The sequence below is a fragment of the Mesorhizobium sp. M0106 genome (assembly GCF_040322715.1).
GTDB lineage: Bacteria > Pseudomonadota > Alphaproteobacteria > Rhizobiales > Rhizobiaceae > Mesorhizobium.
Genome location: NZ_JAMYUA010000010.1, coordinates 110,076 through 167,746 on the forward strand (window position 1 = coordinate 110,076; position 57,671 = coordinate 167,746).

Consider the following 57,671-nt stretch of genomic DNA (forward strand, 5'->3'; position numbering starts at 1 on the left):
AACGCGCTGTGCGGTGAGATGGACATGACGCGCCAGGCGGTGACCAAGCATCTGGCGATCCTGGAAGAAGCAAACCTCGTCGCCACCATCCGCAAGGGACGCGAGAAGCAACATTATCTGAATCCCGTTCCCATCAACGAGATCGCCGAACGCTGGATCGGCAAATTCGAGCGGGGGCGACTGGGCGCCCTCGGCGATTTGAAGAAACGTCTCGAAAGGGAAGACTGATGAGCAACATTTTCGTTTATGTCACCTACATCCGCACTTCGCCCGAAAAACTCTGGCAAGCACTGACCGCGCCGGAGTTCCAGCGGCAATATTTCCTCGGCGCTCAGATGCTAAGCGACTGGAAACAAGGTTCGGCGTGGAAGATGGTTTACACCGACGGCCGGGTCACCGACAGCGGCGAGGTCCTCGAGATCGATCCACCCAAGCGCATCGTGCTCAAATGGCGCAACGAGTTCATGCCCGAGGTCAAGGCGGACGGCTACACACGCTGCACCTTCGCCCTCGAGCAGGAGGGCGAGATGATGAAGCTCGCCATCACACACGAAGCCGATGGACCGCACAAGCTGCTTGGCCATGTGGCGAACGGCTGGCCGCTCATCCTGTCCAGCCTGAAGAGCCTGCTCGAAACCGGCAAAGGCCTGTCGCGCCCGGCGTCGAAGGCTTGAGGTTGTTTCGATAGCGAAACGTTTCTGGAGGACAGGTGATGCACGGTTCCGCGGTGCACAGCATGACCAATGGCGAGACCGTCACGGCGAGCGCCGATGTTCGCGCGCCGCCCGAGCGGATATTTGACGCGCTCGTTACACGCGAGGTCGAGCGCTGGTGGGGGTCCGCCAGGACCTACCGGATGACCGGATGGGCGGCCGACCTCCGCGTCGGCGGCCGCTGGAGCGTCACCGTCGAGACGGCGGCCGGCAGACACCTGCCCGCCAGCGGCGAATTCCTGGAGATCGAAGAGCCGCGCCGGATCGTGCAGACGCGGAGATACGACTGGGACCATCCGACGCTTGGCCGCCGCGAAACCAAAGTCGCCTGGCTGCTGGAGCCGATCGCCGGCGGCACACGCGTCACCATCTGCCATGGCGGCTTCGCCGGCCTCGCTGCTGCCGCAACGAAGCATGCCGAAGGCTGGGCCCGGGTGCTGGGCTGGCTTCAGGCGTATCTTGGTACGGGCGGCTTGGTGGCGGCTCAATCCACCAAGCAACGGTAGCATCCCTTCGCGCCAGCGTTAAATTACATTCAATTCCCGAAACGGCCGCCCGTCGGCGATCCGGCTGTACCCGAACGCCGAGCAATCCACCGTGCGATAGCCGCCATGCACGATCAGTTCGGCCAGCGCCTTGCCGACCGCCGGAGCCTGCTGCAAGCCGTGGCCGGAAAAACCGTTGGCGAAGAGGAAATTGCCGACCTCCGGGTGCGGGCCGATCACCGCGTTCTGGTCGAGCGTATTGTAGTCGTAATGGCCGACCCAGGCGCGCGTCGGCTTGATCGCCTCGAAGGCCGGAATGCGGGTCGCCAGCACCGGCCAGATCACCTCTTCGAACAGCGGCCAGTCGGGGTCGAAGTCGGCGGGGTCGGCCGGTCCTTCGCCCTCTTCCGGCTCGGCGCCGCCGGTGATGTAGACCGAGCCCTCCGGCCGGACATAGATGCCGCTCGGGTCGACCAGCAGCGGCATGTCGTCATATTTTTCGCGCGCCTCGAAGACGAAGACATTGCGCTTGCGCGGCTCCACCGGCAGCGCCAGCCCGGCCATTGCTGCCACCTTGCCGGCATTCGGCCCGGCGGCGTTAACGACGGTGCCGGCCTCGAGCCGCTCGCCATTGTCGAGGGTCACACCGGCGACGCGCTTCCCCTGCCGCTCGATACCGGTCACCGACGCTGTGATGAAATCGATGTTCTTGCTTCGCAGTGCCTTGCGGAACAGCATCAGCATCGCATGCGCGTCGAACCAGCCTTCGCCGCTGCGGCCATAGGCGCCGGCGGAAATGCCCTCGACCGACAGCCACGGAAAGCGGCGGACGAGCGCCTCGGCATCCTCGAGCACGATGTCGGCGCCCTCGGCCATCTGCGCCTCGTGGTTGGCCCGCAGGATCGGCAGCCCGTTCTCGCCGGCAAGGATGAGGTAGCCGCCTTCGCGAAAGCCGATATCGGCGTCCGCGCCAAACTCTTCCCTGAGCCGCCGGAACAGTTTCAGCGTGAATTGCGACAGCCGGATGTTTTCCGGGATCGAGAACTGCTGGCGGATGGAGGCGCAGGACAGCGTGGTCGCGGCGCGGGAAAATTGCGGGTCGCGCTCGACAAGCGCGATCGAGCCCGAAAACCCTTCCTCGCGCAGATAATAGGCGACCGAGGAGCCGACGATGGCTCCGCCGATGATGACGATGTCGTAATGCACCTTTTGGCCCTTCCGATCTGAACCGCCGAGTCACGCCGCCGGCAGGATGATCTCGAAGCGCGTGCCGCTCGCCGAGTCAACCAGCCGGATCGTGCCATCATGCGCTTTCAGGAGGGCCAGCACGATGCCGAGGCCCATGCCGGTGCCGCCGGAATCGCGGCGCGTGGTGAAGAACGGCTCGAAGATGCGGCCTCGGTTGCTGGGCGAGATGCCGGCGCCGTCGTCAGCGACCACGATGGTGGCCTTGCCGTCTGCTTTTGCGGCTGTGACCGATACCAGCGTCGTGCCGTGCCGCGCCGAATTGTCGATGAGATTGGCCAGCACGATCGCCGCGTTTTCGGCCGATATGCGCAGCCCGATCTCGGTGCCCGCCTCGACGCGCACCGCCAGCCTGTCGTCGGCCGGCAGCAGCGCCAGCGCAGCAGTGAGCGACGTGCTTTCGCCGCTGGGCTCGAGATTTTCGGCGCGCGCCAGGTCGAGCAGGCGGCGCACCAGCAGATTGAGCCGGCCGGCATCGGTGACGATATTGTCCGAAAACCGCCGCCGCTCGGCCTCGTCCATCGCGCTGCCTGAATCGCGCAGCAGTTCGGCGGCCCCCTGGATCGCCGTCAGCGGCGATTTGAGCTCGTGCGAGACGTGGGTGGCAAAGGTCTGGATGCCGTCGGAGCGTGCGTGCAGCTTTTCGGCCATGTCGAGGAAAGCAGCAGAGAGTTCACCCATTTCGCGCGTGCCGTGGTGATCGAGCGGCCTGATCGCCGCGCGGTCGCCGGCGGCGATGCGTTTCGTGCGTTCCATCAGCGCATAGATCGGACGGCTGACGGCGCGCAGGAAGACCAGCCCGATCAGCAGCGCGCCGCCGAGGATGGCGATTGCCGCCAGCGCCACCTTGCCGCGCTCGCCATAGAGATGCTTGACGATGTTGTTCGGCGTCCGCGACAGATAGACGACGCCGGCGACCTTGCCGGAGACCGCAACCGGCATGGCGACAAAGACGCGAACCTTGGTGCCGCGGCTGACCGAATAGAGCGGCGGCGACGGCTGGTCGGGAACCCGCAGCCTGAGCGCGCTGGCGTAGCGGCCGGCAAGCGCTGCGCGAACCTCTTCGACAGCCGCGAGCGACAGGCCGGCCTCCTCACGGCCGGCGATGACCACGCCTCTGGGATCGAGCAGCCGGAAGCCGGCGAGCGTGGTCTTCTGCGTCTCGGCAAGAATGCCCGACAGGCGTGCGCCGATTGAAGCGAAGGCGGGATCGGCGCTGGCCGCGGTGGCCGCGGGCCGGGTCGGCAGGATCCCGTCGGACGCAAGATCGAGGCCCGGTTCGATCGGCTGGTAGGGAGAGGCCCGATCGCTGGTGTTGGGTGAAGGCACGGGTGCGCCTAGCTTTTCCGGGGCAATGCCGGCCTCGCGAACCTCTTGCGCATAGATCGCGCCAAGGGCGGCGCCTTGGGCGATCAGCTCGGCCTCGGTCTGCCGGATCAGCTGGTTCTCGTAGAGCCGGAAGAAAAACAGGCCGGCCAGCGGCAGCGCCATCACCATGATCAGGATGGCGATGACGACCGTGGCGAGGCGAGGCCGCCATTTGCTGCCAATCAGTCCTTGGGCGCTCACGCGCCGCATCCGCCCAGCCGAAAACCGACGCCGTGCACGGTCTCGATCGCATCGACGCAGCCGACGGCCGCTAGCTTGGCGCGGATATTGCGGATATGGCTGTCGACGGTGCGGTCTGCGACATGGATATTGGCCGCATAGGCGTTGGCCATCACCATGTCGCGGCCAAGCACATACGCCGGCCGCGCCAAAAAGCCTTTCAGGATCGCGAATTCGATCGACGTCAGCGCCAGCGGCTTGCCGTCGAAGCTGGCTGTATGGCTTGCCGGAACCAGCAACAGTCTGCCATGCGAGAATTGCCGGTCGTCGGCTGGTTCCGGCGTGGGCCGCGCGCGGCGCAGAATGACGTTGACGCGGGCGACCAGCTCGCGCGGGCTGAACGGCTTGGTGACATAATCATCGCCGCCCATCTCCAGCCCGAGGACGCGGTCGATCTCTTCATCCCGCGCGGACAGGAACAGCACCGGCAGGTCGGATGTGTGGCGCAGCCGCCGGCACACTTCCAGCCCGTCCATTTCCGGCATGCCGATGTCGAGCACGACGAGATCGGGCGCATGGCGCTCTATCGCCTGCAAGGCAGCCGCGCCGTCCGGCACCGCCAGCGTTTTCATGCCGGCCTTTTCCAGCGCGAAGCAGATGATTTCGCGAATGTGCGGGTCGTCGTCGGCGACCAGTATGTGGTGCGGCATCAAATCAGCGGCCCGGCATGAAGGGTTCGGACATCGGAGGAACCACGAACGGGCCACGCCTGTCGAGGGCGCGGTTGAGCCGCCAGTCACGAAAGCTCCAGCCCCGCCAGTTTTCCTGGCCGGCGCGGAAGCGTGCTTCGTCCTGTGCATACCAGCCGGCGAGTTCGCGGATGGAGGCATCCTCCGCGGAAACCGTCCTGCTCTGGTGCTGGACGAAGCGATCGACCGCCGGCAAGGCGCCGGGCCCGAGCGAGCGCAGGTACCAGACGTCGAGCTGGGTGCCTTGGCCGGTCATTTCGAAGCAATGGTCGACATTGTAGTTGGCGATCAGCGCGGCAAAGTTGATGAACGAGCAGGCATAGAGCGTCGCCGATAGCGTCAGAAGATTGGCGGAAAGCAGCCATTCGTTGGACTTTTCGCGCGCGATGCGGGCCATGATCAGGACAAGGCCCGCCGCCACCAGCCCCATCCAGACGAACGCAGCGACACGCCAATAGGTCAGCGCATAGATACCGATATAGAGATCGAGCCGCAGGATCGACGAGATCACCAGGAGGATGTTCTGCGCCACCCAGGCATAAACCAGCCGGCGGATGAGCGGATCGCCGGAGGTCGCACTTCCCGGCCGCAGCGCCGCCAGCACGAAGCCGGCGGCCAGCAGCGCCGTGACGATCAGCGGATAGGCGCCGCGATGCGCGTAGGCGGCATAGGTCAGCCCGTCGGGAAGCGCGATGCCGCCTCACAGATAGGTGGCGTCGAGTGCGCTCTGCACCGCGAACAGGATGTTGAAGACGACGAGCGCGCGGAGGATAGCGGCCTTGCCGAAGACGATGTCCTCGATGGTGGTCCTGGTGGCCGGCGTCGCCGGTGCGCTGGCTGGCGACACCCTGCGGCGGCGGAGAAAGCGCGGCAGGCGCGGCCGCAGAAAGGCCCAGACGCAGGCAAGCACGAACAGCCAGAAGGCGAGACGTGGCAGCTGGACGAGTTCGAGCAGTGCCATCAGGTCGATCAGCGAGAACCAAGGCGCACGCGCCGCCGGCCAAGCCGCCGCGCCGCCCTGCGCCAGCGGAAGAAATCAAGGACGAGCCGAAATGGCGTTGCAAGCAGGAACAGCGAGAGTTGGCCGGCAATACGGGCAAGGCCGCGCCGCAACCGTCCGACCAGTGAAAGCGCGAAGATGGCCGTCGCCGCCAGCGCGATCGAGACGGACAGTGCGCTGACATTTTCCACAAGCGGCAGCAGCGCCATAAACAGCGCAACCGGCTTGAACCAGAACCTGCCATCGTTGAAGGCACCGAGAGGATGGACAGCCATGCTCGCTGCGGCAATCGCAACGCCGAACAGGAAAAGCGTGATGCCCGCCGGTTGGCCATAGAAGAAAAAATCGGCCAGCGCGGCGAGCAGGACGGCAACGCCGAAGCGGTTGCAATAGCTCGGCGCCGCCGAGAGGAATACTATCATGATCGGGCTTTCTCGGCGGCTTTGATGCGGCCGGTGGGCGGGGATTTCCGGACGAAAGGGAGGAGGTTTACCGAAGTCCGGGGCGGATCGACGAGCCACCAGCTTTCGCGGCGAAGCCGGTACGGCAGGGACCAACGGGAGTTCGTTTGCTCTTGCATGCCGCCCTTGTCGCATTCGGTCGGGTGGCAAGCGGGGCGGAGACGAGGAGATTTTCCGAAATTGCGTGCAGTTTTTATGCACGGCTTGCCTCGGCCGGCTGCAGACGGCATAGATCGGAGATGACCAGCGAAAGCTACCGCCCGCGCCGCTCGGTGCTTTACGTCCCGGCTTCGAACGACAAGGCGCTGGCCAAGATCCAATCGCTGGCCTGCGATACCGTCGTCATCGATCTCGAGGACGCCGTCGCCCCGGCCGACAAGTCTTCCGCGCGCGAAAAACTGGCGGCGATTTTCGCCGGCCGTTCCAACCGGCGCTGCGAGATGGTGGTGCGCATCAATGCGCTGTCGAGCGAATAGGGCGGCGCCGACCTGCTGGCCGCGGCAAAATGCACGCCCGACGCCATCCTGCTGCCCAAGGTCGACACGCCGCGCGACATTCTCGAGGCCGGCGACGTGCTCGACGACAATTTTATCGCCGACGAAGTCAAGCTGTGGGCGATGATCGAGACGCCCAAGGCGCTGCTCAATATCGGGCCGATTGCCGAGCTGGGCCGCGATCCGGCCTCTCGACTGGCTTGTTTCGTTGCCGGAACGAACGACCTGGTCAAGGACACCGGAATTCTCGCCACGCCCGATCGGCGCTATCTCGTTCCATGGCTGATGCAAATGGTGCTCGCCGCGCGTGCCGGCGGCCTCGACCTGCTCGATGGCGTCTTCAATGATTTTCGCGATATGGACGGGTTTGCGCGCGAGTGCACGGAAGCGGCCGCCATGGGTTTTGACGGCAAGTCGCTGATCCATCCGGCCCAGATCGAAGCCGCGAACCGCGCCTTTGCACCGTCGCCCGAAGCAATAGCCGAGGCGCGCGCGGTCAAGGATGCCTTCGCGCTCGCCGAAAATATCGGTAGGGCGGTAGTTGCGCTGAACGGCAAGATGGTCGAGCGGCTGCATCTGGCGCAGGCCGAAAAACTGCTGGCGAAGGCCGCCGCTGTTCGCGCATGACTAACGTAACTGACGACAGGATTGAAGAATGAAACTCTACCGCTTTCTGTCCGGCCCGGACGATGCCAGCTTCTGCCACAAGGTGACGGCGGCGCTGAACAAGGGCTGGCACCTGTTCGGCTCGCCGACCTATGCCTATGACAAGGAGGCCGAGACCATGCGCTGCGGCCAGGCGGTGGTGAAGGACATCGAGGGCCAGGAATACGGCCCCGACACCAAGCTCAGCGACTGGTAGGGAGGTTCGCTGAAGCGCTCGTCCTTCGTCATCCTAGGGCGTAGCAGTCGCGAAGCGACGTCGCGGAGTACCCTAGGATCCATGCCGTTACCTCTGCCGAAGGGCACGGCGGATCAGGATTAGTGTGATCTACCACCGATCGGGATAGCCCCGTTACCCAGAACGGGATGATGAGCGTTCGGTTCTGCACCGCCGGCGCACTGCATCACTATCACGGCATGGATCCTGGGGTCTGCGCCGCGTCGCTTCGCTCCTTGCTCCGCCCCAGGATGACGAGGAGCGGGGTCGCTCACTCTGCTGCCTCTTCGATCTTCTCCATATCGTCGTCCGAAAGGCCGAAATGGTGGCCGATCTCGTGGATCAGCACATGGGTGACGATGTCGCCCAGCGTTTCCTCGTTCTCGGCCCAATAGTCGAGGATGGCGCGACGATAGAGCGTGATGCGGTTCGGCCCCTCGCCGGTCTGCGGATTCCAGCGCTCGGCGATGCCGCGCCCCTCGAACAGGCCGAGCAGGTCGAAGGGCGTTTCCAGCGAAAGGTCGTCCATGATCTCGTCGGTCGGGAATTCGGCGATCTGAATGACGATCTCGCCGGTCAACTTGCGAAAGTCCTCCGGCAGATGGGCATAGGCCTCCAGCGCCAGGAGCTCGATTTCCTCCATCGTTGGCGAAAGCTGGTCGTGCCAGATGCGTGTTTGGTAGATGCGAGCCATGCTTTGTCCTTTGATCCCGGCATATAGGCTTTCAGGCCGGACTCGGCAAATAGCGGGGCTGGAGCGCCCGTGCCATGCCCCACTACAGGAATAAATTCCCCATGACTCCGCTTGACTCTTCGGGCGGCCTCTGGAATCTATAGGGAACATAACAGGAACAATTGTGAGTGGAAGCTGATCGTCATGGCGATGACCGCCGTGGCGCGGGAGACTGTTTTTGCCCTGCGCCGCCAGATCGCGAAGATCGAAGGGACCTTGCCCGAGCGCCTGGAGGCGCCGGCCAGTTCGTCGTTTGACGCGGATGTCCCTCGTCAGAGTCTGACACCCTCTCGGCATCCGACACCCGCTCGGAATCTGACCATTGTCCGGCGCGGCCTCGCCGTGGCGCCGCCCGATGCGTTTTTGCGCACCGGCGCCGAGCGCCTCGATGCTGCGCTGAGCGGCGGCCTGCCGAAGGCGGCGGTGAGCGAGTTTCATGGCGCCGCGACCCGCGATGCCGGGGCCGTTGCCGGTTTTGCCTTGTCGCTCGTCAGCCTGATCCTCAGCCAGGGGCCGCGATTGCCGGTGCTGTGGATCGGCACATCCGAGGTTTTCCGCGAGGCCGGCTTTCCCTATGCCAGGGGGCTTCACGCCTTCTTCGGCATCGAGCCGGAGCAATTGCTGTTTTCCGAGGCGCCAAGGCTGCTCGATGCGCTGTGGATCGCCGAGGAGGCTGCCCGGATGACGGCACTGGCCGCCGTCATCCTCGAAATCCGCGGCAGCCCGCAGCGGCTTGACCTCACCGCGACGCGGCGGCTGCACGCCCGCGCGCAGAGTGCGGGCCGGCCGCTGTTCCTGCTGCGCCAGGCCGGCGAGCCCGAACCGACGGCAGCGCCCGTCCGCCTCATCCTGTCGGCGGCACCGGCGGCAACGCGTAAGACGCTTGCCGGGCCGCTCGCCGGCTCGATCGGCCGGCCCGCCTTCACCGTCGCCATCGGCAAGAGCCGCACGGCCTTGCCCGGAAAATTCACACTGGAGTGGAACCCCGATGAACGCATATTCGAAGAAAGACGGGGCGAGCAAGGAAGGTCTCAGGAATGGGCCCCAGAACGGCCAAAGAATCCTATCCCTGTGGTTTCCGCATCTCGCCGCCGAGAGGATCCTGCGGCAGCATCTGGGGCGGTCCTGGCGTTCCCGGCCGTCGGATCACCTGCCGCTGGTGATCAGCCATCGCCAAGGGAACACCCAGCGCATCGCCGCCCTCGACGAACGGGCTGAGGCGCTTAATCTGAAGCGCGGCATGGGCATAGCCGACGCACGCGCCATGCATCCCTCGATCGACATCGTGGAGGCCGATCCGGAGGCCGACCGGCGCCTGCTCGAAGGCCTCGCCGACTGGTGCGACCGCTACACCCCGCTGGTGGCGCTTGACGGGACCGACGGCCTCTATCTCGACGTCACCGGCTGCACCCATCTTTTCGGCGGCGAACGCTCGATGCTGGACGATATCCTGTCGCGTTTTTTCCATCAGGGCTTCGATGTCCACGCCGGGCTTGCCGCCACGCCTGGTGCTGCCTGGGCGGCTGCGCGGTTTGCTGGCGACCGCATCGTGCCCGATGGTGAGGAGGAAGCGCTTCTCGCGCCCTTGCCGCTGGCGGCGCTGCGCATCGACCCGGAGGTACGCGCCAGCCTCGAAAGCGTCGGCCTGCGCACGGCGGGCGCTGTCATGGCGGCACCGCGCGCGCCGCTGGCCCGCCGCTTCGGCGCATCGCTGCTCTTGCGCCTCGACCAGGCGCTTGGCCGCCTCGAGGAGGCCGTGTCGCCGCGCCTGCCGGTGGCACCGCTTTCGGTCGAGCGTCACCTTGCCGAGCCGATCATGCTGACCGAGGACATCGAGCGGCTGACCGGCATGCTGGCGACCACCTTGAAGAGCGACCTCGAGCGTCGCGGCGAGGGCGCAAGGCGGCTGGCGCTGCTGCTTTTCCGCGTCGATGGCGGCGTCAGCCGCATCGCCGTCGGCACCTCGCGGCCTCTGCGCGAGCCGCGGCTGATCCAGAAATTGTTCCACGAAAGGCTTGCCGTGCTCGAACAGGATATCGACGCCGGCTACGGCTTCGATCTCGTGCGCCTTTCGGTGCTGACCGCCGCCGCCTTCGACATGCAGCAGGCCGACCTTGCCGGCGAGACGAGCGACGACGGTGCCGATATCGCGCTTTTTGCCGACCGCATTCGCGCCCGGCTCGGCGAAGGCGCGGTCTTGAAGCCGGTCGCCGTCGAGAGCCATTTGCCGGAGCGCGCCGTCGCCACCCTTCCCTTCACGGAAGCGCCGCAGAGAAGCTCGCCGCCGAAGCAGCCGGACAAGGCGAAGGACGCTCCCACGACTGTCTTCCAGCCGGAACGGCCGATCCGGCTTTTCCGTTCGCCCGAGCCGATCGAGGTGCCGGCCACCGAAATGCCGGAAGGCCCGCCTTTGAACTTCCGCTGGCGGCGCGCGCTCTATCGGGTCGCGCGCGCCGAAGGGCCGGAGCGCATCGCGCCGGAATGGTGGCGAGGGGCGGCGGGACGAGAAGATGCCCCGACCCGGGATTATTTCCGCATCGAGGATGCCGACGGCCGCCGTTACTGGCTCTATCGCCAGGGCCTTTACGGCGCCTCGCAGCCCTCGCCGCGCTGGTTCATGCATGGGATCTTCGCATGAATGCGCTGACGGCCAACCCCTATGCCGAATTCGGCATCCAGTCGAACTTCTCGTTTCTGCGCGGTGCGTCGAAACCGGAGGAGCTGGTGGTCGCGGCAAAATTCCTGGGGTTTTCGGCGATCGGTCTCGCCGACCGCAACACGGTGGCGGGCGTGGTGCGCGCCTGGCAGCAGGCCAAGGTGGAGGGTGCTTCCTATCATCCCGGCTGCCGCCTGGTTTTTTGCGACGGCACGCCGGACATCCTCGCCTACCCGCAGGATCGCAAGGGCTGGGGGCATCTCTGCCGCATGCTGACGCAGGCCAATCTGCGTGACGAGAACGAAAAAGGGGCGACGCTCCTCAAACAGAGCGATCTTCTCGAATGGGGCGATCTCCTGTCGCTCGCCATACTGCCGGATGTGTCGGCGGACGCGGAAACCAGCCTCGCACTCCTTAGCCGGCTCAAGGATCGTTTCGGTGAAAACCTGCGGCTTGCGGTTTCGCCGGATTACCGCGGCAACGACCGCTTCCGTATCGAGCAGGCGGCGGCGATGGCGGAGCTGGCCGGCATCCCGTTGATGGCGACCAACGATGTTCTCTACCATACGTCTGAACGGCGCCCGCTGCAGGACGTGCTGACGGCGATCCGCCTCAATGTGCCCGTCGCCGAGGTGGGGCTGGAGCTGGCGGCCAATGCCGAGCGTCACTTAAAGCCGCCGCTGGAGATGGCACGGCTTTTCCGCAGGCATCCGCAAGCGCTGGCGGAAACGCTGCGTTTTGCCGGCGAGCTGACCTTCTCGCTCAGTGACCTGCAATACAACTATCCCGACGAGCCGACGGAATCGGGTCTTGGGCCGCAGGCCGAACTGGAAAGGCTGGCCAAGGAGGGAGCCGCCATCCGCTACCCCTCGGGCGTGCCCGCTTTTGTGACGCAGCGCATCGAGGAGGAGCTCGCTCTGATCGAGCGCCTGAACTACGCGCGCTATTTCCTGACTGTCCACGACATCGTCAAATTCGCCCGCAGCCAGAACATTCTCTGCCAGGGGCGCGGCTCTGCCGCCAACTCGATCGTCTGCTTCTGCATTGGCATCACCGAAGTCGGCCCGGACAAGATCGAAACGCTTTTCGAGCGCTTCATTTCCGAGGAAAGAAACGAGCCGCCCGACATCGACGTCGATTTCGAGCATGAAAAGCGCGAGGAGGTCATCCAGTACATCTATTCCAAATACAGCACGAAGCGCACCGCGCTGGCCGCCGCCGTCGTCAGCTACCGGGGCCGCTCGGCGATGCGCGAAGTGGCCAAGGCGATGGGCCTGTCGGACGACGTCCGGGGCGCGCTGTCCAGTTCGATCTGGGGCTGGTCGACCTCGGAGCTTGGCGAAAAGGAGACAAAGGCCGGCGGCCTCGATCAGACTGATCCATCGACAAGGCATGTGATCGAATGCGCCAACGAGATCATGGGCTTTCCCCGTCATTTGTCGCAGCATGTTGGCGGTTTCGTCATCACCCGGGACCGGCTCGACGAGATCGTGCCCATCGTCAAGACGGCGATGGACGAGCGCAAGATGGTCGAGTGGGACAAGGACGATCTCGACGCGGTGAAAATCCTCAAAGTGGACGTGCTGGCGCTCGGCATGCTGACCTGCCTGCAGCGCGCCTTCACCCTGCTCCAGGATCATTATCCGCAGGCGCGGGACGAGTACGGCCTGCCCTATGTGCTGGCCACTCTGCCTGCCGAGGACAAGCATGTCTACGACATGATCTGCCGTGCCGACACGATCGGCGTCTTCCAGATCGAATCGCGCGCGCAGATGTCGATGCTGCCGCGGCTGCGGCCGAAAAGCTTTTACGACCTCGTCATCGAGGTGGCGATCGTGCGGCCCGGCCCGATCCAAGGCGACATGGTCCACCCTTATCTGCGCCGCCGGCAAGGCAAGGAAAAACCCGAATATCCCAAGCCGGAACTGGAAAAAATACTCGGCAGGACGCTGGGCGTGCCGCTGTTCCAGGAGCAGGCGATGAAGATCGCCATCGTTGCTGGCGGCTTCAGGCCGGGCGAGGCCGATGAACTGCGCCGCGCCATGGCGACATTCAAGCGCACCGGCACGATCGGCAATTACCGCAAGAGAATGGTCGACGGCATGGTCGCCAAGGGCTACGAAAAAGACTTCGCCGAGCGCTGCTTCAAGCAGATCGAGGGTTTTGGCGAATACGGCTTTCCCGAGAGCCACGCCGCCTCCTTCGCCCTGCTGGTCTATGCCTCCTGCTGGTTCAAGACCTTCTATCCCGACGTGTTCTGCGCCGCGATCCTGAATTCCCAGCCGATGGGGTTTTACCAGCCGGCCCAGCTTGTCCGCGACGCGCATGACCACGGCGTCGAAATCCGCGAGGTCGACGTCAATTTTTCCGGCTGGGATTGCGCCTTGGAGAAATCGCCTTTCGATCCGGATCGTATCCTTGACCGCCATGCCCAGATGCGCGGCGTCATCCGGACCAGCCATGCCGTCCGGCTCGGCTTTCGCCAGGTCAAGGGCCTGTCGAAGGAGCGCATGGAAGCGTTTGTGTCGAGGCGCGGCGCCGGCTATGCATCCGTACGCGACGTCTGGCTGCGCTCGGGCCTCAACGTCGACGAGATCGAAAAACTGGCGCAGGCCGACGCTTTCCGGTCGCTTGGATTGAACCGTCGCGACGCTCTATGGGCGGTCCGCGCGCTCGACGGCAAGAGTGCCGCCGAAAAGCTGCCGCTGTTCGACCAGCCGGCGATCCGCTTGCGCGATCTGGAGCCTGCAACCAGGCTCCCGACAATGCCGCTCGGCGAGCACGTCGTCCACGACTACCGCTCGCTTGGCCTGTCGCTGAAGGCGCACCCGGTCGCCTTCCTGCGTCAAAGGCTGGATCGTTCCGGCGTCACGCCCAATGTGCGGCTCGGCCAGGTGCGGGACGGCCGGCGCGTTTCGGTCGCCGGCCTCGTGCTGGTGCGGCAGCGGCCGGGCAATGGCAAGGCGATTTTCCTGACGCTGGAAGACGAGAATGCGGTCGCCAACATCATTTTCTGGGAAAGGACTTTTGACCGCTTCCGCCCCATCGTCATGGGCGCGCGTCTCATCCGCGTCACCGGCAAGCTGCAATCGGAATCGGACGTTATCCATATCGTCGCCGAGAAGGTCGAGGATCTGACGCCGTGGCTGTCGGTGCTGCTTGAGCAGGCAAGGCCTGCGGATGAGCCTTCGAGCGGCCCAGAGGAGGACCAGTCCGATAGCACCGCGCAAGCGGAATTATTGGGAAAGGCGGAGAAGGTCATGCCCAAGGGACGCAATTTTCAATAGGTCCCCTGTCTTCGTCAGAGCGTTGCGGTGGAGAATTTGATGCCGGCGGGACAGAGGGGGGCGCGAAGGATTGCTGCGGAGCGGCCTCTATTCTGAGCCAGCCAGGCGCGGCGGCGGTGGCATGGCATCATCTATGGTGATGACACGCGCTTCCGATGGCAGCATGATCGGAATGCCGTCCCGCACCGGATAGGCAAGCTTTGCCACCCGCGAGATAAGCTCGCCGCGCTCCGGATCCCAGGCAAGCGGCCCCTTGGTCAGCGGGCAGGCCAAGAGTTCCAGCAGCTTGGGGTCGACAGTCCTGTTCCCGTCACGTCCATCCGCCATTCGATCCATCCTTTTCACAAGGCAATCGGTTAAGGTTTCGAGCGCGGACTTCCCCTTCTCCCCTTGTGGGAGAAGGTGGCCGAGCGAAGCTTGGTCGGATGAGGGGGTGTTCCAGCTTGGCACCGACGGCGATCCTTCCAACACCCCTCAACCGTCTCGGCGCTGCGCGCCGATCCACCTTCTCCCACAAGGGGAGAAGGCAAGAGCCTACTGCAAACTCGAACCGAAATCCTCATTGTCGCGCGCCAGCGCCATTTCGGTGATGGCGATCAGGGTCTCGGCGCGTGTCTTCAGATCGGCCGCTTCGAGCAGCGCCTGTTTCTCGGCCGGCCCGTAGGGCGCCATCATCGACAGTGCGTTGACCAGCATGGCGTTTTCGGCGCGGCTGACGCTTTCCCAGTCGGCCTCCAGATCGTTAGCCTGCAGATAGGCGCGAAACGCTTTGAGCAGCGCCGGCCGGTCGATCTCGGCGTCTGCCTGCTCCTCGTCGAGATCGGCGAGAAAGGGTGCCAACCGGCACTGCCGGAACGGTGTTTTGACCGTGAGCTCCTGGACAATACGGAACCGGCACACGCCCTGCAGCGAAATCAAGTAACGGCCGTCGCCGCTCTCGGACAGCGCAATGATGCGCCCGGCGCAGCCGACATTGCAGAGCTCCGGCTCGCCGTTGGGACGCAGCGCACCGTCAAGGCTGGGCTGGATCATGCCGATCAGCCGCGGCCCGGCGATCGCCTCGTCGACCATCTGCAGATAGCGCGGCTCGAAAATGTTGAGCGGCATGCGGCCTCCCGGCAGCAGCAATGCGCCCTCAAGCGGAAAGATCGGCATGGTCGACGGTAAGTCCGCAGCGAGTCGGTAATGCGCGTTTCCCGCCTGCACCTCAATCCTCCGATCGCTTTGTCAGGAAGCGCACCAAATCCGTCTCCTCCCGGCCGGCACAAGGCGCAACACCGGAAACCTGAAATCGAACGCCATCCGAAAACCTAATCTGGCGCAGCCGCGGCCCACCGCAAGCCCGCGCGACAAAACAGTCTGGGCCGGCTCAGGAAAACAGCAGCGACGACAGTTTGCGCCGTGCCGACAGCGTTGCTTCGTCGGTTATGCCCCATGCCTCGAAGAGCTGCAGCAACTGGGTTCTGGCGCCGTCGTCGTTCCACGAGCGGTCGGCCTTGATGATCGCCAGCAGATTGTCGGCCGCCGCCATGCGATCACCCTTGGCGTTCTGGATCATGGCAAGCTCGAACCGTGCCTGGTGATCCCCGGGATTTTCGGCCAGCCGCCGTTCCAGTTCCGCCGGATTGCCGAGCACTGCTGCTTGCGCGGCGAGCGCCATCTTGGCCCGCAGCGCGGCGAGCTGGGGCGCATCCTTCTTTGCTTCCGGCGCCCGCGCCAGCACCGCCTCGGCACCTTCGGCATCGCCGGCCTCGAACAGCAGATCGCCCAAGCCAGCGATCGCCTCGATCGTCTCCGGCGCCTGTTCCAGGATGGCATCGTAAATGTCGGCCGCCGTCTGCACGTCCCCGGCGTCGCGCGCTTCGGCGGCCGCGGCCAGCGCCTCGGCAACTTGCGGCGCACCGCCGTTCTTGCCGCCGACCTTCTGGATGAATTGCGTGATCTGGCTCTCGGGAATGGCGCCCATGAAGCCGTCGACCGGCTGGCCGTCCTTGAAGGCAATGACCGCCGGTATCGACTGGATGCCAAGCTGGCCGGCGATCGATGGATGGTCGTCGATATTCATCTTGACCAGCTTGACCTTGCCACCGGCGGCTTTCACCGCCTTCTCCAGCAGCGGCGTCAATTGCTTGCAAGGGCCGCACCACGGCGCCCAGAAATCGACCAGCACCGGCTGGTGACGCGATTCCTGGATCACGTCGGCGGCAAATCCAGCGGTCGTTGTGTCCTTGATGACGTCGGCCGGCGCCTCCGCAAGCGCGACCTTCTCACGCGCGGCATCGGTGCCGCCATATTGCACGGTGGTGGCATACCGGCCGCCATTGCTGCCAAATGGGCCGCCAAAGGGGTTGCTATCACTCATCTCGTCGCCTTTCGGTCGCGCCGCCGGCCAAGGGACGGGCGCAACATCCTTCTTTAGAACCCGGTTTCAGTCACCCATGTGGCGATCATGCCGAGACTTTCAAGATAACAGCATCATGTCCGGTTGCCTCGACGAATTTGACCAGGTCCGCGGCAGCGATGGAAGTCGTCGCTTCGTTGGTCAGCGGGTGGGCATTGACCACCGCATGGCTCATCAGCTCCTCGTCCAACACGACCTTGATCCTTCGCTCGGTGTCGTTGATCAGCCCGAACACCGTGACCGCGCCCGGGACGACGCCGAGAAGCTCCATCAGCATCTCCGGCCGGCCGAAGGACACGCGCCCGGCAGCGCCGATCAGATGGTGGATATGCTTGAGATCGACCACCGCCTCCTCGCCGACGCTGACCAGGAAGAAATTGTCCTTCTTGTCCTTGAGGAACAGATTCTTGGTATGGCCGCCGGCAATCTCGCCGCGCAGCGCCTGCGAATCGGCGACCGTGAACAGCGGCGAATGCCGCCGCGTCGATACCTCGATCCCGAGTCCGGCGAGAAAGGCGAAAAGTTCGGCTTCGGTCTTCGGCATGGGTCTTTCTTCTGATGGCCCGCTTTCAACGGCTTGTTCGGCTAACGCCGTTTACGGCCAATGATGCGGCCAAGACAAGCCCGTCGCGCAACGCGGGGGTGATTGCCTTGCGACGTCCCGAGGAGCGCTTCTCCGCATTGCCGGCGAAGCAAAAGGCCTGCGAATTCCCTGTTGCAATCGCCGCGCTCTTCAGCCATATAGGCGCGGCTTGCGGCCCAAAAGCCGCGCGAGCGGGTGTAGCTCAGGGGTAGAGCACAACCTTGCCAAGGTTGGGGTCGAGCGTTCGAATCGCTTCACCCGCTCCAGTTTCCTTGAGGGGAATCAAGCGATTAAGAGGCGCCTTTCGGGGCGCCTTTTGCTTACGTGGCGAAAAGAGTGTCCCTGCCATGGCGATGCGCGGAAAGCCGCGCTGTGACCAGCAGGTGTCGCAGCTTTTCTATTCCGTTGTGCTAGCTTTTTTTCTGCGCCGAATAGTGTGCGACTGCGCGACGGCCATTTTCAACTCGGGCGTGATCTCCAACGGTGCATTCTCTGCCCCATGTTGGTTCTGTAGCCCCTGGACCTGGACGGTCGGAAATGGGAGTTCGATGCCCTGCTCCTTGAAGACCTGGCGGAGGCGTACATAGAATTTGCGTTTCATACCGAAGGCGCCTCCCGGCTTGGTTGTCGCCTTGACCCTCAATACGATGCCGTATTCGCCGAACTCCTGTACGCCCTGCATCTTGATCGGGTCGAGCACCCAGTGTTTGAACTCGGGATCTTCCGCCAGTTCGAGGCCGATCCGCTTGATCAGCTTGCGAGCGAAGTCGATATCGGTGTCATAACCAACGGTGATGTTGAATTTGTCGATAACCCAGTCACGGCTCTGGTTCTGGACTGCCCCGAGTTCACCGAAAGGTATTGTGAACAGCGGACCACGATGGTGGCGCAGCTTCACCGAGCGCAGCGAAAAGCTTTCCACAGTACCCTTGTAATTGCCCGATGAAATGTATTCGCCAACACGGAACGCATCATCGAGCAGAAAAAACACGCCTGAAATGACGTCCTTGACAATGGTTTGTGCCCCAAAGCCCACGGCGACGCCGACGACGCCAGCGCCGGCGATCAATGGGCCGATCTGGATACCCAGCGAGGCGAGCATCATAAGCACCGCCATCACGATGATCGATGCGAGCAGAATATTCTGGAGGATCGGCAAGAGCGTGTGCAGCCGTGCCTGCTGCGGATCGAGGATCGGGACGTCCTCGTCGCTGATCACAGGGTGCGGTGTTTCGATGCCCAGCTTTCGTTCGATCAAAGCTTTGATGATCGACCAGCCGAAGTCGGCGGCGAGGGCAATGACCACGACATTGATCAAGCCGCGCAATATGAACGTCGTCGTCGTATCGCTGTCCCGCATGGATTGCATGTCCAGACCCCAGACACGTGCGAGAAGGTAAGCCGCCGCCAGGATGAAAATCATTCGGATTCCGCGATCGATGACAGCGATCGTCACCGCCGGGATCGTGGGCCGGCCGACATCTTCCGAACCTGGCCGCAGAACGAAATTAACCCCGCGCTGCGTCACCACGATTGCCAAAGGCAGGAAGAATGCGGCGAAGGTGAACCAGAAGTATGTATAAAGGCCGGCGATACGCTGCAGGAACAGGACGACGAAATAAGCAGTTAATAGCCATGTCGCTTCCGTGTGACCGATGTGGCGCGCACCGTCTCGCTGCGTTCTTGGCCGACGCCAAATGGCGAGCAGCAGGAGCAACAGCAGCACGAAATCGGCGCCCAGTGACAGGACCATCATTCCGTCCTGATCGATGCCGAGACCTGGCAAGAGGATAAACGCGGCGCCGAAGAAGGCGAAGACGCCGACGATCCGGGGTAGCCAATAGGACCAATGGTCAGCCGCTTCGTTGGTGATCGGCAAAGCACGAACCTCGACGGCGTTCTCGACGTTCATGAAGGAAGGGACGAGCATGGCCATGACGTACATGCGCACACCCCATGTAACGACTGCCGCCATCAGAAATGTCAGTACAATCTCGCGGATAAGCATCGGCCAGTCGAACAACATGAACGCGCCGGCGCTGCCCAGTGCGAAAGAGACTATCAGCATGCTGGAATAAAGCAGGCGGCCACCAATCTTCTTGGCTCGCCCAACGGGCGTATCCTTCGGTTGCGCGATAATCCAAAGACGAAATGGACGGGTGAGCTTGAACGTTGCCCAAGTGAGTGCCAGGCCGGCAGCGATGAACATTGCAATCAGCACAAATACGCCGGCAGGCCCCTTGCTGGACATATCCTCCATCGTCTCTGCCCGAACGCGCGCGAACTGGCCTGGCAGCAAGGGCAAAGTTCGCACGATTCTTTCGATATGATGCCTGATCCCATCGAGCGTCGAGGATGCCATCGTATTCATCTGGCCGGGTGCGGCCACGGCGCCGGACGATGCGTCGGTCGGCGAAGCCCCTCTCTCGGCGGGCGCTCCCGTTGACCCGGCGTCCTGATTTCGCTGTTCGGCCACCCAGGCCTTCACTGACGGATCGTCGAGAACCTCGAACAGCTGTTTGACCCTTTCAGGCGGGACGGTCGCCGGCGCCTGCGCCTGCGCCTGACCAGCCAACAAAAGGGCGATCCCAAAGACGAGCGGCCTGGCAATCAGGGCAAACATCGCAGTCAGGTCTCCGAGACGCCGTGCCGGGCGCGCCAGGTTCCTGGCTCCCAATCGTCGAGTCATAAGTGGCATCGTGCTGTTAACCTTCCGGTCAGATCGGCGAGCAACGACATCTATGTCCGTTGTTGCCCTACCTTGAAGAAACCGATGTTGCGGTGCAAGACGTCATCGTTCCGAGCCAGACCGTTGCGCCGGGTACTTGGCGGTGTTTATTTAGCCGCGGGGGCAGGGCATTCCGACCTCGGCCCAGCCTCCGGCCGTTCTATGAACTGGGCATCGACGTTAAATCTCAGGAACTGATTTCCTGAGTTGACCAGGACAGACCTTTGGCGGTCGCTCGGTGGTCAACTGCTTCGCGCACCGCTGCCGACATTCGAAACCATGATGTTGCTTGAGATGCAATGCGCTTCCGGGTCGGCACTACCATGCGGCAAATCAGGCCGGGAGCCGCCACATTCGCACACGACCTGTACCACGCAATTCCGTTTCCTCGAGCGGGTCGCAAGCAAAATTTGGTCCAAGCAGTTGATGAGTTGCATCCGAAATACGGATTTCATCGGGCTCCGCGGACGTTTGGATACGTGCGGCGAGATTAACGGTGTCGCCCCATAGGTCATAGGCAAACCGCCTTTTGCCTATGACGCCCGCCACGATTGGTCCTGAGTGAATTCCAATTCTGAGTCTTATCGGTTCTCCTGCGAAGCGTTCGCGCTTAACCGCCTTCCGCAGTTCAAGTGCATAGTGCGCAAGGGCTTCCGCATGATCGGATCGCGCGGCGGGCAGGCCAGCGACCACCATCACACAATCGCCGATTGTCTTGATCTTTTCGCAGCCGTATCGCTCCGAGAGCAGATCCGCCGCCTTGAAGAAGTAATTTAAAATAGCGAGCGTCGTCACGGCTCCGACGCTCCGCGCTCTTTCCGTAAAACCGACGATGTCGGCAAAAAGCACACTCACCTCCGCGTGGTTGTCTGCAATTTGTTCGTGCGCTTTTAGCCGCTCCGCGATCGACGCCGGAAGAATGTTGAGGAGTAGGGCTTCGGCGCGCTGGTATTCACGCGACAATCCCTCTTGGCTCGCCCTCAACGCCTCGTTTGTCGATTGTAATTTCTCGTTGAGTTGACGCTCCCTCTCTTGCAGGAGCGTCATTTCATAAGCCTTCTGTTGAAGCCGCTGCCTATTGTCGCGTTCGGCATTGGCGTCAAGAAAGAGCAGCCACACGCAGGCATTGTCAGCAAAAAGATGGAGGTCCGCGACACGTCCGCTGGGCAGTTCGACCATGGCCATGTCATATGGAAGCTCCGGGCAGGGCAACAAACCTTCCATGAATTCAAGCTGCTCGGTAACAGGCTCACCTATGCGAACGGACGAGAGTCCGTAATGGTTAACGTTACCGCCCTTCGCAGCTATGCAAAGCTGGGCGTCGATTTTCAGATATGCGACCGAGCGCTCGTTGTAGAAGAAGTCGTAAATCCAGCTTCTAACTTCTCTTGGCAAGATATGCATGGTTTATTTGCTAACCATCGAAGCAAGTTGACGAAACGCATCATCAACATGTTCACCCGAAAGCGCACTTGTTAGATAGATTTGCCATCCAAGTTGCCTCAGTTCGTCAATTTCACTATCCGATATTGCCCACCGATCGGCCAGATCGGATTTGTTGAACAGCAATACAAACGGCATAGCGCCGAATTCAGCCTCGGCCCGCTCGCGCAACGTGAGCGCCACGGCAAGAGTAGCAGCGCGTGTTCCATCGACGACAAGCACGAGCCCACTCGCACCTCGCACATAGCTGACGCGGAATGAGCCGATATCGTCTTCGCCGGCCAAATCCCACAAAATCAGATCCACGGTTTTGTCCGGGAATGCGACACTCTTCTTGTCGATTTTCACTCCCACCGTGGTCAAGTAGGTTTCTGAAAAGATGCTTTGCACAAACCTGCGAACCAGACTGGTCTTTCCGACAGCGAACCCGCCCAACATGCAGATCTTCTTTTGCAATATCCTGGGCTCCGCCTAGTGGAAGTTTACCGTAACCGAAACTCTGCGGTTGGCGGAGTTCCCGGTTCGGCTATTTTCAATCTCCGCTGGCTCAAAGGTGCCCGCGCCGCGAACCAAGAGCAACTCCGGATCGACGCCGCGCTTCTTGAGAAGCGCACGAACTGTTTCCGCGCGCGCGGCGCTGATCGACAACTTGGCCGTTTCACGGCCCGTCTCGTCCGAATGGCCGGTCAACATGAACTGTGCTGTTACGCCTGCCTTGCGGGCGTCCTTGGCCAATTCCTTCAACTGATTCGCCAATTTGTCGAGAACCGGCAGTTGCTCTGGTCCCGGTACAGCCTTGCCAGAATCGAACAAAATGTCGACCGCTTGAATAGCCTCCCTCAAATGAGTGAGTTGCGGAGGGGTCAACTCACGCAGCTCGGAGATTTCTAGAGAGAGTCCGTCCGCGGACAGCTGTTGGGCGGCGACCCGCGCCCGATCTATCCAGGCGGCAGGAGCTTCACCCTGGGCAACGATGCGATCCTTGATGATCGAAAGCCGTACTGAATCCGGCGGAGTCAGCGACGCCATCAGCCGCTTCACCACGAACTTCGGATCAAGGCTTTGATAGAATTGCCACTGTGAATGAACGCGAGCAGGATCGACCCCTGTTCCGGACAGCAGAGCCTTCGGGTCGGCGGCCTGCGGGTCTCTCAGGCCGGAAATATAGAAATGTCCGCCCCTCGCCGTTTGTTGGCCGATGATGATTCCCGCTTGGGCCTCCAGTCGCGACACATAAGTCTGCCAGTGCTCCGCCACGCGTGCTTCGGGGCTCACATCACGAACCTTGGAGATGTCGAATTCCGGTCCGCCTGCCGAAAGCTGTCGGGCCGCTGCGCGTGCGCGATCTATCCAGGTGTCGGGAGCCTCACCCTCGGCAACGATGCGATCATTGACGATCGAAAGTCGTACTGAATCCGGCGGAACCAGCGACACCATCAGCCGCTTCAGGACGAACTTCGGATCAAGGCTCTGATAGAATTGCCACTGCGAATGAACGCGGGCGGGATCTACCTCCGTTCCGGACAGCAGAGCCTGCGGGTCGGCGGCAAGCGGGTCTCTCAGGCCGGCAACATAGAATTGGCCATCGCGAACCTTTTGTTCAGCAACGATGATGCCCGGCTGGGTCCCCAGTCGCGACACATAGGCCTGCCAGTGCTCCGCCGCGCGTGCTTCGGGGCTCACATCACGAACCCTGGAAATGTCGAATTCCGGTCCGCCTGCCGAAAGTTGTTGGGCCGCTGCACGTGCGCGATCTATCCAGGTGTCGGGAGCCTCCCCCTCGGCAACGATGCGATCATTGACGATCGAAAGTCGTACTGAATCCGGAGGAACCAGCGACGCCATCAGGCGCTTCAACACGAACTCCGGCTCAAGGCTCTGATAGAATTGCCACTGCGAATGAACGCGGGCGGGGTCGACACCTGTTCCGGACAGCAGAACCTGCGGGTCGACGGCAAGCGGGTCTCTCAGGCCGGCAATATAGAATTGGCCATCGCGCACCTTTTGTTCGGCAACGATGATGCCCGGCTGGGCCCCCAGTCGCGACACATAGGCCTGCCAGCGCTGCCCGGATTGCCAGGAAAGAAAGAACCAACCGCCTGCCGGAATCAAAACCAGCAGGACTGCAGCGACTACCAGCCACGGAAATCCCTGGTTTGATTCCTCCTGCTTCAGTTCAACGCAGGTCTGCAACTGCGTCTCTACGCCGGCCAACTGCGAACTGTCGCCGTCAAACTGCTCTAGAGCCTGTGAGCATTCACCATGGATGCGAAGCAATACATCGCGAATTATTTCATGTAATTCCTCCGGCGGATTTCCCCGGATCACCGCAACCAAGGTCGCAAACGGTCCAACTTCCGACCAGAGACGAAGCTCTCCGAAACGAATAGTGTCCAGGCCACTCTGCTCTTTCTCGTTAAATGAGTCTTTTACAAAATCTTGAATTGCACTAAGCATAGAAGAAATTAGTTGCGGATCTTCGCTAGTTGCATTATCGGCAGTTACATGCGATATCAAAAGCCCGGAATTGCGATTGATGAGAAACACATGTTCCACACGATAGACAAGAGAATGCTTAAGAACAACTTCTGAGAAGCTTGCACCTGTTCTCCAAGCTTCAAATCTCCACTTGAGCCCATGCCAGGTAAATATATGTCTTAAAGTTTCATTCAGCGATTGAAAGGTCTGATCGATCTTTTCGCCGATCGACTTGCGAATAGCCGGCAGAAACACCGGGTACAATATATCCGTCAGTGTGCGCGGGCTCTTCTGGATGGACCGTTGCACGGCCCTCTCGACAGCTGGCGCAAGGGCCTCTCCGAGTTGCGCATGAGGCGCACGTGCGGCTGCACTGGGGAGAACGCTCCCCACTGCAGCCGCAAGCTGCTCGGGTTCGTCGAGCAGGTGCCTAACTCGTGAAAGCTCCGAAATTTCGCGGCCGACCAGCAACTGGCGCAGCGTTTCCATGCGAGGGTCGGCGGTTGGGATTCCGTCGAGACGCGCACGATAGTCCGGATCAACGTTCCGGGCAATTTCGATCAAAAGGCGAGCCAGAGCCTCGCGATCAATCTCTGTATCGTTCGAAGCTGCTCTTTGAGGGAGGCTGGTTGGGTCGACAGTCGACGTCAAGTTCCGATCAACTCACTTTCCAGGTACGCTCCGAGTTGTTCTTGCTGCCGACGGGATCCTGATTTAGACATTTTGCAACCTCGACAAACAGGCCAGCCAAAAGATTTCGGTCGGTCTTGACATTGCCGAGATCGGAAAACATCTTCTCCATCAGCATCTGAATGCTTTCATTCTTTTGCTTGATTTCCTCACGCAGCAAATGATCGTTTCGATTTATCCGGTCCGCAACTTCCCGCTCAAGCTCGCTCAACTGATCCGACAACGCGCGCACCTGCTTTTCGAGCGCCTGATTTTGCTCGCGAAGATTCCGATCAATCTCCTTATCGGCGTCGGCTCGCGCGTCTTTTTCGTTCCGCAATTGCGCCGCAAGCGAGTCGACCTGCTTCTTTGCATTTGACTCGTACATTTCAAGATTGCGCTTGGCCTCGGATTCGACATCCTTGAAGCGCTGCAAGACCCGTTCTTCAAGCTTGGAAAAGCGGCGGTCATAGTCCTGCATCTGGTTGCCGAACAGCAGATCACGTATCTTGTCGACACCTACAGCGTCGCCGGGGGCCCCGCTCTCGCGAGCCTGGCCCGCCATGAAGGTCAGCCCGCTTCCGTCTGCATTACTTATCAGATTTGCGTCCGCTTTATTTGCTGAAGAAGCGGTATTCGAAGATTCCTTGGCCATCTTTATGCCCCCTTCTTTGAACAATTGCCACAGTGCATCACTCAGAAACCAGCAAGCATGCCAGCAAAATACCCGGCTCGCAAGCCGGAATCTTCTTGACGTAAGCCAATTCGTGCCTCCCTTTTACATCTCTTGAACTAGCAGCAAATGCACGAGTTCCGATTGATGTCGCTCTCGCATCTCTTTGTGATAGCAGCCATAACCGGCTAATCTAATCGATCATTGGACGCAATCTACTATCGAAATGAGTAATACAATGTCAGGCTATAGCTACTGGAGCGCAATTAAGTAGCGCAGATTCATTAGAAGTGCCTAAAGTAGCTAGTCTGGCGGTGCACGTACCGTCTCGCACCCGGCTGTATACTGCGACGATCAGCTTCCGATGCGGGCTCCACGGTAGAAGGAAGGTCTTCTTTCGCACGGAGAATGGCTGTTCGAGAATGCACCTCGGAATCGAGGCGTTTCGGTCGATAGGAGGGGAGCGAAAGTCCCAATAACTGCAGTCATTCACACCAAAGCTTCAGTGGGCGGCATTTGTTGCGCCCCCAATTGCAAAAGACGTCAGGTTGCCATAGCTATTGCACTCATACGGCGCCCGGGACCGCCGCCTGTGGTCATGGCGCCGACTCCGGGGATCGACATGAATATGCGGCATGCTTGGCTTTGACGTGCATCTGCGACAGCTGGCGCCCAAGCTCGGCGGCACGGATGCGAATGCTGCGCCAGGCTTCCAACTTCGGTAGCACGACAGGAGCAAGCTCGCTCTGCAGCCAAATGGCGGCGTCGCGGCGGCTCGGAAGAGTTCGCAGGAGACTGTTTGGACGCAGCGTCCCTGAGGACCGTTTCCTTTGGCAGGAAATCGCCGGCTATGTTTCGGGACTCTTGTTCTACCTTCGAACCAACGCGCGGGTTACACGGCGTGGCGCATGATCCCTTGGTTTCAATCGTGGTTCCTGCGCACAACGCGGAGGTAACGCTGGCGCGCTCACTCGATAGCCTTCTCGATCAGGAAATAATGGATTGGGAGGCGATCATCGTCGACGACGCCTCCACGGACCGCACCCCTGCGATCATCGCCGGTTATGTGGAGCACGATGCCCGATTTCGGATGTTGAGCTCTTGCGCGCATAGCCCCGCCGGCGCGCGCAATAGCGGGATGTCGACGGCGCGCGGCCACTGGCTCATGTTTCTGGATGCGGACGATTGGGTGGATTCCAGCTTCCTTGCCAAAATGCTGGCCGCACTGAAATCCGCTCCCGATGCAGTGGCTGCCTATTGCGGTTCCCGACGCGTGATGCCCGATGGCGAACTCACGGCGTCGAGCATCGCAACGGAGGTTGCGATTCAACCCTTCGAAACATTCGCGCGCCGGTGTGCCGTCCGCACTCACGCGCTGCTGGTCGATCGGGAGATAATTGTCGAGTTAGGCGGTTTCGACGTGTCGCTGCGCACCTGTGAGGACTGGGATCTGTGGCAGCGCCTCGCACGTCTAGGCAAAAATTGGGTGATGGTCGACGCGCCGCTCGCTTTCTATCGGGCCAGCCCCAACGCGCTCAGCCGCAATTCGGCGCAGATGCTGGCAGATGGCGAAGTCGTGATCGCTCGCGGCTTTTCCGCCGATCCGAGGGTCAAACACCCGGCATCGGCTCACGCCAATGGAGCGACCGACGCGAACGGCCACACCGCTTCAGAAGCACTCGCGTGGTTCGCGTTGTGGAACGCCGCATCGGATTGCGGCTGCGGCTCGCGCTCGATCAACCCGCAGTCCCTGCGCGCGCTCCCGGCAGGACGTAAGTGGGCGCGTGAGATCGCCAAGGTGGCCGTCGATGGCCTTATGGTAGGAAGCCTGTCGGTGCCAGCGCAATTGGCTGCCAGGTGGGACAGGTTCGGCGCTTCCCTCACCGAGTTGATCCTCGAACTCGGCAAGGTCTGGAATAATCCCGACGCGGCTCGCCGCGTGCAGTATCACTTTGAGCAAATGCTGCTCGATGTCGACGATCTTGCCGCGCCGCGCAGGCTGGCGCGGACACTTGGAATTCGTGTCGACGCGCGAAATCCGGCCTCGATCGAAGTACCGGAAGGAATCGATCAAATCTATGCCCATCTGATGATGGATGGCCAGATCGAGGCTCTCGTGCAGTTCGGCGTACTCGGGAGAGTGACGAGGCGTCATTGGATTGAATTGATCCTGAATTTCCTGCCCTCTGAGCGGCCTATGCACAGTGCCGCGCGACTTGCGAGGCGATCGCCTGTAGATGCACCGCAAAAGGGCGCCGGTGCCGACAAGTCAAACATGTCTGCAGCCGAGGCATTGTTGTCCATGGCGGGACGCCGGTCTGATCGGGACAGCCATTTCGGCAAACTCGCGGGATTGGCCGCGGAAGCGCAGGCGCTGGTTCGGTCGAGCGCCGAAACTAAAGAGCCTTTTGCAGCGCCGCGCCGTGCACGGGCCGCGGATGGGCGCGACAATGATCGCACATCTTTCTGGAATCGCCATTTTGCGATCGAGGATCCCTGGAACTACGGTTCGCCCTATGAGCAGGAAAAATATGAGCGGCAGCTCGAAATTCTGCCTGCCGGTCCCATCGGACGGGCGCTTGAGCTGGCCTGCGCGGAGGGCCACTTCACGCGGCAGCTGGCGCCGCGCGTGGGCCATTTGACCGCAACTGACATCTCCGCCGTAGCCGTCGGGCGGGCGCGCGCGCGATGCAGCGATCAGCCGAACGTTGAGTTCGGCGTACTGGATTTTTCTGCGGACACGCTGCCGGGCGAGATGGATCTGATCGTGTGTTCGGAAGTGCTCTACTACCTGGACGATCTCACCGAGTTGCGGCGCATCGCCAAAAAACTCGTTGAGGCGTTGGCGCCTGGGGGCAGTTTCATCAGCGCACACGCATTCGTGCTACGAGACAATGTTGAAAGGACGGGCTTCGACTGGAACACATTCGGTGCACAAGCGATCTCAGAGACGCTGGCAGCGACCCACGGCCTCGTTCTCGAGCAATCGATCCAGACCGAGCTCTACCGCATAGACCGCTTCGGCCGCCTGTCACCAGGCGACGTGGCGACGGAACCGACGATAGATCATGTGCCAATCCGCGCCCCCGTCGAAATCGGAGTCGCGCGAAATATCGTCTGGGGCGGGGCGCGGGCCTTGCGCCGCGACGTCGCACATAGCGAGCGGCGGCAGCGTATCCCTGTCCTCATGTATCACAGCGTCTCCGATGAAGGTCCGGCCGCGCTCGCCCGTTTTCGGCTCGCGCCCGCCGCATTCGCCAGCCAAATGACATGGCTGCGCGCCAATGGCTTTCACGCGATTAGCTCCGAGCAGCTGGAATGGTTCATCGCCAAGCGCCAGCCTTTCGTTGGCCGCCCAGTGCTCATCACCTTCGATGACGGCTTCCAGAACTTTGCCGACCATGCCTGGCCGGCCTTGCGCGCGAACGACCTGACCGCGGAAGTGTTCCTGGTGACGGACTTGGTGGGTGAAAGTGCACAGTGGGACGCCTACAGCGGCCCGCCGACGCAGCTTATGGACGCCGGGACGGTGCGACGCCTCGCCGGCGAAGGTGCGTTCTTCGGAAGCCATCTGGCGACGCATCGCGCGATCGATGGTCTGTCGAGCTCTGACTTGGCCGCCGAGCTCCTGCGCTCTCGTATGTTCATCGAACGGTGGACCGGTCGGCCAACCGCGGCGTTCGCGGCACCCTTCTCTGTCACCGACCGACGGCTTGGCAGGCTGGCCAAGGAGTGCGGCTATCGAATCGGCTTCGGCGGCAGACACGGGCCGGCGGACCTCGATTGCGATCCCATCGACCTTCCGCGCATCGAGATTCGTGGGGATCGTTCGTTCGATGACTTTGTTGCCGTTGTCGAGGCCGTGCTCGCGTGAGCCGTGAACTTGTCAGTGTCTAGATTCGTAACAAATTGGTTCCGCGTTTTGTTCAGCGTCCCGCTCCGCTTACCTCGTTCGCAAGTCTATTGGGCGACCTGGGATACGGCTGACATCAGCTCCTGCGGGCTTGGCGCCCCAAACATGTATCGCCCACCCTCTGGAACCTCCGTGAAGCTCCAGCGGACGATCCCCTGCCGGTCCAGCAGGAACTGACCGACCAATTGTCCGTGTCCCGTTGCTAGCATCTGCTCGTCGGCTTCGGTCAGCTCGTAATGGTCCCTCTTGTTGAGGATTTCACTGGCCGCAAGAGGATCCATAGGACCGGGCAGCTCGCCTGGTATGTCGACCCGCATATCCTTTGCCGCTGCCATCGAGACCTTGTACGGCCAGTTCGTCTCGTTTTGGGTGAATTCGAGATTGGGCAGTCCAAAAGCACGATGTGAAGCGCGTTCAGGATCGGAGGCCGCAAGCAGATTCGGCATCGGATGGTAGCGGAAATAGAGACGCGCCCGTTCGATCGGCGTGTTGACCACCGTCAGGCTCTCCACGCCCTTTTCGCGCAGCTCCGGATCAAGCCGCGCCTGGGCGGCGATATGGCGTCGGCAAAACGCGCAATGCAGACCTCGAAACAGGCCGACCAGCACCGGTTTTTGGCCGCGAAAATCGTCAAGCGCGATCTTGCCTTCCTGGGTAATGGCGTCGAGTACCACGTTTGGCGCACGGTCGCCCGGTTGAAGCGGCACCAAGTCACTACGCGCGGACATTTCCAACCTCCAACCCCGGCTAGTCGAGAAAAGGCAGCACCACAAGCGCTTCCGGGTCGAGCCCGTGCTGGGCGCATATACCCTGCGCCAGGGAAAAGTAGCGTTCGGCCTCGGCCAGATTGTCGAGGTCGAGATTAAGCGTTGCGAGACCATCATAACACGGAAACAGCAGTTGGGGTTCGCCCGTTTCGCGAGCTACGTCCAGTGCTTCGTGGAACAACCCAACCGCCAGGTCCGGACGGCCGTTGCACTGGTGGATCTGCCCAAGCACGATCAACGGCACCGGCAGGTGCTCGCGCTGGTCGAGCGCCCGGTCGAGCTCGATGGCCTTCTCGGCAGCAGGCACGCCCTCCGTTGGACAGCGATCCGTGAAAGTACAACAAGCGACCGCCAGATTGGCGAGGAGGCGCGCCTGGAAACCCAAATCACCAATACGGCGCGCCACTTCAAGACCGCGTCGACAGACCTCCATCGCCTTTGCGGGATCGATGGTCGTGTAGAGCACGCCGAGATTGGTGTAGCCGCGGCAGGCCGCGCCCAGCAGACCGGCGGCTTCGGCCAATTCAATGCTACGCTCAACCTGACGCACGGCCTCACGGTTTCGCCCAAGGCGAGCCAGCGCGACAGCCTTGGTATTGAGTGCCTCGGCGGTCACAAGAGTGGCATCACACCTTACCTCGGAGACATGCTCCGTTGTCAGTGTGCCTACGCAATCCAGCGCCGCGTCTGCCCATTTTGCCGCGAGAGCGTGATCTCCGCTACGGAACGCCTGTCGGCCACGTTCTTGCCACAGATGCGCCTGCTCGATCGGGGCATCCGCTCCATCGAGGAGCGCTGCCGCCTCAGCATAGCGGGGTTCTGCCTTGTCCCGCTTGCCGACATCCCAGAGTAGCCGACCGATCTTACGCAAAACTCGCGCCGAGGCGACGCGATTGGCCGACTCGCGGTATGCCTGCAACACCGTCTCGTAGTGGTGGTGCGCGATCTCGCGGCGGCCTGCCGGGCCGCTCAAATCGGCAATGCGCTCTGCAATTGCCAGTTTGAGCGGTGTTTGCCCGATCGCGCCCAACGCAGTCAGTGCTCGCTCGTAGAAACGAAGGGCGTCGTCATTGGCATATATCATGCGAGCGCGATCGCCTGCCGCCTGCAGGTAATGCGCGCCCTTCTCCCGCTCGGCGCTCTGTGCGAAATGATGACCGAGCACGGTCAAATCCTCGAGCCGTTCCGGCTCGTCGCCGCACAGTTGCTCCAAGGCAGCACCGATCCGCCCGTGGATTTCGGTCCGGCGTTGCAGGAGCAGATTCTGGTAGATCACGTCCTGCAGCAATGTTTGCGTAAATCGGTAGCTTTGAGACGAGACCGAGCCTGATCCGGCAACTTCCTCGATGATTTCCGCATCGCAAAGCAGTTCGCAGCCGGCTTCGAGCCGGCCGGGGTCGGCTGTCACGGTTTTCAGAAGTGTGGCATCGAAGCGCGGGCCGATTACCGCGGCCTCCTGGGCCAACCGGCGCACCTCTTGGGGCAGCCGGTCGACGCGGGCAAGCAACATTGCCTGGATAGTGGCGGGGATGCCGGTTGCGACTTCGCCTGCCACAGTCCGCCATCGCTGGCCGTCTCGCATCAGTACACCGCGATCGATAAGGCCGCGAACGATTTCCTCTACAAAAAGGGGGTTGCCGCCCGCGCGCTCGAGGATCTGGTCGAGAAGCCCTCCCGCGGAGCTTACCCAGCTCTCGCCGAAAAGCGCTGCCAGCAGGCTGCGTCCGTCATCATTGTTGAGTGGCGGAAGCCTGAGCGCTGTGTGACTGACCCGACTTGAGTCGAGCTGGTCGTTGTCCGGCGCCGGACGATGCGTGACCAGCAACATCAACCGCGTGCGTTCCAACCTGTCCATCACGAAACGTAGTGCCTCGAGCGACACGGCGTCGGCCCAGTGCAGGTCTTCGACGACAATCAATAACGGCGACAACGCAAGCCGCCGTTCGATGATTGTGCGGACTGCGTAGAGAATTTGCCGCCGCAGCTGCTCGGGCTCGACATGCTGCAAGGTGGCATCGGGGTCGCCAAGGCCAAGCACATGGTAGAGCAAAGGCATCAGCCGCTTCGCCTCCTCGCCCTGCAGGCCGAGATCGGCAAGCAAGCCTGCGAGCTTCCCCCGCATTTCGTCCCCATTGTCGTTTTGCATCATCCCGGCAGCGCTGCGCACCACTGCGCCCAAGGCGCCAAAAGATTGTTCACCCAGCGGTGAGCACGTGGCCTGCCGCACGGCGACGTTGCGAAAACGCTCCTCGTCGCCGACGCGGGCGACGAACTCCTTCACCAGCCGCGATTTCCCGATGCCGGCTTCTCCGACGAGGCGGACAAGTTGGGCCGAGCCGCCGCACGCCTGGTCAAGGCTCGCCATCATTCTATTGAGCTCCGCACCACGACCTATTAGCGGCGCACTGAGGCCGAGCGCCTCGAGCCCGCGCGCTGCACGCGGCACCGCTAGCGGTGCGTCCAGTCGATGAACGAGCACGCTGCCAGCCTTGCCGCGAAACACGACATCACCCAGCGACTCGTAAGAAAAGGCATGCCGGGTCAGCCTGTGAGTGAGCTCGCCTACCAGCACCTCACCCGGTGCGGCCAGCGATTGCAGGCGTTGCGCCGTATTCACTGTGTCGCCGGTCACGGAATAGGATCTGGCGGTGCCGATGCCCAATCCGCCAGTAACGACCGGACCAGTGTTTATGCCGATGTGGAGTAACAGAGGCGAGCCGGAGTGGGGGGTGCTTTCGCCGAGCCGCGCCGTCCGGGCGATCATGTCGAGAGCGGCGCGAAGCGCACGTTCCGGATCGTCCTCATGCGCGACCGGCGCACCGAACAAAGCGAGCAGTGCATCGCCGATGAATTTGTCGACGAAACCACCAAAGTTTCGTACGGCCGCCGTCAATTCCTTGAATAGTTTGTTCTGCAGCGCTTGCATGACCTCGGGGTCGAGCTGCTCGCTGAGTGTCGTAAAGCCGCAAAGGTCGGCGAACAGGACCGTTACCGTCCGGCGATCGGCGTCAGAGACGGGATGCAGCCCTTCTTCGCTTTCCATGTTCGAAAGCAGCGACGGAGTTCGAGAAGGCGGCACAATGGTCCGGCTTGGTGCCGGAGCAGGCCGTTCGACGGCTTTTGCGGGCGCACCGACGCTTGCCCCACATTTCGGACAGAACTCGAAATCAGGTGCGCAGGTGTAGCCGCAACTGGCGCATGGCACGGGCTGGCGCCTGCCACACCTCGGACAGAAGGCGTAACCGCCCTCAATCTCGAAACCGCAGCCCGAGCAGTCCATCGAACAAGACCCCACTAGTGGCCGTGACGGCGTGATCTCGCCCGCACTTCACGGCCAGGCTATTCACAAGGATGCACCGATAGTCGTCGACGGGCAAGCGGCAGCGAGCGATCCGTGTGGGTCCGGTGGCAGAGCGCTGCCCATTCGGGCGGCTGCGTGGCCGTCGTCTGCGAAAGTTCCCTCTTACCCTCCGTCTTCCTGCTATCATGAAGATGAGGAGGCCGTTGACCTCTTGATGCAACGGGCTGACTCGCAACGCTGTCACCGACGTCTCGCGTGCTTCCGGCCCGCAGCTACGGCCATCTGGGCCGTTTCGCCGAAGCCCGCGCGGCATGGCAGGAGGCGCTTCGCGTCAATCCCGACTATTCGTTGGAATACCGTCGCAAAGTCTTGCCCTACAAGAAACCGGTCGATTTCGAACACGTGGTGGATGGGCTCCGCAAGGGGCGGTGCGGTGCAATGACAGGTGAGGCCTATGCGGCCGGATCAGACGCCAGAGGCTCCCCGATAGATCGCCGTGGCTTGCGGTTGCGAATTAGGCTCAGGTCGGCTTGATCTCTGCCTGGCCGATCTTGCGCCATCTGGCGTTTTCGCGAACCAGTTTCAGGTCGTCGGTCGTCTCGGCAAATGTCCGCAATCGGTATTGCCGGAGCAGGTCCGGGAAGAGCGCTCCTTCCGGCAGGCCGGCAAGCTGCTCGCGGACTGAGATCTTTTCATCGATGACCCGCATGCCCCAGGCATTTTCCCGAACCTGCAGCTCCGCAGCCAGATCGCGCTCTTCCGGCACGTTTTCGTCTAGCACGGCCAGAAGGATCGAGTGGAAAAGCGCTACATAGCCAATCTGTCTCAGGCCCCCCACGACCCGCACGCGCGGCAATATGGCAAGGACGAGGAACGTCAGGAACAAGTTCGGCAGCAGCACGCCGTCCAGCAGCGCCTGCCTGAGATACGGCCGCTCGAACGGGATGGAAAGACCTTGCGGCCTGTCGGGCTCGATCAGGTGCCCGTTCTCGAGAACGAGCTTGCGCACGCGCTCCTCGCGGATGCCCCAGAAATAGTCCGTGGCATTGGGCAGGAATCTGCCAAATGGGCTCGATGTGGCCTCTTGCCAGGCATGTTCGAGACGCTGGCGTCTTGCGGGTTCAATGAGCAGCCTGGAAAGAAGGCTGCCGTCATATTCCAGATGCCGCGCCATGGCAGCCGCGGCGGCCCGATCATCGATGAAAACCGGCAGGGCCATGCCGGCACGATCCCAATTGGCGACCAGATCCTGGTTCAGGGCAGTCAGCGCATCGGCGGCGGTTTCAAACACCTTGTCCTGGCTGGCAAGCAGTGTGCCCAGCCAGCGGCTGGCATCCGTTTCATCGCCCACCGCTTCGAGCGCGCGCTTGTTGAGGGAGACGGGACCGGCCACGCAGGCGCTTTTGCGGCACAGTTTGTGGCGCCCCATGCCAAACAGGTTGACCTTGTCGTCGCCGACATCGAGCCATCCCGGCCCCTCCCGGCCAACTGTCTCCATGGTCATCGTCGTTCCCATGAAGCCGACGAAGGCCGACAGCCCGTTTTCGACTGCGCCGAGCCAGGCAAGCAGGAGGGCATCGAAGGTGATCCGGTCCATCAGAAGCAGGCAGTGCAGGCCGGACTGAATCACCGGTCTGTGCTCGAACTCGTCGAGGGCTTTGCCGATCTCGTCAGGCTGCATGATCATACCGAGGCGCTGGTGCAGGACTTCGCGCAGGATCGAGCGAGCAGCGATCGCCGGGCCCGATGCAGGCCTTGCCACCGGCCGCCAAAGATGGCGGGCGTAGTCGGAAACCGGTGCATTCCAGTTCTGCTCGATGTCGCGCACGACCTCCGGGCAGAGCAGCGACAGCACAGTCAGAATTTCCACCGGAGGCGTAGGGGTAGGGGAAGGGGTAGGATCAAAGACGGCGGTCATTGGTCCCGTCTAGCCGCTTGCGGTGCAAACGCCAAGCGAGACCAGACTTGCTGGATGCGGCCGGCCCACACATAGATCGTCAACTCGATTAAGATGGCGTGAGACGAAATGGCCGTATCCTACGCAGCTCTCCATGAGCAATCACCTGTTCGCTCGGCACGAATTGTCAGACTGGCTAAACAGCTAACGCCAAACAGCGGATCTTAGAACCGCAGCCGGGCCATGCTCAGGAGGTCGTGGTACTGCCCGTCGGTAAAGCCGGCCTTCACATGCCGGCCTTCGACCTCAAAGCCGTGGCTTTTGTAGAGACGGAGAGCCGCTTCGTTGTCGGCATAGACGGTCAATTCGACCCGCTTCAGGGCGCGCCAGTTGTCGGCCACGTCAAGCAGCGCGCCAAGTATGGCAGAGCCGATACCTTTGCCGACAAAGGCATCGTCAAGGCCAATATTGATCTCGCCGATATGCGAACGGCGCGGTGAACCCTGCACGACCAGGCTGCCATGGCCGACGACCTTGCCGTCCAGCTCGGCAACGATCCAGGTGGTTTCCTGGCCGGACTTGGCAATGCGCCGCGCCACCTGCTCCACCATCTCGAAAGGCATCCTGAGCGTGCCCCAGCGGAAGCCCGGCATGTTGAAGATAGCGCAAAGCGCCTCCGCATCGCTTGGCCGGACGGACCGCAGCAGCGGCTCGATTTTCTCGGAGGGTGGCGAGGTCGTGCTGGTCATGGCGTTCCCGGCGAAGGCAATCGGCCCGGTACGATGCACCGGACGCCACCTGAAAATCCAGCCGTCTCTGACCTATGATGCCGATTGCGAGCTAAAAATACCGGGAGGCAGCGTAGAGTTTGAAGACGCCGCTGATGCCTATCCAGCCGAAAAGGGCGAGCCAGCACAATGTCACGGTCGCCGTCCAGTCGATCCGGTGCACCGCAGCGTTGGTGATGACGACGCCGAGGATGGCAAGCAGGCCAACCAGAAACTGCGCCAACCCGAGCACCAGCAGTTCCTCGCGCGGCGCGCTTCTCCAGACGAGATATATACCGCCCGCACCGGCGAGGAAGATGGCGCTGTAGACCTGAGCGTGGAAGGCATCGATCGGCCATGGCCAGATGCCACTGAATGTCAGGGGAAACAGCAACAGGCCGACGCCATAGAGCCCAAGGATCGCGGATTCCGCCGGCATGTAGCCGCGCCATGCGGGATTTAAGGTCACGCCTTTTGCAGAAGGACGGGCCCTGGCCCGCCACAGGGACAGCCCGGATACCGCGACCGAAGCAAGATAGACCAAAAACCACAGCCAGGGCGCTTTGCGCTCGAAGTTGAAATAGCCGAGATTGATGAACGAAGCCACCGACACGATGACGGTGAAGATGAAGGCCATGACGAGCACGAGCCTGCCGGGCGACCAGCGATTCCAGACCAGCAGTGCCGCCATCACGACCATTTCGGCGGTGTAGAAGCCACCGAGGAAGCGCGCATTGAACGGCGTGACGGCCCAAGGCCAGCCCGGTTTCACCAGCGCAGGCATGAAAAACAGGCCGGCGCCTACGATCAGGACGATGATGACCACCGCAGAAAAAAGGCGCAGGGCCGCGGGAAATGGCGGATTGTCGGATGTCGGCATGGGAGAAAATCCCAAAGATGAATGCGCCATGGACCATCATAGTGCTGCTTGCGGCCGGTTAAAATCCGCCGAATGGAAATTGAACGGTCACCAGGCTTATCCATTCGAATGGCCGTACGGTCCGTTTCGAAGTAAGATGGAGCACTCGGACCAAAGACCGGTCCGGTCAAAACGCCTCGGGGTGCATTTTCCGGAGCCTGCACGATGAACGAAGCTCAGGATCTGTTCTCACTTCTGCGACAATCGGCCGATGTCGATCCGCAGGCGATCGACGCGATCAAGCGAACCATCGCGGAGGGCGAGGACCGCGAACTTTGCCGCATCAATGCGCCAGCCTTCGCCAGCAAGCATGGCCTCGACGAGGAGCGCGCAATAAGCGCCTTTCTCCATGCGGCGCGGGTGGGCATCTTCGACATTTCCTGGAATGTTCTGTGCCCCGGCTGCGGCGGCGTGCTCGACACCAACGCCACGCTGAAAACCCTGCAAAAGGACGAATACACCTGCGCGCTGTGCTCCGAGGGCTATTCACCGACCCTCGACGAGATGGTCGAGGTGACATTCACCGTCAGTCCCCGCGTGCGCAGGATTGCCGCCCACAATCCACACGAACTGCCGGTGGCGGAATATTTCCGCCAAATCTACTGGGCGTCCGGCGTCGATCTGCCGGAAGAGGATTTCGTGAAAAAGCTGGAAGCGTTCTCGCTGGAGGATATCGAGCTTGCGCCCGGTGAAAAGGCGGTTCTGACCATACAGCTTCCGTCTGAATTCATCATCGTCTTCGAGCCGGTCACCCATTCAGCGCAGTTCATCGACGGGAAGGGCGAACCAACAAAGGAGCGCCGGAGCCTCTCTTTGGCCTTCGACCGCGACCATGTCCAGAACCAGACGCTGGAGATGCAACCCGGCCCGTTGCGCATTTCGCTGGAAAACCGGACCGACACCCGCGTGCTGCCGACAGTCTTCATCGCCGGCCAGACATTGCATGATTTCCTGGGAAAACGCCGGCCCTTCCTGACCGCCAAGCGCCTGCTCACCAACCAGACGTTCCGCGATCTCTATCGCACGGATACACTCGACATCAACCAGCGCCTGAAGATCACCAGCCTGACGTTCCTGTTCACCGACCTGCGCGGATCGACCGAGCTTTACGAGCGGGTGGGCGACCTTTCAGCCTTCGATCTCGTGCGCGAGCATTTCCAGGTTCTGCACGAGATCGTCACGGCGGAGGCAGGCGCGGTGGTGAAGACGATCGGTGATGCGGTGATGGCGACCTTCGCGACGCCTGATCGTGCGATTGCTGCAGCCCTCAGGATGCGCGATGCCATGCGTACGCTCAACGACAAGAGCGGGCGCGAGGATCTGCTGCTCAAGATCGGAGTCCATGCCGGCCCCTGCATCGCCGTGTCGATGAATGAGCGACAGGACTATTTCGGCCAGACGGTCAACATTGCTTCGCGGGTCCAGAACCTTGCCAACGCACAGGCGATCTTCGCCACTCGAGCGGTGGTCGACGACAATCTCACCGCCGATCTCTTACACAGGAACGCGCTGACGCCCGTGCCCCACGAGGTCTCGCTGCGCGGCATTGACCGGGAGATAGCAGTATACACGATCCCCTGAAGGCTTGGCCCCTGAAGAGTTGGCTCGTCCCGGCCCCTCACACGCGCCTACAGATAAAATAACGATCGGCGGCAATCGAAGGTGGCGGCGAGAGGCGTTGCAACTGCGGGTGATCGAGCGGCGTGCCGCTGACCGCGATGCCGCCGACGCGAAGCAGGCGCGCGGTCAGATCGGGAAGCCACGTAGAGGTCACTGCATCGCGATCTTCATAGCCGGTGCCGATGTCGGCATGAACAAGAGCGGCGTCGATGCCAATGAACCTGCTCGCCGTCTCGCGTATTTCGCCGAGCACGAGGTTTTCAGCTTCGGGAATTGAGCTGGCGTGTGCGGCAAGTGCGCGATCGAACGCTACGATCCGGCGTCCGGGCAGGCGCTCGCGCAGATGGTGGAACGTCCGGCCATTGCCGAGGCCGAGCTCGAGCACGGGCCCCTCCATCTCCGCAACCTCGGCGCAGACATGATCGAGTATGTCGCGCTGTACGGTCATCCTCCGGATGAAACTGTCAAGGCGACTCATGTGCGATTGTATGTCCAGAACCAGTTCACGAAATCAACTGCCCCCGACCAGAGCGTTTCGCGGCTGAAACCCCAGGCCGACGTGCTAAACCCCGATCGAGTCTTGCCGCGTGTAGAGGCGAACGATGAACACTGCAACAAGCGAACAGGCTGCCGACAAGGATCATACCGGGTGCAGTCGGCGGCGCAGCACGCGGCGGAACAGCGATGTCATTTGTAGGGGTCCGCGGCGTCCCGCAACCCGTCGCCCAGGAAGTTGAACGCCAAGATGACGAGAACGACGGGGAGCATCGGCAAAAGCAGCCATGGATAGAACGCGATCACGCTGACGCTGCGCGCCTCGGTGAGCAGGATGCCCCAGCTGGTTATCGGTGCCCTCAGGCCGAGCCCGAGGAAGCTCAGCGCCGTCTCGCCCAGGATCATGCCGGGTATGGAGATCGTCGCCGTCGCGATCAGATGCGACATGAAGCCAGGAATGAGATGCCGCCCGATGATGCGGCTGCTTCTGGCGCCCATCAATTGCGCGGCCAGAACGTAATCCTCCTCGCGCAAGGCTAGAAGCTTCGAACGCACGGCCCGCGCCAGTCCGGTCCAGTCGAGCAGCCCGAGGATGACGGTGATGCCGAAATAGATCAGGATCGGACTCCAGGTTATCGGCATGATCGCCGCCAGAGCCAGCCATAGCGGAATGCTGGGGATCGATTGCAGAACTTCGATTATCCGTTGGACGATCAGGTCGAAGATACCGCCGTGATAGCCGGCCAGTCCGCCGATGACAATGCCGAGCAGGAAGCTGAAACTGATGCCGACGAGGCCGATTGTCAGTGAAATACGTGCGCCATAGATGATGCGCGAGAGCACATCGCGCCCCAGCCTGTCAGTGCCGGCCAGAAAGAGTTGGCCGTTTTCGGCAGGGCAGACAAAATGCCTGTCGCCTTCGATAAGGCCCCAGAACCGGTAACTGTCGCCCTTGCAGAAGAAACGGATCCGCTGAACATCATCCTGTTTCTCGACGTAGTTCCGCTTGAGCGTGTCCATATCCAGCGTCATCTGGCGGCCATAGACGAACGGCCCGACGAACTCGCCGTTGTGGAACAGGTGCACCCGCTGCGGCGGTGAATAGATGTAGTCCATGTTGCGCGTGTGCAGATCGTAGGGCGCCAGGAACTCGCAGATCAGTATCCCGAAATAAAGCGCTGCCAGGAATATGCCGGATACAAGGGCAAGCCGGTGCCGACGGAATTTCCACCACATCAGCCGCAACTGCGACGCCTGAAAGACCTTCTCCTGCTCCGGCGTCATCGCCTCGACCGACTGCAGGTCAAAGGGCTCGATGGAAACGTAGTGTTGCAGTGGGGCACCCGGAGCGGGCAGCGGCGATTGCGTGTTCATTTGGTGCTGCCGCCTTGCAAACGAATTCGCGGATCAAGTAGCGCCAGCGCCAGGTCGGAAATCAGGACGCCGATGACTGTCAGGAAGGCGAGAAACATCAGGAACGACCCTGCGAGATACATGTCCTGGCTTTGCAGCGCCTTGATCAGCATCGGCCCGGTCGTTTCCAAAGACAGCACGATCGCCGTGATTTCGGCACCGGAGATGATGGCCGGCAGGATAGAGCCGATATCCGAAATGAAGAAATTGAGCGCCATGCGCAGCGGATATTTGACCAGCGCCCTGAAGGGATGAAGGCCTTTGGCGTGCGCGGTCACGACATATTGCTTATGTAGCTCATCGAGCAGATTGGCGCGCAGCCGCCGGATCATGCTTGCCGTGCCCCCGGTTCCGATGATCAAGACCGGAATCCAGAGATGGGCGAGGATCGATTTCGCCTTGGCCCAGCTCATCGGCTCGCCGAGATATTGCTGGTCCATGAGATGGCCGATAGACGTGCCGAACCAGATGTTGGCGAAATACATCAGGATCAGCGCCAGCATGAAGTTCGGAATCGCAAGGCCGAGAAGGCCGAAGAAAGTCAGGCCGTAGTCGCCCCAGCTGTATTGATGCGTGGCGGAGTACATGCCGATCGGAAAGGCGATGAGCCAGGTAAAGATGATCGTGACGAAGGAAACCAGCACCGTCAGCCACATTCGGTCCCCGACGACGTCGCGAACCGGCAGCTCATATTCGAAGGAATAGCCGAAATCGCCGTGCAGCATCCCGCCGACCCAGTAGAAGTAGCGAATGACCGGTGGCTTGTCGAAACCATATTCCTTGCGCATCATCTCGATGCGATCGGAATCCACCGCTTCGCCCTGAGCCCGAAGCTCGGCAACATAGCTGTCGAAATAGTCGCCTGGGGGAAGTTCGATGATCGTGAACACCAGTGCCGATATGACCAGCAGCGTTGGAACCATCACGGCGATACGCCAGACAAAATATCGAAGCACGCTCAGGACTCTCCAAGCCAGAATGTATCCGGCATATAGACACCGAAATAGGCGGTCGGGTCGTAGCCGTAGAGCGCCTTGTCAGGCAGATTGCGCAGCCGCGAGGACGCCAGAATCGGCTGATGCGTTCCGTTTACCGTGCCGATCGAAAACACCTGATCGGTATAGATCGACAGCATTGAATTCCAGATCTCGGCGCGCTCCGTGGCTTCGGTCGATGCGTTCCAGCGCTTGAGTAAAGCCATCAACTCGACCACGGGCGGAAGATCGGGCGCTTCGCCGACCTTGCCACGGGACAAGTAGTGAGCACCCCAGAGCGGCCATTGCAGCTGGTCATCAACGGTGGGGGCGAGTTGGTAGGGGTTCATGTCGGCGGTCGGCACGCCATTGTCGATGCCCGACCACATCGACATCATGATCTGGCCACCAAGCGCGCGGCTGCGGAAGATGTCGCGCTGCGAAGTCCGGATGAACAGGGCGATGCCGATCTTGCGCCAGTGATCGGTGATGAGCTCGAGCGCGTCGGTTTCCAGCGTGCTTTCGCCGGCCGTTTCCACTACGAGCTGCGCCGGGCGTCCGTCGGGGAGTATCCGCAGGCCGTCATCGTCACGCGCCTGAAGCCCGACCTCGTCGAGCAGGGCATTGGCCTGGTCGGGATCATGGGCGACCCAGGCTTTCGCGAATTCCGGCCGGTAGAGCGGGCTCTCCGGCAGGACCGTATCGGCACTTTCCTGCGCCAATCCGTAGAACACAGCCAAATTGATCTCGCGCCTGTTCACAGCGAGCGAAAGTGCGCGGCGCACGCGCACGTCACGAAAAAGGCCACGCCACACCTGGTCGGCACAATTCAGATTGGGCAGCAGCGCCAGCCGCGAACCTTGTGTGCGTTTCCAGAGATGCATCTTCACCGGGTAGCGCTTCTCCGCATCCTTCAGGAAGGAGTAATCGGTGAAGTCAATTCCCATGCCTTGCAGGTCGCTCTCGCCCGCACCGGTCTTGGCGGAAATGATCGCCGACGAGCTGACATTCATGACAATCCGGTCGACATAGGGCAGTTGCCGGCCATTCTCGTCTATTCGATGAAAGAACGGGTTCCGCTCGAAGACGAACTGCTCAGCCGGCGGCTTGGTCCGGTTCTGCCAGGGATCGAGCGTCGGCAGTTCCGGGTTCTCCGGGCGATACTGCCGCGACATGCGGATATGCAAGAGAGTCCATTTCTGGGCCCGGTTCTCCTTCATTAGGCCGGCGAGCCGGAATGGATCTTGGTATTTCTTGTGGAACTGCTTGAGATAGGCGGCCGGCAGAACAAGCGATAGGGGCGAAGCAGCGGCGAGCTTGGGCAGGAAGTCGGGATTGGGCGCATCCCAACTATAGCGGACCGTCAACGGATCGACGATCTCGAAGCGTGGCGGCTTGCCGTCCGCCAGCAGGGCCGGGGCGAGCCCGCCTTGCGAAAGCTCATCGTTCAGCCAGACATCTTCCCAGCAATAGCGAAAATCCTCCGACGTCAGCAGGCTACCGTCAGACCATTTATGTCCTTCTCGTATCTTGAAAGTGAAGACACGATCATCCGCTACATCGAAACTTTCGAGAATGTCGGCTTGCAGGTTAAGCTTTTCGTCATAGCCGACCAGGCGAGCGTACCCGTAGATTGTCATCATCCGGATGTCTTTCTGGCTGCCGATGATCGTGCGCAGCGTGCCGCCATATTGGCCGGGCTGCCGGCCCATCGCGGCGAGATTCAACGCGCGAGGGCGCTTGGGCAGGCGTTCGGCGAGTGCCGGCAGCGCTCTGGCCTTCAGCTGCGGCTCAAGAAATTCCGGCTCCAGATCGCCGGCGCGCAACGTGCCCGGCAGAAATGCCGAAGCCATGAGTCCAAGGACGGTGCGCCGGCTGATCAATGGCGTAGCTCGCTGAAATCGGCCGAACGTCGGGCCAGCACGAGGTGGCCGCCGCCAAGATCGAGCGGCGACAGCATATCCTCGTCGCCCTCGTCGCGGAATTGCGGTCCCCATGCGCTGGTGTCGGAAGCGCCGCTGAGTTTCAGCGTCTTGAAATCCATCGGCCTGTCGAGATCGGGGAAAGGTACTGCGGCGACCAGTGAGCGCGTGTAGGGGTGGACCGGTTTCCTAAGCAGAATTTCGCGCGGCGCGAGCTCGACGATACGCCCGCCGCACATCACCGCGATACGGTCTGCCATGTAGTCCACCACCGCGAGGTTGTGGGATATGAACAGGTAGGTCAGGCCCAGTTCCTTCTGCAGGTCCTTCAGAAGGTTCAGGATCTGCGCCTGGACAGAGACATCGAGTGCCGAAACCGGCTCGTCGCAGATCAGGAGTTCAGGCCCCAGCGCCAACGCGCGCGCGATGCCGATACGCTGACGCTGCCCGCCGGAGAAACTATGCGGATAACGCTTTATGAAGCGCGGGTCGAGCCCGATTGCCTGCATCAGGCTCTTGACCGTGGCGAGTCGGGACGCGGCATTGCCACGTCGATGGATTTCCAGCGGCTCGCTCAAAATGTTCTCCACCGTCATGCGGGGTGAAAGCGACGAAACCGGATCCTGGAATACCATCTGGATTTTCGCGCGCAGCATGCGCAGGGCGTCTCCCTCGGCTTCCAAGACGTCGATCGGACCATCGCGGCCATTGAAGATCACAGAGCCGCCGCTAGGGGTGACAGCCCGCATGAGGATCTTGCTGACGGTGGTTTTGCCGGAGCCGCTTTCGCCGACAAGACCCAGGCACTCACCCCGCCTGATATCAAAGCTCACGCCGTCCACGGCGCGAACAGAGGTTTGATGATCTCCGCCGAACCATCCGGACTTGCGGATCGTGAAGGTCTTTGTCAGATCCCTGACCGACAGCAGGATGTCGTCCGGCCCCTTCGATGCCGGCGCCGTCTGCTTGCCGAGCAGGTTCCCGACATTCACCGGCACCTCGCGGAGCGCCTTTAGCCTTTCGCCGGGCTTCAGGTCGAAATGCGGAACGGCTGCCATCAGGCCCTTCAGGTAAGGGTGGCCCGGCCGGCGGAATATCGCCTCCACAGGTCCCGCTTCCATGATCTCGCCATGGTACATGACCACCACCTCGTCGGCGACGTTGGCGACTACGCCAAGGTCGTGCGTGATCAGCAGCATCGCCATGTTCAGCTTCGTCTGAAGCTCGCGCAGCAATTGCAGGATTTGCGCCTGGATGGTGACGTCCAACGCCGTCGTCGGCTCGTCGGCGATCAACAGCGCGGGCCGGCAGATAAGCGCCATGGCGATCATGGCGCGTTGACGCAATCCTCCCGAAAGTTCAAAGGGATACATGTCATAGGCGCGCTTGGGGTTGGGAAAGCCGACAAGTCCGAGCATTTCCTTGGTCCGCGCCTTGCGCTCCACCCAAGCCATGGGCGTATGAATCTGCAGGGATTCGCTCACCTGATTGCCGATCGTATGCAGCGGCGACAGTGATGTCATCGGCTCCTGAAATATTTTGCCGATGCGGCTGCCTCTCAACGCCCGGATTTCGGGTCCGTCACGCGGCATCTGCAGGATATCCTGCGTCGTGCCGGGCTTTTCAGGATCGGAAAACAGGATACGCCCGCGAACATGGGCTGTGTTCGGCAAAATGCCCATCACTGCCTGGCTGAGAACCGATTTTCCGGAACCGGACTCGCCCACAAGCGCGGTAACCTTGCCGGGCAGGACGCGAAGATTTGCACGCCTCACGGCATGCAACGGTCCCCCTATAATGGCAAAAGAGATGCCAACATCCTCGATCCGCAGCAGATCAACGCCCAAATTCATTCTCACACCAGCCCCCACTCTGGCAGGTCCAGAAGGCGAGACTATCGCATTGCCAGCCTAGAGCAACTTGGATTCGAACAGTCGCCAGCTCCCTGGCGGAACCGGCGACCGGACTGCATACCAAACGCGTTCGGATCAGATCGTGGCGGTTACTGGAGCTTCCTCGGGTCGCCCGCGGACGGCCGCGCGGCATTGCGATGAAGCAGCATGACCTGCTCGGCGTCCGATATTCGGTCGTAAATCGGCTCCAGCGCACCGTCTTCGTCGAGCGAGAGAGTACCCGACAAATCGGGTGAAAGCACCGTTAGCTTCTGCCTGATGCCCGCCAGTTCCTCCATGCCGAGCGCCAGCCAGTTGTTGGCGCCGCAATAGCCGGCGAAGTCTTTGCTGGCGAGAACGCTGTGCGGATATTTCTTGGTCAGGGTCTGGAGACGCTGGACCTCGTTTACAGCCGAGCCGAAGACAGAGAATGTGAGCCGGTCGGTAAGCCCGACATTGCCGAACATCACATTGCCGACATGCAGGCCGATACCATAGTTTATGTCGCTCAATCCCTGCTGTTTTCTGCGCAGATTGAGATCCATCATGCGCGCGGTGGCCTTGTGCGCTGCTGCAAGAGCAGCCTGGCAGGCGATCTCGGACTGTGAACGGTGCCTTGCGCAAGGGTAGACGGCAATGAAGCCATCACCTATGAAACTCATGATCTGCCCGCCCTTGCGATTGAAAGGTGCAGCAGCGGCGTCGAAAAACTGGTTCAGCGTATCGATATAGACTTCGCGGCCGGAGGTTTCGGCAAGTCTTGACGACCCGCGCATGTCGCCCATGACCAGTGCCGCCCGGATTGTATCACCCTCGCCGCGCTTGATCTGGCCGTCGAGCACGCGCCTGCCGGCGTCGCCGCCGAGATAAGTGGTCATCATGTTGTCGGCAAGCTTGGTGAGCACCGCCATCTTGGTTGCGATAGCGAGATGGTTCTGGATGCGCAGCAGCGCCGAAATCATGCTGTCGCTGAAGCCTGCAGCACTGTCGGTGGACCAAGACCCGATCATGCCCTGACTGGTGTTGCCGCTGAAGGGATGGACGAAAGCCATGTAATCGGTGACGCCCATCAGCTTGAGGTCATCGAAAACAGGAAATTCCGACGGCACCGACGGGTCGAGCCGGCGCCGCAGATGGTCGAGCTTGTGGCTGAGCAGATGGTAGTATGGGCTGGTCAGGAATCTGTCGGAATGAACGCCGTTCTCCTTGCGGAAGCCTTCCACTTCCAGGCCCTGGCCGCGGAGCCAGGTGAAGCCGAGCGCGTCATAAAGCGGATGAAGCATCGAAAAGCTCAAATGCACCCGCTTCAACGGCAGGCCGGCAGCAGCCAGCCGTTCACAAAAGCCCCTTACCAATGTTTCCAGGTCGTCGCCCGCCAACGCCGATTGGGTCAGCCAATCGGCAACCTTATCCATGAGAATGGCTGAAATTTCTGCTTGCGCTGTGCTCATGCTATCTCGAAATCTCCTTGCACAAATTCGCCGGCTCGGACGCCGTCAGGCCTTTACCACCGTCTCTCGGGCTAGCCCGAGGCGGCCAAAAATATTGCGTGTGTCGACGATCAGTAGAGCGTGATCCGCGATCGCCTGATAGTCGATCGCGTCGTGGTCGGTCGCAACGACGACAGCGTCGAAATCCTTCAAGGCCACCTCGGTCAATTCGACAGAACGACGCCCCTTGATCGCCATATGCTCCCGTGTGGCCGGGATTTCGGTAACATGCGGATCGTGGAATTCCGCCTTGCCGCCCCATTCCTCGATGAGTTCAATGAGCCGCAATGAGGGGCTTTCGCGGATGTCGGGCACATTCTTCTTATAGGCGAGCCCGATGATGAGAATGCGCGAGCGGCTGAGCGCCTTGCCGCAGCGCCGGTCCAGCGCCTTCGCCAGTTCATCGACCACATGACGCGGCATGGCCGTGTTGATCTCTGCCGCCAGCTCGATGAAGCGGGTCGGCAGTTCGTATTCGCGAGCCTTCCACGTCAGGTAGAAGGGATCGATCGGAACGCAGTGCCCGCCAAGTCCAGGGCCAGGATAGAAAGGCATGTAGCCGAAGGGCTTGGTCTTTGCCGCCTCGATCACCTCCCAGATGTCGATTCCCATCGCACCGAGCACGATCTTCAACTCGTTGACGAGGGCTATATTGACCGAGCGGAAGATGTTTTCCGTCAGCTTGACCGCCTCGGCGGTCGCCGTGGTGGAAACCGGAACGACGGTCTTGACCACGCCATGGTAGAAAGCCTGCACGAGCGTCGCCGCTTCAATGCCGTCACCTGCCACGACCTTGGGGATCGTCGCGACTTCAAAGCTGCGGTTGCCGGGATCCTCGCGTTCGGGCGAGAAGCCGAGGAAGAAGTCTATCCTCGACTGCAAGCCGATTTTTTCCAAGATGGGCTTGATCACGTCGTCGGTGGTGCCGGGATAGGTGGTCGATTCCAGCACGATCAGCTGACCGAGACGCAGATGCTTCGCGATGGTGCCTGCGGTGTTCCTGACAAAGGAGAGATCCGGCTCGCGGTGTTTCGTCAGTGGTGTCGGAACGCAGATGATGATGACATCGCAGACGGCCAGTTCGGCAAAATCCGCAGTGGCGCGGAACCGTCCGCTCGCCACCTGGCCGGCAAGGGCTGTCGACGTCACCGCCTCGATGTAGGATTGTCCGTTGTTCAGGCTCTCGACCTTTTGGGCTTCGATGTCGAAGCCGCAAACAGGGAAGCCGGCGCGTGCGATCGCAACCGCCAGCGGCAACCCGACATAGCCCAGTCCGATCACGCCGACTTGCGCGGCACGCGTCGAAATCCGGTTCAGAAGGCGGTCATATGTCGATCGTGAGGCGTCCAAAAATCTGCTTCCCGTCAATTCGGACAGGCCGTCCGCTTCCATGGTGAGGCTCACCGCTCACAAGAGCCCCGAGGCATATTGCGGAAAATCGATGTCCGCAAGCCGTCAGACCGGCACCTTCGCCTTAAGGCTTGCGGCAGCCATCGCATAGCCGCCGGCGGCGCCATCGATGAAATGAACGTGATCGCGCTGCAGCGGCGATGCGACGAGGCATGTCATCAAGGCCGATTTCTGGCGGTGCAGGCCATAGTTGCAGATGCCCGCCTCTTCCGCCTGTTTCAGCCGGTTCTCGATCCGTTGCAACACATCCGCGTCAACGTCGATGGTCATCTTTAAGCCATCGTCGAACTTCCGGAAATCCGAATTGCTGGCCACTTCGCGTTTGTAGATCTTCGGATCGAATCTGCCGATCGTCCAGCCATATCTATCCGTAACAGCCGTAAGCGTCATCAGGAACACTATCCACAGCTTCGACAGCCACCGCCGTCCTGCCGGCGCCGTGGCCCGCGCCTCGATATCGAGGCCGGCGGGCAGCAAACTGTAGTCCGGCCCGTTCACCGGCACCGGGTGGCCATCGCGTTCCTGCCTGCCGGCAAGGGCGATGATGTCGGAAACCAGAAACTGAAAACCGCGCAAGTCGCGCGACGCCCCCGGTATGGCTATGATCGAGACGATTTCGCCATGCCGGGCTTCGATCGGGTTCCAGCGGCACGAGAGGCCGGTCAGGTCCGGCCGCGCGCCGGCCGGCGCAGGATCGATGCGGTAGCGCCCCGCTTTCATCTCGGCTTCCGCCCAACTGCCGCCACCTCCGGCGAACATGGCATAGAAGACCGCATCGGAGGCCTGGAACCTCGCCACGCGAACGTCGAGGCCTTGCGCTCTTATATCCTTTATCGGCACGATTGCGGCACGCAAGGTCAGATCCAGTTCGTCCGCCACCCATCTCTGGACAGCCGCCAGCGCGTTGCGGGTGATCTCCAGCGCCGAGTCGGGAAACGCCACGAGCGCGCCGTCGCCGCCGAAGACAAAGGGAAGATCTTGCCTACCCAGCGCATTGAGCAGCGCCGAAATGACGCTGGCACCGGCCATATTGACGGTTTTATAGCGCCCCGCCTCGATCGCCTTGGTCGAGCCGACGATGTCTGCGGTGGCCAGCGCCCAGCCATCGGGGAGAGGCCGATAGTTATCGATATCGGCAACGCTTTCGAACTTTGCGAAGACCGGCAGAGAAGCAACAAACGGATCGGACGCGGCAGCTGTTTCCATGAGCATCAGATAGCACATTCCAGTGCTTGAGGGTGAAGTCGATCATGCTTCGAAATTGACTTGCGCAGGCTTTCCGATGATAGGGTCCGGCGATGCGAATTGCCTTCTATGCGCCGCTGAAGTCGCCCAATCATCCCGTTGCCTCCGGCGACCGCCAGATGGCACGGATGCTGGTCAAGGCGCTGGAGCATGGAGGACATAGCGTCGAACTGGCATCCGAATTGCGCTTCTATCTACGCGAACCGGATTCGAAAAGTTTCGATGCGCTCAAGATCCAGGCCCGCGAGGAAGCCGCGCGGCTGGCGAGGCTTTGGGATCGTGACGGCAAGCCCGATCTGTGGTTCACCTATCATCCCTATTACAAGGCGCCCGACCTGATCGGGCCCGAACTGGCGTTGGCCTTTGGTGTCCCCTATGTGACAGCGGAAGCCTCCTATTCGAGGCGGCGCAACACCGGTTTGTGGGCCGATACGCAAGCGTTGGTGGCGCGAGCCGTCGAACAGGCGGCGCTGAACATCTGCTTCACGCAAAGGGATCGTCAGGGACTGGCAGATGCGGTACCCGACGCCGCTTTCGGCATGCTTTCGCCCTTCATCGACACATCGCTATTCCGGGAAACGCCGGCACGCGGTTGTCCGACGCGCCTCGTTACCGTCGCCATGATGCGCCCGGGCGACAAACTCGAAAGCTATCGCATGCTGGCGCAGGCGCTCGGTTCGATCGGTCACCTGCCCTGGACCATGTCGGTCGTCGGGGACGGACCTGCCCGCGAGGAGATCAAAGCGCAATTCGCCGGCTTGCCCGCCGAGCGTATCGAATGGCTTGGCGCGATTGAGCCAGCCGCCGTGCCGGATGTCCTCTACAGTGGGGGAATTTACGTCTGGCCGGGTTTCGGCGAGGCCTATGGCGTTGCCTATCTTGAAGCACAGGCCGCCGGCCTTCCGGTTGTGGCTCAGGACGTCGCCGGCGTGCCGGAGGTCGTCCGGAATGGCCAGGCCGGGTTTCTCACCCCGCTGGACGATGTGGCGGCGTTCGCTTCTGCCATTGAAAGGCTTCTGGCCCATAACGACGAAAGATCCATCATGGCCGCAGAAGCCAGACGTTTCATCCTCGAAGAACGTTCTCTCGGTGCTGCAGCGGCGCGTCTGGCCGAACTTCTTGCGAAGATCCCCGTCTCATGACATCCGATCAAATCTGGCAACCCTTGGTGGAGGAACTGGCGAGCCGGCAACGGGCGGACCGTAAGGCAGAGTTCTGGCTGCGCGACGATGACGCCGTGGATCCGACGCCTGCGCTTGATCGGTTGCTCGACCTCACCGGTGAATTCGCGGTTCCGGTGACTCTGGCCGTCATTCCCGCCGTGACTGACGAGAAGCTTGTCGTTCGGCTTGACGAGGCGCCGCATGCCACGGTCGCCATCCATGGCTGGGCGCACCGAAATCATGCGCCCGAGGGCCAGAAGAAGCAGGAGCTCGGCGCGCATCGACCACGCGAGGCGGTGCTCGATGATCTGGCTCGCGGGCTGGCGCACGTAACCGGCCTGCACGGCGCACGTGCCGTTCCGATGCTGGTGCCACCCTGGAACAGGATCGACGCCGGCTTGGTATCCGACCTTGGATCGATAGGATTTTCGGCATTGTCGGTCTATGGACCGCCAAGGCCGGCGTCACTTGCGGTCATCAACAGCAATGTCGACATCATGGATTGGCATGGCACGCGCGGCTGCCGCGATCATGGCCTATTGGTTCAGGCTATCATCGCGCAATTGCAGCATGCATTCGATGGGGGCGAACCGGTGGGCCTGCTCACCCACCATCTCGTACATGATGAATCGGCCTGGCTCTTCCTCGAACGGCTGTTCACAGTCACCGCACAGACTGAAGCCTGCGCATGGCTTCCGATCAGGACATTGATCGGGCGCAGCGCCGGTAGAACAATTCCAGGAAAAGTGTGAACGGTTTCCGTCCGGAATTGCGTCAAAACAAAGAGATAGAGGAAAATAGCTCAGTGCTTTTTGCGCAATGAGACCGGAATGTTGAGCGTCTGGCCATCCCGCGCGGCAAAAGCGCCGGTAAACCTGTCCTTGGCCAGTTTCTGGATCTTGTCCAGTTCCTTGTCGGTGCGTGTCGGATCGTGGTGAAACAGCGCAAGCCTCCGCGCACCGGCCGCCTCACAGAGTTTGACGCCCTGTTGCCACGTCGAGTGCCCGTAACCGCGGCGGCGTTCCATTTCCTCCTCGGTGTAGGTGCAATCGTAGATGACGAGGTCGGCATCTTCGATCAGGCCGAGCACCGCCTGATCGAGTTTGTCCGGCTCATGCTCAGTGTCTGTGATCACCGCCACGACGCCGCCACCCCATTCGACCCGGTAGCCTATGCAGCCGCCCGGATGCATAAGACTGCCGGTTCGGACCACCACCCCTTCGCGCGGGCGAAGCACGTCTCCGGATACAAAATCGCGATAGTCGAGGCTTGCCTTGCAGGCCTCCAGTTTCACCGGAAACCACGGCGGCCGCATGAACTCATCGACCATCTGCCGGGTCGTCATGTGTCCTGCAAGATGCCCGGACCAAAGCGTAACCTGGGCGCCCCGGTCATAGATCGGCGCAAAAGACGGCAGCCCGATGATGTGATCGTAATGGCAATGGGTGAAAAGCAGGTCGAAATCGGTCACGCCCAACGCCTGAAGCGCCGCGCCGGCTGGCCTTAGGCCAGAGCCTGCGTCGAACAGAAGCGTATGCTTACCGCATCGCATCTCGACGCAGATTGAGTTGCCACCATAGCGAGAGAACTCTGGCCCTGATACCGAAATGCTGCCGCGGACACCCCAAAACCTGACCAGGAAAACGTTGTCGTCCATGCTACCCCTTCGCCCATCATATCTAAACAACTGCCGCTAGGCGAGACAGGCTTTCTCCGGGTGATCTTCTCAGCGAGAGGACAGTGCCGTCACGACGGCGAGGATCGAGCGCACGTCCTTCGTTATTTGGCGCTTCGTGCGTCGATCAGATCCGCGGTCGTATGGCTTAGGCGATCGGCAAGAACCCGCAATATCTCGATGGTCATTTCCGGGAACTCCCTCATAAGTCTCAGGAAATGATCCTTGCGGATTCTCAGGGCTTCCAGCGGACTTGCCGCTCTGACGGTGGCAGTGCGGGAGCTGTTGCACAATATGGCGATCTCGCCAACGATCGAATTTGGCTCCAGTTCTGCAACTTTTATCGGTCCGCTGTCGGAATCGACAAGAATATCCGCTCTGCCTGAAAGGATGACATAGGCGGCGTCTCCCTCGTCGCCCTGCCGGAAAAGGATCTGGCCGGCGCTGTAGCTCACACGATCGGATGTGAACGCAAGCAGCTTGAGCTTTGTCGGCTCGATGGCAGAGAACAAGGGAACGCGTTGCAGCATTCCAACTTCATCCTTGAGCAGCATTGTCGCAAACCTTCCAAAATTCGCGTTTGCCAGACTAGAGCACGCCCAGATGGAATCAATTCTCTTTCCGGGATGGCGAGACAAACCACGCGAAAGGTGGCGAGCCCGATGTCGTGCACCGGCAGAATGATCCCATCTGAATGTCCGTTGCTCTATGACAACAGTTCCTTGAAGATACCGTTCCCTGCCAAAAGTGTCTCGTGTGTTCCGTCTTCCGCCAATTGACCCGAGTCGAAGACGATAACGCGATCGAACATCATCGCCATTGCCGGATTCGTCACGACCCACACAATTGCCGGCGAATGGCCGTCGCGCCTGGCTTCCCCGAGCACATTTCGCAGCACCTTATCCTGCATGCGCTGGTCGAGCGCCGACAGCGGCCGGTTGAGAATGAGAAAATCGGGACGCTTGAGCAAGGCCCGGGCAACATCGAGCTTCTGTCGCTGTCCACCGGTCAGCCGCCTGCCGCCGGAGCCGACGTTGAAGTCCAGGCCGACATCCAGAAGTTCGCCATAAAGCCCCAGTTCGTCAAGAATGTCATAGACGATGGAGCGTATGCGGTCGGGCGCGTCGGGATGATTGTTGCCCACACGCCCGAACAAGACATTATCCATGACGGTGGCCGCGGCAATGTATTTGGCAGGATCATACCGTTCGACCGCATTGTGCAGCTCGGGCGGCAGGTCTTCATAGAACCGGTTGCGTGCAGCGACGATCTTGCTCATCAGCTCGTCGCTCAGCAGGCCGAAGCGGTGCCGGGGCTCGATGTAGGCAAAGCTCAAGGTGACGATCATGGCGCGATCGTTCTCCGAAACCGCCTCGTAGGGACGGTTCTTGAGCCGTTGCAGCAAGGTTTCGTAGGCGGGTATCTCCTCCGCGCTCATGAAGGCGAGCTGCTGGAAGAACTGGTGATCGGGCGGCAGGTCGGCAAACAGCTCGATCGCCTGTTTGGCGATCTCCAAGCCCATTTCGTAGAGCGTGCGGTCGAGGCCGGCTTGCCTCAGCACGGAAGCAAAATAGGGATTGGCCGCCAGGGCCCTGTCGGCCAGTTCGGGGCCGGCGGCAGCGCCGAAGAGCAGGTTTTGGCCGATCGTTGCTTCCTTGTTGTAGGCGCCCGGTTCGAAAGGAACCACCAGTCCGCTCAGCCCCTCTTGTTCCAGCCGGGTCCGCAGCGCCGCACGCAGTTCGACGATCCGCCTGGCAAGCTCCGTGTGACGCGTGAGGTCGGCCGAAGAGCGCAAGCCGAGATCCAGAATGTCACGCGACAGAACAACCGCGTCGAGCACCCGGCGCACGGCTTCAAAGAGGTCGTGCGGGCCGGTAGCGCCAGCGGAAGCATAGTTGATCCAGTCGCTGTGGATATCAAGATCCGGATTGCCCGACCGGCGCGCCTCGTGAATGTTCCAGCGGTGCTGATCTGCCGCAGCACCGTCATAAGGCACCGATGTCAGCGGCGCATGCTTCAACCCGTAGAGCAGGTTGTCGCGGAGGCTTGCCTGGAACAGGAAAACATCCGACGAGGCATACGACATGCGCCGGCCGGTTATTGCTTCGGGAAGTTCAAGCAGGTCGTCGGTGCCCGAAGCGACCCTTCCGCTGTCCGGCCAGTTCAGCCGCGCGAAGGCTTCTGCAAGCGCCTCCGCTCCACCTGTTGCGGTACTGACCAGTGCCACCGTCTCACCCGGCTTGACCTGGAGGGAGATACGGTTGAGGAGCATTGCACCGCCATCGTCTGCTATGGACAGATTGATCGCCGACAGCGGCTTGGTCATCGGATCGGGATCGTCGATCGTCAATGCCCCGATTTTCGGCGCGATGAGACCTTCAACGGTGAACTGTTCAACGACCTGTTGATATTTGACCTGGACATCCTGCCGATCCTGATCCCAGTCGATCAGTTCCTTCATCGGTCCGGGCAGGTCCTTGTAGGCGCCGATCACGGCCACGAGCTGGCCGACGTCCAGCCGCCCCTGGAGGACCAGATACCCGCCGATCATGTAGAACAGAAAGGGCGTGAGCTGCGCGAGAAAATTGTTGAGGAACTTCACCATGAATTTCCATTGGTAAAGATCGAAGCGGATCTTGAAGATGAGCCCGAGCCGGGCAGCTATGTCGGCGCGCTCGTAGTTTGATGTATCGTGGACGTGAACCGCGCCGATGCCGTCGACGATTTCGCCAACCCGGCCCGAAAGCGCGCGCGCCGTCAACTGCCGTTGGCGCCCGAGCACGATCAGCCGCCGCCGCATTCGCGGGATGAGCACGATCTGGATCGCCACGATCACGACCGCTATCATTCCGAGCCAGACGTTCTGGATCATGATGAACAGCATGGCCGTCAGCGCTTGGCCGCCGAGCAGTACCGGCTGCAGGAAGGCGTCGCCGATGAAGCCGCCCAGCGGCTCCACCTCGTCCTTCACCATGGTCGCCACTTCGGCGGATTTCACCCGCTTGAAGTAAACCGGCGGAAAACGCAGCACACGGTCGACCAGATCGAAGCGGATACGCCGCAGCATGCGTTCGCCGAGGCGGCCCTTGTAGGTGTTGATGTAGAATTTGAACAGGCCGTTGATGACGACTAGCAAGAGGAACACAAGGCTCAGGGCAAACAGGGTCTCCTCGCGGTCGAGCTGAAAACCGGAGAAGAACTGGACCTCTCCAATGAACGGCAGGTTGTAGTGTAGCCTCATGAATGGCTGGGTCGCGCCCGGTTGCTCGAAGCCGCGACCTTGGATCGGTCCGTTGACGATCAGCTTCGGCAGGTCGAAGGACATGAAATACGGGATCATCGAAAGCACGACGATCATCAATATCCAGAGCTGCTGCTTCTTGGTGTGCGTCCAGATATAGCGGGCTAGGCTGGCTTCCATATGCGACTGTGGACCCTTCAGTTGGAAGGATGCAGGATGTAAAAGCACCTGCTGGCGAATGGCGTATCGGCAATTTCTTCATCGCCAACGACAAGCTCGAAGCTGCTGTGCACGGGCATTGTCCTGCGCTCAACGATGCAAGGAACCTGCGAGGCGGCGCGATCCAGTTCCGGCGCATGGTCGATGGCAACGACATGGGCATTGTTGATCGGCGAAGAAAGCAGCTGGCCAAACGGTCCGCGGCTTTCGTAAGGCTTTGGCGAACAGCCGAGCAGCACGAGGCCGCAGCTGCGCGGCTGGTGCTGGCGGATGGACGCCGATGATCCGGACAGATGCAACAGGCTCTCTCCGGCACCGGGCAATAGCCAAGCGGCTTGCAGCATGATCACGTCCGCGGAATCAAACAGTCTTGCGGGAGGCAAGATTGCGTTGTGTCGCCCAAAATCCCAACATACAAGACGAATTATGATGGATGTCACGCAACCACGCAATGCCATGGACTGGCACGAGCAAGCCTTGGACCTCACGCGGGGAATTGCTGCTTATGTCAACTGCCCTCTCGTGGCAGGGCTGGCGCGCGTCGTCGCCAAGCATCCGAAAGCCGATATCGCCAACGCCTTCAACCACAAGCAGGTCGCCTGCAAGATGTGGGCGCTCGACAGGCTGTTCGAAAGCGGCGGCGGCCGCTTCGGGCGCATATGGGTTCTGGGTGGATGGTACGGCGTATTGCCGGCAATGCTTTTCAACGACGCCCGCTTCGACATCGCGGCGGTCGATAGCATCGACATCGATCCCGAAGTCGCGCCGGTCGCCCGGACCCTCAACCGGGAAGCCGGCGACCGGTTCCGGGCGCTGACGGCAGATATGTACGCACTCGACTATGCGGCCGGGCGGCCCGATCTGATGGTCAATACGAGCTGCGAACATATAGCCGATCTGCGCGCCTGGCTTGCTCTGCTTCCGCCGGGCACGAATGTGCTGCTGCAATCGAACGATTATTTCAGCGAGCCGACGCACATCAACTGCGTGGCTTCGCTTGCAGCCTTCGAGGAAATGGCGGCGCTACGGGAGGTGCGGTTCTCCGGCGAACTGCCGACAAAAAATTATACGCGCTTCATGCTGATTGGAACTGTTTAATGCATTTCGCCCAAAAGCGCGTAGCGGTTTTGGGACAACGACACGCATAAAAACAGGACTTGAAGCGCGTCGCACGAATCTCACCAGACGCGACGCGCGTTAGGGCATTTGCAGGAAAGTGTGGAAACGGCTTTCCGTCCGGAATTGCGTCAAAACAAAGAGACAGAGCGGTTCTGCGTGAAACGATGAACCGCTCTAGGATCTATCGTCTGTTTAATCATGAACTTTTCCGAAACCGGGCCCCACGTTTAGGGACCATGTTCGATGCCGCTCGCGCAGGATTTGCGCGGAGCGACGCGCGCCTTCCAGATCGAGACGATGCGCAGATGGCGTCGGTTCCACAAGCGCTTGTTCGACCGCTTGCGCCAAACCTTCAGGCGTCAGGTCCTTTTCCATCAGCACCGTTGCAAGACCGAGTTCTTCGAGCATCAGGGCGCGAACCGTCTGTTCGGTTTCCCCGCCGGCTGCAAATGGGACGAGCAGGGAGCGACAGCCCGCGCGCAGGACATCGCAGACCGTGTTGTAACCCGCCTGCGAGACTGACAGGCGGGCGCCGGTCAGCAGGCTGGCGAAATCCTCGCGGAACCGGAAGATGGACAGGCCCGGCGTGGCATCGCGTGCGATCGCGTCAAACTCGTCTTTCGGCAGGTTTGGGCCGGTGATCAAACACCATTTCCAAGCGTTGTTGGCATTCCGCGCCGCTGCGATGGTGGATCTGACAAGGCTCTTTCCGGCAGCCCCGCCGCCAACCGACACCAGAACGTCGAAGCGCTCGGAGCCCGCGGGCGATGGCGGCGCGGCAACGAGCCCCGTGTAGGTGACCTCGGCCCTGATCGCCCCAGCCAGTGGAAATGTCTTGTCGATGGTTGCGAAAGCCGGATCGCCGTGGACCATAACAAGATCGAAATGCCTGTTGATGAGATCGACCGTTTCCTCGTTTCGGCCCAGCTTGACGCGCTCCTGGAGGATATCACGGACGGACGTCGCCAGCAGCGGTCTGGGCGACGTCGCGTCGATGGCCTCG

The 57,671-nt window shown here is 61.4% G+C and carries 43 protein-coding genes, 1 tRNA gene and 4 pseudogenes (2 of these 48 cut by a window edge); 15 read left to right on the forward strand and 33 right to left on the reverse strand.

Annotated features, from left to right (window positions below):
* The 3 genes in view from NKJ55_RS12875 to NKJ55_RS12885 are tightly spaced (at most 38 nt apart) and all read left to right on the forward strand, a layout consistent with a single transcriptional unit that may run on beyond the window.
* On the forward strand, positions 1–228 hold the 3' portion of the coding sequence (locus NKJ55_RS12875) for an ArsR/SmtB family transcription factor (protein WP_352450226.1). It extends 84 nt beyond the left edge of the window; the window shows 228 of its 312 coding nt (coding positions 85–312); its start codon lies beyond the left edge, outside the window; the stop codon is at positions 226–228.
* A complete protein-coding gene (locus NKJ55_RS12880) occupies positions 228–674 on the forward strand; it encodes an SRPBCC domain-containing protein (protein WP_352450227.1) in 447 nt (148 codons plus the stop codon). Before NKJ55_RS12875 ends, NKJ55_RS12880 begins: the two co-directional genes overlap by 1 nt.
* Positions 675–712: 38 nt before the next feature.
* Positions 713–1,219, forward strand: a complete 507-nt coding sequence (locus tag NKJ55_RS12885) for an SRPBCC family protein (RefSeq protein WP_352450270.1) — start codon at positions 713–715, stop codon at positions 1,217–1,219.
* 18 nt (positions 1,220–1,237) lie between these two features.
* On the opposite strand, the gene NKJ55_RS12890 is transcribed toward NKJ55_RS12885, so the two are convergent.
* The 4 genes and pseudogenes from NKJ55_RS12890 to NKJ55_RS35610 all read right to left on the reverse strand — a co-directional run bounded on the left by NKJ55_RS12890 (position 1,238) and on the right by NKJ55_RS35610 (position 6,162).
* Positions 1,238–2,404 (reverse strand): NAD(P)/FAD-dependent oxidoreductase, encoded by a 1,167-nt coding sequence (locus NKJ55_RS12890; RefSeq protein ID WP_352450228.1) that lies wholly within the window; start codon positions 2,402–2,404, stop codon positions 1,238–1,240.
* A 30-nt stretch (positions 2,405–2,434) separates the two neighbouring features.
* Positions 2,435–4,021 carry an ATP-binding protein gene (locus NKJ55_RS12895; RefSeq protein ID WP_352450229.1) on the reverse strand — a complete coding sequence of 529 codons (1,587 nt, stop codon included), beginning with the start codon at positions 4,019–4,021 and terminating at the stop codon, positions 2,435–2,437.
* Entirely contained in the window at positions 4,009–4,701 is a 693-nt protein-coding gene (locus NKJ55_RS12900; RefSeq protein ID WP_352450230.1) for a response regulator transcription factor, read from the reverse strand. The genes NKJ55_RS12895 and NKJ55_RS12900 overlap by 13 nt, the downstream gene beginning before the upstream one ends.
* A 4-nt stretch (positions 4,702–4,705) precedes the next feature.
* Positions 4,706–6,162 (reverse strand): annotated as a pseudogene (locus NKJ55_RS35610) (DUF4153 domain-containing protein).
* A 278-nt stretch (positions 6,163–6,440) separates the two neighbouring features.
* Here NKJ55_RS35610 and NKJ55_RS12920 point away from each other — a divergent pair.
* Positions 6,441–7,322, forward strand: a pseudogene (locus NKJ55_RS12920) (HpcH/HpaI aldolase/citrate lyase family protein).
* A 28-nt stretch (positions 7,323–7,350) separates the two neighbouring features.
* Positions 7,351–7,557, forward strand: coding sequence for a DUF1737 domain-containing protein (locus tag NKJ55_RS12925; RefSeq protein ID WP_352450233.1), 207 nt, complete (start codon positions 7,351–7,353; stop codon positions 7,555–7,557).
* Positions 7,558–7,846: 289 nt separating this feature from the next.
* Here NKJ55_RS12925 and NKJ55_RS12930 read toward each other — a convergent pair whose 3' ends face one another.
* Complete coding sequence (locus tag NKJ55_RS12930; RefSeq protein WP_023680515.1) at positions 7,847–8,269, reverse strand: metallopeptidase family protein; 423 nt, start codon at positions 8,267–8,269, stop codon at positions 7,847–7,849.
* A 183-nt stretch (positions 8,270–8,452) separates the two neighbouring features.
* Between NKJ55_RS12930 and NKJ55_RS12935 the strand changes: the two genes are divergently transcribed.
* The 3 genes from NKJ55_RS12935 to NKJ55_RS12945 are packed head-to-tail and all read left to right on the forward strand — an operon-like array spanning position 8,453 to position 14,251.
* Positions 8,453–9,526, forward strand: coding sequence for an ImuA family protein (locus NKJ55_RS12935; RefSeq protein ID WP_352450234.1), 1,074 nt, complete (start codon positions 8,453–8,455; stop codon positions 9,524–9,526).
* Positions 9,468–10,946 (forward strand): DUF6504 family protein, encoded by a 1,479-nt coding sequence (locus NKJ55_RS12940; RefSeq protein ID WP_352450235.1) that lies wholly within the window; start codon positions 9,468–9,470, stop codon positions 10,944–10,946. Before NKJ55_RS12935 ends, NKJ55_RS12940 begins: the two co-directional genes overlap by 59 nt.
* Positions 10,943–14,251 (forward strand): error-prone DNA polymerase, encoded by a 3,309-nt coding sequence (locus NKJ55_RS12945; protein ID WP_352450236.1) that lies wholly within the window; start codon positions 10,943–10,945, stop codon positions 14,249–14,251. The genes NKJ55_RS12940 and NKJ55_RS12945 overlap by 4 nt, the downstream gene beginning before the upstream one ends.
* An 87-nt stretch (positions 14,252–14,338) precedes the next feature.
* On the opposite strand, the gene NKJ55_RS12950 is transcribed toward NKJ55_RS12945, so the two are convergent.
* From NKJ55_RS12950 to NKJ55_RS12965, 4 genes are all read right to left on the reverse strand, one after another.
* Positions 14,339–14,578 carry a Trm112 family protein gene (locus NKJ55_RS12950; RefSeq protein ID WP_352450237.1) on the reverse strand — a complete coding sequence of 80 codons (240 nt, stop codon included), beginning with the start codon at positions 14,576–14,578 and terminating at the stop codon, positions 14,339–14,341.
* A gap of 207 nt (positions 14,579–14,785) precedes the next feature.
* Positions 14,786–15,457: an LON peptidase substrate-binding domain-containing protein gene (locus NKJ55_RS12955; RefSeq protein ID WP_352450238.1), complete on the reverse strand. Its 672-nt coding sequence runs from the start codon at positions 15,455–15,457 to the stop codon at positions 14,786–14,788.
* A 163-nt stretch (positions 15,458–15,620) separates the two neighbouring features.
* Positions 15,621–16,613 (reverse strand): thioredoxin, encoded by a 993-nt coding sequence (gene trxA, locus NKJ55_RS12960; protein ID WP_352450239.1) that lies wholly within the window; start codon positions 16,611–16,613, stop codon positions 15,621–15,623.
* A gap of 85 nt (positions 16,614–16,698) precedes the next feature.
* Entirely contained in the window at positions 16,699–17,196 is a 498-nt protein-coding gene (locus NKJ55_RS12965; protein WP_352450240.1) for a prolyl-tRNA synthetase associated domain-containing protein, read from the reverse strand.
* A 230-nt stretch (positions 17,197–17,426) separates the two neighbouring features.
* On the opposite strand from NKJ55_RS12965, the gene NKJ55_RS12970 reads away from it, so the two are divergent.
* Positions 17,427–17,501, forward strand: a tRNA-Gly gene (locus NKJ55_RS12970).
* Between the two features lie 131 nt (positions 17,502–17,632).
* Here NKJ55_RS12970 and NKJ55_RS12975 read toward each other — a convergent pair.
* The 6 genes and pseudogenes from NKJ55_RS12975 to NKJ55_RS13000 form a co-directional block, all read right to left on the reverse strand.
* Positions 17,633–19,858, reverse strand: coding sequence for a mechanosensitive ion channel family protein (locus NKJ55_RS12975; RefSeq protein ID WP_352450241.1), 2,226 nt, complete (start codon positions 19,856–19,858; stop codon positions 17,633–17,635).
* A gap of 438 nt (positions 19,859–20,296) precedes the next feature.
* Positions 20,297–21,367: an adenylate/guanylate cyclase domain-containing protein gene (locus tag NKJ55_RS12980; RefSeq protein ID WP_352450242.1), complete on the reverse strand. Its 1,071-nt coding sequence runs from the start codon at positions 21,365–21,367 to the stop codon at positions 20,297–20,299.
* Positions 21,368–21,370: 3 nt separating this feature from the next.
* Positions 21,371–21,862, reverse strand: a complete 492-nt coding sequence (locus NKJ55_RS12985; RefSeq protein WP_254818889.1) for a Rab family GTPase — start codon at positions 21,860–21,862, stop codon at positions 21,371–21,373.
* Positions 21,863–21,877: 15 nt separating this feature from the next.
* A complete protein-coding gene (locus tag NKJ55_RS12990) occupies positions 21,878–24,448 on the reverse strand; it encodes an OmpA family protein (RefSeq protein WP_352450243.1) in 2,571 nt (856 codons plus the stop codon).
* A 94-nt stretch (positions 24,449–24,542) separates the two neighbouring features.
* Positions 24,543–25,208 (reverse strand): DUF3450 domain-containing protein, encoded by a 666-nt coding sequence (locus NKJ55_RS12995; protein WP_031211579.1) that lies wholly within the window; start codon positions 25,206–25,208, stop codon positions 24,543–24,545.
* A 612-nt stretch (positions 25,209–25,820) separates the two neighbouring features.
* Positions 25,821–25,966 (reverse strand): annotated as a pseudogene (locus NKJ55_RS13000) (IS110 family transposase); the annotation flags it as partial.
* Positions 25,967–26,127: 161 nt separating this feature from the next.
* On the opposite strand from NKJ55_RS13000, the gene NKJ55_RS13005 reads away from it, so the two are divergent.
* Positions 26,128–29,100 carry a trifunctional glycosyltransferase/class I SAM-dependent methyltransferase/polysaccharide deacetylase gene (locus NKJ55_RS13005; RefSeq protein ID WP_352450244.1) on the forward strand — a complete coding sequence of 991 codons (2,973 nt, stop codon included), beginning with the start codon at positions 26,128–26,130 and terminating at the stop codon, positions 29,098–29,100.
* Between the two features lie 86 nt (positions 29,101–29,186).
* Here the strand turns inward: NKJ55_RS13005 and NKJ55_RS13010 are convergent, their stop codons facing one another.
* Positions 29,187–29,867: a redoxin domain-containing protein gene (locus NKJ55_RS13010; protein WP_023675975.1), complete on the reverse strand. Its 681-nt coding sequence runs from the start codon at positions 29,865–29,867 to the stop codon at positions 29,187–29,189.
* Between the two features lie 19 nt (positions 29,868–29,886).
* A complete protein-coding gene (locus NKJ55_RS13015; protein WP_352450245.1) occupies positions 29,887–33,186 on the reverse strand; it encodes an adenylate/guanylate cyclase domain-containing protein in 3,300 nt (1,099 codons plus the stop codon).
* A 214-nt stretch (positions 33,187–33,400) separates the two neighbouring features.
* Between NKJ55_RS13015 and NKJ55_RS13020 the strand changes: the two are divergent.
* Positions 33,401–33,630, forward strand: a pseudogene (locus NKJ55_RS13020) (adenylate/guanylate cyclase domain-containing protein); the annotation flags it as partial.
* 97 nt (positions 33,631–33,727) lie between these two features.
* Here the strand turns inward: NKJ55_RS13020 and NKJ55_RS13025 are convergent.
* From NKJ55_RS13025 to NKJ55_RS13035, 3 genes are all read right to left on the reverse strand, one after another.
* The gene (locus tag NKJ55_RS13025) at positions 33,728–35,125 is read right to left on the reverse strand and encodes a hypothetical protein (RefSeq protein WP_352450246.1); all 1,398 of its coding nucleotides are present in this window, start codon (positions 35,123–35,125) and stop codon (positions 33,728–33,730) included.
* Positions 35,126–35,328: 203 nt separating this feature from the next.
* Positions 35,329–35,853, reverse strand: a complete 525-nt coding sequence (locus NKJ55_RS13030) for a GNAT family N-acetyltransferase (protein ID WP_352450247.1) — start codon at positions 35,851–35,853, stop codon at positions 35,329–35,331.
* Between the two features lie 91 nt (positions 35,854–35,944).
* Entirely contained in the window at positions 35,945–36,751 is an 807-nt protein-coding gene (locus tag NKJ55_RS13035) for a hypothetical protein (protein ID WP_352450248.1), read from the reverse strand.
* A gap of 204 nt (positions 36,752–36,955) precedes the next feature.
* Between NKJ55_RS13035 and NKJ55_RS13040 the strand changes: the two genes are divergently transcribed.
* Positions 36,956–38,371: an adenylate/guanylate cyclase domain-containing protein gene (locus tag NKJ55_RS13040; RefSeq protein WP_352450249.1), complete on the forward strand. Its 1,416-nt coding sequence runs from the start codon at positions 36,956–36,958 to the stop codon at positions 38,369–38,371.
* Positions 38,372–38,408: 37 nt separating this feature from the next.
* On the opposite strand, the gene NKJ55_RS13045 is transcribed toward NKJ55_RS13040, so the two are convergent.
* From NKJ55_RS13045 to NKJ55_RS13080, 8 genes are all read right to left on the reverse strand, one after another.
* Positions 38,409–38,888: a class I SAM-dependent methyltransferase gene (locus NKJ55_RS13045; protein ID WP_352450250.1), complete on the reverse strand. Its 480-nt coding sequence runs from the start codon at positions 38,886–38,888 to the stop codon at positions 38,409–38,411.
* A gap of 209 nt (positions 38,889–39,097) precedes the next feature.
* The gene (locus tag NKJ55_RS13050; protein ID WP_352450251.1) at positions 39,098–40,279 is read right to left on the reverse strand and encodes an ABC transporter permease; all 1,182 of its coding nucleotides are present in this window, start codon (positions 40,277–40,279) and stop codon (positions 39,098–39,100) included.
* Complete coding sequence (locus tag NKJ55_RS13055) at positions 40,276–41,274, reverse strand: ABC transporter permease (protein ID WP_023675966.1); 999 nt, start codon at positions 41,272–41,274, stop codon at positions 40,276–40,278. Before NKJ55_RS13055 ends, NKJ55_RS13050 begins: the two co-directional genes overlap by 4 nt.
* 2 nt (positions 41,275–41,276) lie before the next feature.
* On the reverse strand, positions 41,277–43,175 hold the full coding sequence (locus tag NKJ55_RS13060; protein WP_352450252.1) for an ABC transporter substrate-binding protein: 1,899 nt from the start codon (positions 43,173–43,175) through the stop codon (positions 41,277–41,279).
* Positions 43,172–45,067: an ABC transporter ATP-binding protein gene (locus tag NKJ55_RS13065; RefSeq protein WP_352450253.1), complete on the reverse strand. Its 1,896-nt coding sequence runs from the start codon at positions 45,065–45,067 to the stop codon at positions 43,172–43,174. Before NKJ55_RS13065 ends, NKJ55_RS13060 begins: the two co-directional genes overlap by 4 nt.
* 149 nt (positions 45,068–45,216) lie before the next feature.
* Positions 45,217–46,557: an adenylate/guanylate cyclase domain-containing protein gene (locus NKJ55_RS13070; protein ID WP_352450254.1), complete on the reverse strand. Its 1,341-nt coding sequence runs from the start codon at positions 46,555–46,557 to the stop codon at positions 45,217–45,219.
* 45 nt (positions 46,558–46,602) lie between these two features.
* Positions 46,603–47,946, reverse strand: coding sequence for a nucleotide sugar dehydrogenase (locus NKJ55_RS13075; RefSeq protein ID WP_352450255.1), 1,344 nt, complete (start codon positions 47,944–47,946; stop codon positions 46,603–46,605).
* A gap of 105 nt (positions 47,947–48,051) precedes the next feature.
* Positions 48,052–49,230, reverse strand: coding sequence for a DUF3095 domain-containing protein (locus NKJ55_RS13080; protein ID WP_352450256.1), 1,179 nt, complete (start codon positions 49,228–49,230; stop codon positions 48,052–48,054).
* Between the two features lie 74 nt (positions 49,231–49,304).
* Between NKJ55_RS13080 and NKJ55_RS13085 the strand changes: the two genes are divergently transcribed.
* Positions 49,305–50,393: a glycosyltransferase family 4 protein gene (locus tag NKJ55_RS13085; protein ID WP_352450257.1), complete on the forward strand. Its 1,089-nt coding sequence runs from the start codon at positions 49,305–49,307 to the stop codon at positions 50,391–50,393.
* The gene (locus NKJ55_RS13090) at positions 50,390–51,166 is read left to right on the forward strand and encodes a polysaccharide deacetylase family protein (protein WP_352450258.1); all 777 of its coding nucleotides are present in this window, start codon (positions 50,390–50,392) and stop codon (positions 51,164–51,166) included. The genes NKJ55_RS13085 and NKJ55_RS13090 overlap by 4 nt, the downstream gene beginning before the upstream one ends.
* Before the next feature lie 50 nt (positions 51,167–51,216).
* Here the strand turns inward: NKJ55_RS13090 and NKJ55_RS13095 are convergent, their stop codons facing one another.
* From NKJ55_RS13095 to NKJ55_RS13110, 4 genes are all read right to left on the reverse strand, one after another.
* Entirely contained in the window at positions 51,217–52,071 is an 855-nt protein-coding gene (locus NKJ55_RS13095) for an MBL fold metallo-hydrolase (protein WP_352450259.1), read from the reverse strand.
* A 122-nt stretch (positions 52,072–52,193) separates the two neighbouring features.
* Complete coding sequence (locus NKJ55_RS13100) at positions 52,194–52,643, reverse strand: cyclic nucleotide-binding domain-containing protein (protein WP_023675957.1); 450 nt, start codon at positions 52,641–52,643, stop codon at positions 52,194–52,196.
* A 152-nt stretch (positions 52,644–52,795) separates the two neighbouring features.
* Entirely contained in the window at positions 52,796–55,510 is a 2,715-nt protein-coding gene (locus tag NKJ55_RS13105) for an ABC transporter transmembrane domain-containing protein (RefSeq protein WP_352450260.1), read from the reverse strand.
* Between the two features lie 17 nt (positions 55,511–55,527).
* Positions 55,528–55,848 carry a hypothetical protein gene (locus NKJ55_RS13110; RefSeq protein WP_352450261.1) on the reverse strand — a complete coding sequence of 107 codons (321 nt, stop codon included), beginning with the start codon at positions 55,846–55,848 and terminating at the stop codon, positions 55,528–55,530.
* A 130-nt stretch (positions 55,849–55,978) separates the two neighbouring features.
* Between NKJ55_RS13110 and NKJ55_RS13115 the strand changes: the two genes are divergently transcribed.
* A complete protein-coding gene (locus tag NKJ55_RS13115; protein ID WP_352450272.1) occupies positions 55,979–56,647 on the forward strand; it encodes a class I SAM-dependent methyltransferase in 669 nt (222 codons plus the stop codon).
* Between the two features lie 213 nt (positions 56,648–56,860).
* On the opposite strand, the gene NKJ55_RS13120 is transcribed toward NKJ55_RS13115, so the two are convergent.
* Positions 56,861–57,671 carry the 3' portion of a glycosyltransferase family protein gene (locus NKJ55_RS13120; RefSeq protein WP_352450262.1) on the reverse strand. It continues 368 nt past the right edge of the window, so 811 of the gene's 1,179 nt are visible here — the last part of the coding sequence; its start codon lies off the right edge, out of view; it ends in the stop codon at positions 56,861–56,863.

Coding starts and splice junctions, on each gene's coding strand:
- NKJ55_RS12880 (WP_352450227.1), top strand. CDS start 228: ATGAGCAACATTTTCGTTTATGTCACCTACATCCGCACTTCGCCCGAA.
- NKJ55_RS12885 (WP_352450270.1), top strand. CDS start 713: ATGCACGGTTCCGCGGTGCACAGCATGACCAATGGCGAGACCGTCACG.
- NKJ55_RS12895 (WP_352450229.1), bottom strand. CDS start 4,021: ATGCGGCGCGTGAGCGCCCAAGGACTGATTGGCAGCAAATGGCGGCCT.
- NKJ55_RS12900 (WP_352450230.1), bottom strand. CDS start 4,701: ATGCCGCACCACATACTGGTCGCCGACGACGACCCGCACATTCGCGAA.
- NKJ55_RS12925 (WP_352450233.1), top strand. CDS start 7,351: ATGAAACTCTACCGCTTTCTGTCCGGCCCGGACGATGCCAGCTTCTGC.
- NKJ55_RS12930 (WP_023680515.1), bottom strand. CDS start 8,269: ATGGCTCGCATCTACCAAACACGCATCTGGCACGACCAGCTTTCGCCA.
- NKJ55_RS12935 (WP_352450234.1), top strand. CDS start 8,453: ATGGCGATGACCGCCGTGGCGCGGGAGACTGTTTTTGCCCTGCGCCGC.
- NKJ55_RS12945 (WP_352450236.1), top strand. CDS start 10,943: ATGAATGCGCTGACGGCCAACCCCTATGCCGAATTCGGCATCCAGTCG.
- NKJ55_RS12950 (WP_352450237.1), bottom strand. CDS start 14,578: ATGGCGGATGGACGTGACGGGAACAGGACTGTCGACCCCAAGCTGCTG.
- trxA (WP_352450239.1), bottom strand. CDS start 16,613: ATGAGTGATAGCAACCCCTTTGGCGGCCCATTTGGCAGCAATGGCGGC.
- NKJ55_RS12965 (WP_352450240.1), bottom strand. CDS start 17,196: ATGCCGAAGACCGAAGCCGAACTTTTCGCCTTTCTCGCCGGACTCGGG.
- NKJ55_RS12975 (WP_352450241.1), bottom strand. CDS start 19,858: ATGTTTGCCCTGATTGCCAGGCCGCTCGTCTTTGGGATCGCCCTTTTG.
- NKJ55_RS12980 (WP_352450242.1), bottom strand. CDS start 21,367: ATGCATATCTTGCCAAGAGAAGTTAGAAGCTGGATTTACGACTTCTTC.
- NKJ55_RS12995 (WP_031211579.1), bottom strand. CDS start 25,208: ATGGCCAAGGAATCTTCGAATACCGCTTCTTCAGCAAATAAAGCGGAC.
- NKJ55_RS13010 (WP_023675975.1), bottom strand. CDS start 29,867: ATGTCCGCGCGTAGTGACTTGGTGCCGCTTCAACCGGGCGACCGTGCG.
- NKJ55_RS13015 (WP_352450245.1), bottom strand. CDS start 33,186: ATGGACTGCTCGGGCTGCGGTTTCGAGATTGAGGGCGGTTACGCCTTC.
- NKJ55_RS13025 (WP_352450246.1), bottom strand. CDS start 35,125: ATGACCGCCGTCTTTGATCCTACCCCTTCCCCTACCCCTACGCCTCCG.
- NKJ55_RS13030 (WP_352450247.1), bottom strand. CDS start 35,853: ATGACCAGCACGACCTCGCCACCCTCCGAGAAAATCGAGCCGCTGCTG.
- NKJ55_RS13035 (WP_352450248.1), bottom strand. CDS start 36,751: ATGCCGACATCCGACAATCCGCCATTTCCCGCGGCCCTGCGCCTTTTT.
- NKJ55_RS13040 (WP_352450249.1), top strand. CDS start 36,956: ATGAACGAAGCTCAGGATCTGTTCTCACTTCTGCGACAATCGGCCGAT.
- NKJ55_RS13045 (WP_352450250.1), bottom strand. CDS start 38,888: ATGAGTCGCCTTGACAGTTTCATCCGGAGGATGACCGTACAGCGCGAC.
- NKJ55_RS13050 (WP_352450251.1), bottom strand. CDS start 40,279: ATGAACACGCAATCGCCGCTGCCCGCTCCGGGTGCCCCACTGCAACAC.
- NKJ55_RS13065 (WP_352450253.1), bottom strand. CDS start 45,067: ATGAATTTGGGCGTTGATCTGCTGCGGATCGAGGATGTTGGCATCTCT.
- NKJ55_RS13070 (WP_352450254.1), bottom strand. CDS start 46,557: ATGAGCACAGCGCAAGCAGAAATTTCAGCCATTCTCATGGATAAGGTT.
- NKJ55_RS13080 (WP_352450256.1), bottom strand. CDS start 49,230: ATGTGCTATCTGATGCTCATGGAAACAGCTGCCGCGTCCGATCCGTTT.
- NKJ55_RS13085 (WP_352450257.1), top strand. CDS start 49,305: ATGCGAATTGCCTTCTATGCGCCGCTGAAGTCGCCCAATCATCCCGTT.
- NKJ55_RS13090 (WP_352450258.1), top strand. CDS start 50,390: ATGACATCCGATCAAATCTGGCAACCCTTGGTGGAGGAACTGGCGAGC.
- NKJ55_RS13095 (WP_352450259.1), bottom strand. CDS start 52,071: ATGGACGACAACGTTTTCCTGGTCAGGTTTTGGGGTGTCCGCGGCAGC.
- NKJ55_RS13100 (WP_023675957.1), bottom strand. CDS start 52,643: ATGCTGCTCAAGGATGAAGTTGGAATGCTGCAACGCGTTCCCTTGTTC.
- NKJ55_RS13105 (WP_352450260.1), bottom strand. CDS start 55,510: ATGGAAGCCAGCCTAGCCCGCTATATCTGGACGCACACCAAGAAGCAG.
- NKJ55_RS13115 (WP_352450272.1), top strand. CDS start 55,979: ATGGATGTCACGCAACCACGCAATGCCATGGACTGGCACGAGCAAGCC.